54 protein-coding genes and 2 pseudogenes (1 of these 56 running past the window's edge) are annotated in these 57671 nt (G+C 58.3%); 22 read left to right on the forward strand and 34 right to left on the reverse strand.

Annotated elements, in window-relative coordinates; translation table 11 throughout:
* Positions 1-114: 114 nt before the first annotated feature.
* From KJB29_RS14485 to KJB29_RS14520, 8 genes are all read right to left on the reverse strand, one after another.
* Positions 115-1953 (reverse strand): aldehyde ferredoxin oxidoreductase C-terminal domain-containing protein, encoded by a 1839-nt coding sequence (locus tag KJB29_RS14485; protein WP_215735136.1) that lies wholly within the window; start codon positions 1951-1953, stop codon positions 115-117.
* A gap of 52 nt (positions 1954-2005) precedes the next feature.
* A complete protein-coding gene (locus KJB29_RS14490; protein ID WP_215735137.1) occupies positions 2006-2230 on the reverse strand; it encodes a MoaD/ThiS family protein in 225 nt (74 codons plus the stop codon).
* Between the two features lie 307 nt (positions 2231-2537).
* Entirely contained in the window at positions 2538-3392 is an 855-nt protein-coding gene (locus tag KJB29_RS14495) for an electron transfer flavoprotein subunit alpha/FixB family protein (RefSeq protein ID WP_215735138.1), read from the reverse strand.
* Positions 3389-4171: an electron transfer flavoprotein subunit beta/FixA family protein gene (locus tag KJB29_RS14500; RefSeq protein WP_215735139.1), complete on the reverse strand. Its 783-nt coding sequence runs from the start codon at positions 4169-4171 to the stop codon at positions 3389-3391. The genes KJB29_RS14495 and KJB29_RS14500 overlap by 4 nt, the downstream gene beginning before the upstream one ends.
* A gap of 98 nt (positions 4172-4269) precedes the next feature.
* Positions 4270-4458, reverse strand: a complete 189-nt coding sequence (locus KJB29_RS14505; RefSeq protein ID WP_215735140.1) for a hypothetical protein — start codon at positions 4456-4458, stop codon at positions 4270-4272.
* 18 nt (positions 4459-4476) lie between these two features.
* Positions 4477-5688, reverse strand: a complete 1212-nt coding sequence (locus KJB29_RS14510) for a (Fe-S)-binding protein (protein WP_215735141.1) — start codon at positions 5686-5688, stop codon at positions 4477-4479.
* 12 nt (positions 5689-5700) lie between these two features.
* The gene (locus KJB29_RS14515) at positions 5701-6570 is read right to left on the reverse strand and encodes an FAD-binding oxidoreductase (protein WP_215735142.1); all 870 of its coding nucleotides are present in this window, start codon (positions 6568-6570) and stop codon (positions 5701-5703) included.
* 60 nt (positions 6571-6630) lie between these two features.
* Complete coding sequence (locus KJB29_RS14520) at positions 6631-7227, reverse strand: FAD-binding oxidoreductase (RefSeq protein ID WP_215735143.1); 597 nt, start codon at positions 7225-7227, stop codon at positions 6631-6633.
* Positions 7228-7991: 764 nt separating this feature from the next.
* Between KJB29_RS14520 and KJB29_RS14525 the strand changes: the two genes are divergently transcribed.
* The 11 genes and pseudogenes from KJB29_RS14525 (at position 7992) to KJB29_RS19885 (ending at position 18689) form a co-directional block, all read left to right on the forward strand.
* Positions 7992-9500, forward strand: coding sequence for an aldehyde dehydrogenase family protein (locus KJB29_RS14525; protein ID WP_215735144.1), 1509 nt, complete (start codon positions 7992-7994; stop codon positions 9498-9500).
* A gap of 292 nt (positions 9501-9792) precedes the next feature.
* The gene (locus KJB29_RS14530; protein WP_215735145.1) at positions 9793-11067 is read left to right on the forward strand and encodes an MFS transporter; all 1275 of its coding nucleotides are present in this window, start codon (positions 9793-9795) and stop codon (positions 11065-11067) included.
* A gap of 124 nt (positions 11068-11191) precedes the next feature.
* Positions 11192-11986, forward strand: a complete 795-nt coding sequence (locus KJB29_RS14535; protein WP_215735146.1) for a universal stress protein — start codon at positions 11192-11194, stop codon at positions 11984-11986.
* Positions 11987-12656: 670 nt separating this feature from the next.
* Entirely contained in the window at positions 12657-13436 is a 780-nt protein-coding gene (locus KJB29_RS14540) for an IclR family transcriptional regulator (protein WP_215735147.1), read from the forward strand.
* 67 nt (positions 13437-13503) lie between these two features.
* Positions 13504-14925 (forward strand): aldehyde dehydrogenase family protein, encoded by a 1422-nt coding sequence (locus KJB29_RS14545; protein ID WP_215735148.1) that lies wholly within the window; start codon positions 13504-13506, stop codon positions 14923-14925.
* A gap of 251 nt (positions 14926-15176) precedes the next feature.
* The gene (locus KJB29_RS14550) at positions 15177-15395 is read left to right on the forward strand and encodes a hypothetical protein (RefSeq protein WP_215735149.1); all 219 of its coding nucleotides are present in this window, start codon (positions 15177-15179) and stop codon (positions 15393-15395) included.
* A gap of 77 nt (positions 15396-15472) precedes the next feature.
* Entirely contained in the window at positions 15473-16252 is a 780-nt protein-coding gene (locus tag KJB29_RS14555) for an IclR family transcriptional regulator (RefSeq protein WP_215735150.1), read from the forward strand.
* A gap of 64 nt (positions 16253-16316) precedes the next feature.
* Positions 16317-16904: a hypothetical protein gene (locus KJB29_RS14560; RefSeq protein ID WP_215735151.1), complete on the forward strand. Its 588-nt coding sequence runs from the start codon at positions 16317-16319 to the stop codon at positions 16902-16904.
* 791 nt (positions 16905-17695) lie between these two features.
* Positions 17696-17944: pseudogene (locus KJB29_RS19585) on the forward strand (metal-sensitive transcriptional regulator); the annotation flags it as partial.
* Positions 17945-18017: 73 nt separating this feature from the next.
* A pseudogene (locus KJB29_RS14570) lies at positions 18018-18371 on the forward strand (YkvA family protein); the annotation flags it as partial.
* 78 nt (positions 18372-18449) lie between these two features.
* Positions 18450-18689 (forward strand): YnfA family protein, encoded by a 240-nt coding sequence (locus KJB29_RS19885; RefSeq protein WP_215735153.1) that lies wholly within the window; start codon positions 18450-18452, stop codon positions 18687-18689.
* A 69-nt stretch (positions 18690-18758) separates the two neighbouring features.
* On the opposite strand, the gene KJB29_RS14580 is transcribed toward KJB29_RS19885, so the two are convergent.
* Complete coding sequence (locus tag KJB29_RS14580) at positions 18759-20066, reverse strand: SAM-dependent methyltransferase (protein WP_215735154.1); 1308 nt, start codon at positions 20064-20066, stop codon at positions 18759-18761.
* Between the two features lie 273 nt (positions 20067-20339).
* On the opposite strand from KJB29_RS14580, the gene KJB29_RS14585 reads away from it, so the two are divergent.
* From KJB29_RS14585 to KJB29_RS14625, 9 genes are all read left to right on the forward strand, one after another.
* Positions 20340-21116, forward strand: a complete 777-nt coding sequence (locus KJB29_RS14585; protein ID WP_215735155.1) for an electron transfer flavoprotein subunit beta/FixA family protein — start codon at positions 20340-20342, stop codon at positions 21114-21116.
* Positions 21117-21125: 9 nt separating this feature from the next.
* Positions 21126-22040, forward strand: a complete 915-nt coding sequence (locus KJB29_RS14590; protein WP_215735156.1) for an electron transfer flavoprotein subunit alpha/FixB family protein — start codon at positions 21126-21128, stop codon at positions 22038-22040.
* A gap of 175 nt (positions 22041-22215) precedes the next feature.
* Complete coding sequence (gene had, locus KJB29_RS14595; protein ID WP_215735157.1) at positions 22216-23289, forward strand: 6-hydroxycyclohex-1-ene-1-carbonyl-CoA dehydrogenase; 1074 nt, start codon at positions 22216-22218, stop codon at positions 23287-23289.
* An 81-nt stretch (positions 23290-23370) separates the two neighbouring features.
* A complete protein-coding gene (locus KJB29_RS14600; RefSeq protein WP_215735158.1) occupies positions 23371-24141 on the forward strand; it encodes a cyclohexa-1,5-dienecarbonyl-CoA hydratase in 771 nt (256 codons plus the stop codon).
* Positions 24142-24359: 218 nt separating this feature from the next.
* Positions 24360-25262 carry a hypothetical protein gene (locus KJB29_RS14605; protein ID WP_215735159.1) on the forward strand — a complete coding sequence of 301 codons (903 nt, stop codon included), beginning with the start codon at positions 24360-24362 and terminating at the stop codon, positions 25260-25262.
* A gap of 97 nt (positions 25263-25359) precedes the next feature.
* Positions 25360-26724: a hypothetical protein gene (locus KJB29_RS14610; protein ID WP_215735160.1), complete on the forward strand. Its 1365-nt coding sequence runs from the start codon at positions 25360-25362 to the stop codon at positions 26722-26724.
* A 129-nt stretch (positions 26725-26853) separates the two neighbouring features.
* The gene (locus KJB29_RS14615; protein WP_215735161.1) at positions 26854-27714 is read left to right on the forward strand and encodes an amidohydrolase family protein; all 861 of its coding nucleotides are present in this window, start codon (positions 26854-26856) and stop codon (positions 27712-27714) included.
* 16 nt (positions 27715-27730) lie between these two features.
* The gene (locus KJB29_RS14620; RefSeq protein ID WP_215735162.1) at positions 27731-29542 is read left to right on the forward strand and encodes a sensor histidine kinase; all 1812 of its coding nucleotides are present in this window, start codon (positions 27731-27733) and stop codon (positions 29540-29542) included.
* The gene (locus KJB29_RS14625; protein ID WP_215735163.1) at positions 29539-30879 is read left to right on the forward strand and encodes a sigma-54-dependent transcriptional regulator; all 1341 of its coding nucleotides are present in this window, start codon (positions 29539-29541) and stop codon (positions 30877-30879) included. The genes KJB29_RS14620 and KJB29_RS14625 overlap by 4 nt, the downstream gene beginning before the upstream one ends.
* Before the next feature lie 77 nt (positions 30880-30956).
* Here the strand turns inward: KJB29_RS14625 and KJB29_RS14630 are convergent, their stop codons facing one another.
* A complete protein-coding gene (locus KJB29_RS14630; RefSeq protein ID WP_215735164.1) occupies positions 30957-32243 on the reverse strand; it encodes a hypothetical protein in 1287 nt (428 codons plus the stop codon).
* 58 nt (positions 32244-32301) lie between these two features.
* Complete coding sequence (locus tag KJB29_RS14635) at positions 32302-33873, reverse strand: benzoate-CoA ligase family protein (protein WP_215735165.1); 1572 nt, start codon at positions 33871-33873, stop codon at positions 32302-32304.
* A gap of 328 nt (positions 33874-34201) precedes the next feature.
* Between KJB29_RS14635 and KJB29_RS14640 the strand changes: the two genes are divergently transcribed.
* Positions 34202-36055, forward strand: a complete 1854-nt coding sequence (locus KJB29_RS14640; RefSeq protein ID WP_215735166.1) for a bifunctional acetyl-CoA hydrolase/transferase family protein/GNAT family N-acetyltransferase — start codon at positions 34202-34204, stop codon at positions 36053-36055.
* 8 nt (positions 36056-36063) lie between these two features.
* A complete protein-coding gene (locus tag KJB29_RS14645; RefSeq protein ID WP_246561559.1) occupies positions 36064-37116 on the forward strand; it encodes an MBL fold metallo-hydrolase in 1053 nt (350 codons plus the stop codon).
* 55 nt (positions 37117-37171) lie between these two features.
* Here the strand turns inward: KJB29_RS14645 and mocA are convergent, their stop codons facing one another.
* The 23 genes from mocA to KJB29_RS14760 form a co-directional block, all read right to left on the reverse strand.
* The gene (mocA, locus tag KJB29_RS14650; RefSeq protein ID WP_215735168.1) at positions 37172-37780 is read right to left on the reverse strand and encodes a molybdenum cofactor cytidylyltransferase; all 609 of its coding nucleotides are present in this window, start codon (positions 37778-37780) and stop codon (positions 37172-37174) included.
* Positions 37780-38562 (reverse strand): selenium cofactor biosynthesis protein YqeC, encoded by a 783-nt coding sequence (gene yqeC / locus KJB29_RS14655; RefSeq protein WP_215735169.1) that lies wholly within the window; start codon positions 38560-38562, stop codon positions 37780-37782. Before yqeC ends, mocA begins: the two co-directional genes overlap by 1 nt.
* A 10-nt stretch (positions 38563-38572) precedes the next feature.
* Entirely contained in the window at positions 38573-39379 is an 807-nt protein-coding gene (gene yqeB, locus KJB29_RS14660; RefSeq protein ID WP_215735170.1) for a selenium-dependent molybdenum cofactor biosynthesis protein YqeB, read from the reverse strand.
* Between the two features lie 6 nt (positions 39380-39385).
* Complete coding sequence (locus KJB29_RS14665; protein WP_215735171.1) at positions 39386-40147, reverse strand: XdhC family protein; 762 nt, start codon at positions 40145-40147, stop codon at positions 39386-39388.
* A 21-nt stretch (positions 40148-40168) separates the two neighbouring features.
* Positions 40169-42475 (reverse strand): 4-hydroxybenzoyl-CoA reductase subunit alpha, encoded by a 2307-nt coding sequence (hcrA, locus tag KJB29_RS14670; protein ID WP_215735172.1) that lies wholly within the window; start codon positions 42473-42475, stop codon positions 40169-40171.
* 12 nt (positions 42476-42487) lie between these two features.
* On the reverse strand, positions 42488-43003 hold the full coding sequence (locus tag KJB29_RS14675; protein ID WP_246561561.1) for a (2Fe-2S)-binding protein: 516 nt from the start codon (positions 43001-43003) through the stop codon (positions 42488-42490).
* 12 nt (positions 43004-43015) lie between these two features.
* A complete protein-coding gene (locus tag KJB29_RS14680) occupies positions 43016-43885 on the reverse strand; it encodes an FAD binding domain-containing protein (RefSeq protein ID WP_215735173.1) in 870 nt (289 codons plus the stop codon).
* 83 nt (positions 43886-43968) lie between these two features.
* Entirely contained in the window at positions 43969-44382 is a 414-nt protein-coding gene (locus KJB29_RS14685; RefSeq protein WP_215735174.1) for a MarR family winged helix-turn-helix transcriptional regulator, read from the reverse strand.
* Between the two features lie 80 nt (positions 44383-44462).
* Positions 44463-44663: a twin-arginine translocase TatA/TatE family subunit gene (locus KJB29_RS14690; RefSeq protein ID WP_214186671.1), complete on the reverse strand. Its 201-nt coding sequence runs from the start codon at positions 44661-44663 to the stop codon at positions 44463-44465.
* 83 nt (positions 44664-44746) lie between these two features.
* Positions 44747-46189, reverse strand: a complete 1443-nt coding sequence (locus KJB29_RS14695) for an aldehyde dehydrogenase family protein (RefSeq protein WP_215735175.1) — start codon at positions 46187-46189, stop codon at positions 44747-44749.
* A gap of 27 nt (positions 46190-46216) precedes the next feature.
* Positions 46217-46615, reverse strand: a complete 399-nt coding sequence (locus tag KJB29_RS14700; protein WP_215735176.1) for a pyridoxamine 5'-phosphate oxidase family protein — start codon at positions 46613-46615, stop codon at positions 46217-46219.
* 14 nt (positions 46616-46629) lie between these two features.
* On the reverse strand, positions 46630-47397 hold the full coding sequence (locus KJB29_RS14705; RefSeq protein ID WP_215735177.1) for an SDR family NAD(P)-dependent oxidoreductase: 768 nt from the start codon (positions 47395-47397) through the stop codon (positions 46630-46632).
* A 124-nt stretch (positions 47398-47521) separates the two neighbouring features.
* Complete coding sequence (buk, locus tag KJB29_RS14710; protein WP_215735178.1) at positions 47522-48610, reverse strand: butyrate kinase; 1089 nt, start codon at positions 48608-48610, stop codon at positions 47522-47524.
* A 40-nt stretch (positions 48611-48650) separates the two neighbouring features.
* A complete protein-coding gene (locus KJB29_RS14715) occupies positions 48651-49574 on the reverse strand; it encodes a SphA family protein (protein WP_215735179.1) in 924 nt (307 codons plus the stop codon).
* A gap of 30 nt (positions 49575-49604) precedes the next feature.
* Positions 49605-51167: an FAD-binding oxidoreductase gene (locus tag KJB29_RS14720; RefSeq protein WP_215735180.1), complete on the reverse strand. Its 1563-nt coding sequence runs from the start codon at positions 51165-51167 to the stop codon at positions 49605-49607.
* Positions 51168-51193: 26 nt separating this feature from the next.
* Positions 51194-52789, reverse strand: coding sequence for an FAD-binding oxidoreductase (locus KJB29_RS14725; RefSeq protein ID WP_215735181.1), 1596 nt, complete (start codon positions 52787-52789; stop codon positions 51194-51196).
* A 16-nt stretch (positions 52790-52805) separates the two neighbouring features.
* On the reverse strand, positions 52806-53225 hold the full coding sequence (locus KJB29_RS14730) for a twin-arginine translocation pathway signal protein (protein WP_215735182.1): 420 nt from the start codon (positions 53223-53225) through the stop codon (positions 52806-52808).
* Positions 53222-53605: a c-type cytochrome gene (locus tag KJB29_RS14735; RefSeq protein WP_246561563.1), complete on the reverse strand. Its 384-nt coding sequence runs from the start codon at positions 53603-53605 to the stop codon at positions 53222-53224. The genes KJB29_RS14730 and KJB29_RS14735 overlap by 4 nt, the downstream gene beginning before the upstream one ends.
* A gap of 50 nt (positions 53606-53655) precedes the next feature.
* Positions 53656-54594 (reverse strand): c-type cytochrome, encoded by a 939-nt coding sequence (locus KJB29_RS14740; protein WP_246561570.1) that lies wholly within the window; start codon positions 54592-54594, stop codon positions 53656-53658.
* Positions 54595-54609: 15 nt separating this feature from the next.
* Positions 54610-55128, reverse strand: coding sequence for a QcrA and Rieske domain-containing protein (locus KJB29_RS14745; protein ID WP_215735184.1), 519 nt, complete (start codon positions 55126-55128; stop codon positions 54610-54612).
* A gap of 36 nt (positions 55129-55164) precedes the next feature.
* Entirely contained in the window at positions 55165-55686 is a 522-nt protein-coding gene (locus KJB29_RS14750; RefSeq protein ID WP_215735185.1) for a cytochrome b family protein, read from the reverse strand.
* A 41-nt stretch (positions 55687-55727) separates the two neighbouring features.
* Positions 55728-56471, reverse strand: a complete 744-nt coding sequence (locus KJB29_RS14755; protein ID WP_215735186.1) for a cytochrome b N-terminal domain-containing protein — start codon at positions 56469-56471, stop codon at positions 55728-55730.
* 33 nt (positions 56472-56504) lie between these two features.
* On the reverse strand, positions 56505-57671 hold the 3' portion of the coding sequence (locus KJB29_RS14760; RefSeq protein ID WP_215735187.1) for an FAD-dependent oxidoreductase. Its footprint extends 681 nt past the window's final position; only the last 1167 of its 1848 coding nucleotides appear in the window; the start codon falls outside the window, past its right edge — the gene reads right to left on this strand; its stop codon occupies positions 56505-56507.

The raw sequence follows: 57671 nt of genomic DNA on the forward strand, positions 1-57671 counted from the left end.
TTCCTTTGCGTCCGCTCGAATGGTATTCCAGGGCATCCTGTTTTTTGCTCATGTGGATACTTGCTCCTTTCTTGGTGAATGGGAATCTTAGCGGCGAGCACGCTGATCAGGATGTTATTCTAAAAACTCTGCCAGCTCCGGCTCAAAGACTTCCCAGACCCTCTTCTCCAGCTCCTTAATGAATTCCGGGGTGATAATGTTCGGCAGCGTGATCTTCTGGTTCGGTCGTTCCCAAACCTCGGCAGGAAGGGCATACTCGCTTTTTTCATATCCCTGACGGAGCTCCAGGGCCAGGCCGCGCAGGAAGGCCCGGCGCACGGCGGCGGCCAGACTTTCCGTGGTTACATCTAGGTTGAATTCACTCTTGAGGCAGTCCACCACCATCTGGGTGCTGATCCCTTTTGTGATGTCGAAGAACTTGCAGAGACCGATCATGTCGAAGCCGACAATCTGAAGTTTGTTAACCGTAATCCCCTGAACCCAGGAATCCAGATCCGACTTTCCCTCACGGGTAAGAAGCCCGTACGTCGCCATGGACATATGCCCGCCGGCGATTGCCCACGCATACCCTGGGTTGGTCTCGGGCTGATACGCCGGCAGTTCTAACCCCTTGACATGGTAGGCGTAGGAGGTCTCTCCGGTCGCCTCGGAGAGGCGCATGGAGCCGCGCCCGATCTCCGGCAGCTGCCCTAGGCCGGTCAGCGTGACAAGCTCCTCAATCTTTTCATACTCGCCGAAGAGAGCGCTGTTCAGGAGCGGGCGCTCAGGGTGCCTCTCGTTATAGGTGAGGACGTAGGAGATGGTCACCCCCAGGGAAATGGAGTCCATGCCATAGTTGTCGCACAAATGGATCAGCCGGGCCGCCTTCTCTGCATCATGAATCCCCAGGTTGGTGCCGAGCAGGTTGAGCGGTTCATAGTCGAATTTGGCCAGGAACTTGCCGGCGCTGCCGTCTTCCCGCCTTTCGTGGATGTTATTGTGGCAGGTGATACCGCACCGGTAGCAGGCTTCTGATTTGATGACAAACTCTTTTTCCACCTGCTCCCGAAACAACTTCTCCGGCAGGTCGTTCCCCTGGGGGCGAAAATTGTTTACCGGTACGGCGTGAAACGCCTGCAGGACGTCGTACGCAGCCCAGGTGCCACCGCCACCGCCGCGGCTGATTGGTTGAAGTCGCGTCGAACCGCCCCCCTTGACGACATTGATGTTGACGTTTTTGACCGCGGACGACACCGTCTTCATCTTGTCGCTGCTCTGGGCCACTAGGGCAAGGAGGTTCTTGTACCCCATGAGACTCCCCATGCCGCCGCGTCCGGCAAAACGCATCTTGTCTTCGCCGGACTTGAGCTGATTATCGGTGGAGAGTGCCACCGAACCCATATATACATTCTCCCAACGCTCCCCGGCTTGGCCGATTGAGGCGAAGTGGGCATTGTCGTACTCCTTCTGCAAAACCAACATCTTCTCGTGAGAGGTGAGCCCGAGCAGATGATCCGCCGATTTCAGCTCCACCACCGGCCCCTCGGCGGTTTCTCTGATCAGCGCATAGACCGGATGGGGTGAGCGGTTTTCGAATATCAGCTCATCTAGGCCGGTCCACTTGAATTTAGCGCCGAAGTTGCCGCTACCGGTCGACCACATGGCTGCCGGCAGCCCCCTTTTCGATCCCTTGATCGGGCTGTAGCCGGAAAAGTAGGTGCGCAAGCCGGTCATGACGGTACTGCCGGTCAACAGGCCGGTGTTGACGATCAGCGGATTCTCTTCGCAATAGGCATGGGTGATCCGGCGCTCGGCCAGAATCTGGAAGGAGCGGCCAAATCCACCCAGAACGTCCTCTAGGTTGCGACAAGGGACATCTTCATAACGCATTGAGCCGCTCTTCAGGTCGACCGTACAACGGGAGTACAGTATGGAGGATGGCTCGACGGCGGGGTCTGAGGTGAAGATTTTCATACGGATTGCTCCTTGGATGAAGTAGATCGACTATGCAGCTCTGCGGGAGATTCTACCCCCCATCGATGAAAGGGAGGAGGCAGACGCTGTCACCATCGGAGAGTGGATTGTCGACGGCGGCATGACTGTCATTAATCAGTACGATTCCGAGCAGAGGAGGGGGAATCTGGAGATCGTCAATCACTTCCCGTACACTTGTTCCTAGAGGATATTTACGGACTTCTTCCTTGAATCGGCCTATATTAAATACCCCCACCAGCTTTATGGTTACATTCATGCCTGTTGACCTTTAATTAACATTGCGACATCTTGGGGATGTCTGATGTCAACTGATGGAATAAATCCTTCACGATGGTTCTGATCCATAGCGCAAAGGCAAATTCCATTGTTGTAAGCACTTATGGATTCAGGTTCCAGAAATGAGGCCAAACAATTTTGAACCTTTGGGACACTACTGCGTATTGTTCTACAAACAACCCCGCTACTTGCTGCGGGGTTGTTTGTTGTGGTTCACCTCAATGATTGTATCGGTGAAATCGGTTTGGTGAAAAAGCTCGAATATTCGCATCTTTTCCAAGCTTTATCTACGACAGGCTATTCACTAAGGCCGGCACAATTTCATAAAGATCCCCGATCAGCCCGTAATCGCAGGATTCAAATATCGGAGCAGAGCGGTTATTGTTGATGGCCACGATTATCTTGGAATCCCTCATTCCAGCTATATGTTGAACCTGTCCTGAGATGCCGACCGCTAGATAGAGGTTCGGCTTCACTGTCTCTCCGGTGAGCCCCACCTGGCGTTCCAGCGGAAGCCATTTGTAATCCTCCGACAACGGCCTGCTGCATCCCAGCTCGGCCCCCAGGATCGCAGTCAGTTGGTTAAACAAGGCCAAATCCTCCTTCTTTCCCACACCCCGGCCTACAGCCACGATCTTCCTGGCAGATGCGAGATCGACGGCCTTGGCTATTTCCTTTTTGGACAGGATGGCCGTGTTGGAGCTGCCAGGGGGCACAGTCAGGATCTCCACCGTAGCATCGGCTGGACTCTCGTCCGAAATGGACGCGCCGGAGATGGTGATGACCAGAGGAAAGTGCTTGGCGATCAGGTTTATGTGGGCGATGCCGCCGTAAACCTCTCTTTGGAGGTTCAACACACCTCCCTGATTCGCCACCTCGCAGCAGCATGTCGCGCACGATGCCCCGAGCTTACGGGAGAGGATTCCAGCTATCTCATGGTCGAGCTCCCGGTCGGAAAGTATGATCAGTTCATATTTCGACAGGTCGCAGGTCGAGGCCAGGGCTCCATAAACGTCCGAAGCAACGACGTCGTTAAGATCCAGGCAGATACCACGAGCCTCTTCTACTATGTTCTTGCGTGAAACAAACTGGTGGAGTTTCTTGACCCTGCATTCGTCGGTCGACACGATTAAAGCCTTCACAGCACTCCCTCCTCTCTCAGAAACCCTACCAACTTACCTACGCCGGCCTGAACTTCATCTTCGATGATGATCCGTTTCCGATCGCTGGGGATCGGTGTAAAGGACGCGACCTCGAACCCCGCGATCGTGCTCAATTCCTCGCTCATGCCGATATCGCCAAGAGAGACTGTCGACAGCGCTTTCATGGGCACCTTCATGATTTGTATCTTCGTAGCAAGCCTTGGTTCGTTCAGTTTCCTCATTACCGAAAGCGCGATCGGAAGCCGGGATTTCGTCTCCACCTCCCACCCATCGATCTCGGATGTGGCGGAGACATATCCCCCTTCCTCGACCGCCAGCTTGGAAACGTTGGAAAGATAGGGAAGGTTGAGATAAGATGCCACTGCCGATCCCACAATTTTGTTGGTGACATCCTCCGTCATGGAGCCTGAAAGGACCAAGTCGAAGCCTCCGAGATGGCCGGTCGCCTTGGCCAGCACCTGGGCGACCAGGATTGGGTCGTACAGTTCGCCGGCCTGCGCATGATGCACCAAAACGCCCTCATCTGCCCCAAGCGCGACTGCTTCTTTAAGGGATTTCAAGGCATCCTTGGTCCCGAAACTGATAGCGGTAACCTTCCCGCCATGCTTTGCCTTGATCTGCACGGCTGCCTCTATGGCGTGTTTGTCGTAATCGCTTATTTTCTCCGGCAAGCCCCGCAAACGTAACTCGCCCGACTTTTTGTCGAATCGTACCTCGGTCGAATCGACGACGTGTTTGATCAATACGGCTATGTTCATAGACGCCTCCGTGAGGTCTAATAACTGGTACAGTAATTGTCTCATACAGCGACCGCCCCGCCGCAGCAGGGGGGCGGTCGCTGCCAAGCCCCATCGCCTTACTTGTACCGTTCCGGTGCCAGAAGGGTCTTGTAGGCGAAATGCTGGTTCATCCAATCAAGGAATTCTTCCCTGTTCTTAACGATTCTCTCAATCTCATGCTCATTGATATCCTGAGTCAGGATTTTCTCCATGCGGCGCGGTTCGACGTGATAGTGCCCGTATTTGATGCTTACTGTTTCGGCCATAACCTTCTCCTTTATGTGTTAGATACCCATCGCCTGAATGATCAGTTCGAGAATATGGACGGGTTCTATGGTGGAACCCGACTTTGTCTTCACTTCCGTGAACTGATCGAGACAGTGCGGACATGCTACAACGAGCTTTTCTGCACCGACCTCTTCAGCCAAGCTGAGCCGTTTAATCCCCACCTTGTAGGAAACCTCGGGAAGCAGCCGTTTGAAGCTGTTCAGCCCATTGCCACAGCAGTAATCCCATTGCGTTACGTGATCGTCGGCCTGGAAGTCAATCCCTTCGAGGGCTTGAAGGAGTTTGCGAGGCGCTTCCCAGGAAAGGGTGTGCTTGTTCAATGTACAGGGATCGTGATAGGTGGCCTTGATGGGCACGGGGTTTTTGAATACGATCTTTCCATCCTCGTACAACTTTCCGAGATAGTCGGTTAAGTAAACGACTTCGAAGGGGACTGTGAAGTACTTGGGGTACTCTGATACGAAGAAGACGAAGTCATGCGGGTTGACTATGACAACCGTTTTGGCTCCGGCACTTTTGAGGGCCTCGATGGTTTTTTTGCCGAATTCCAACCAAGCCTCCTTGTCGTTCTCATAGAGTTCTCCAAGGGTGGGGAAGGCCTTATTGAGGATGCCAAACTTGATGCCGGCTGCCTTGAGGATTTTCGCCGCATTTCTGGGGACATCGGTAGTCTGAAACGCGTTGAAATAATCAACAAAGAGCATCGTCTCGCCGCTATTTGGCAGGCCGAGGCCTTCCGCCCACTTCACATAAGCGTCGCCACCGCTAGCCTCACGGTCCAGATCCTCCCGGACGTACCGGACCACATCTTCCCAGTTGGTAGGCGGGGTATTCTGGGCCACGAGGTCTCTTCTCAGCTTGCGCACCAGATCCACGGTCGTGGTTGTCTGCCCGTAGAAGTCCCCGGTATACAGTGTGTTCGGGCAGCGGAGCTGGCAGGCCCCACATTGAAGGCACAGTCTGGATGCGTCCGCCATCTCGGAAAGGACCCCATGCCCTTCCGCCATGCCGAGGATGGCGGCGTGGAAACCGTAGGAACTCCCGTTCTCGTCACGCTCTTCGATGAATACCGGGCAGACGTCCCTGCAGAACTTGTGTCTGCAGGCGAAAACGGCGTAGCAGTCCCGGCGAAGTTCCGAAGTGACAGGCTTGCCATCCCCTAGCGGGGTATCGTAAATGCTTTTCTTGCTGATAAACTCTTTGGACATGCCGTCCTCCCTTTATTTGTTATATGCTTCATCAAGAAGGTATTTGCCGGGGTTCATGATGTTGTTGGGATCCAGCATCCGCTTGATGTCCTTCATCAGATCGAACGACCCTTCGGCAAGTTCCTGGCGGCAGGCGACTTCCACATCTCCGGCCCGCGTCCCCCCATGGCAGGCGGATATGCTTCCACCAGCCTCTAAAGCGACCTGGGCGATTTCGGCTTTCATCTTGACGAACGCCTGCCACATTTCAGGAGTCATATTCAACTCGGCCACACCAATATCAATTTCGGTGAGATAATCGCCATAGGGGCGGAATGGGTTGTTGGTATACATGAACATACCCCAGTCGTCGAAAATCCCGTCGTATTGAGCCTTGTACCTTGAAACAATTTCATGCCATTTCTTTCGTACCATCGGCAACTCGCTGTGATTGATGGCTGCATCTTCGCAGTGCCAACTCATCATTGACACATCTCCTGCAGCATTTCGTCCGTGATAAGTGATATGGTAACGGTCGTGCCTGGAAGCCCAATCCCCCTTGGAAATCGCGTCTCCGAGATAGACCCCATTATGACGGTCCACTGCAGTCTCGAAAACCTTCTCCCGTGCCGCGGCAACCTCAGCTTCCGTTCCATACAGAAGTGCCAGGACTACTGATTTTACCTTCTGGGGTTGTGGGATGTAGGCCTCATCATCTCGCCTAAGGAATTCGATCTTATGTGGATCGAAAATCAGCACGGCCGCCATCGTTTTCAGTCCGAGCATTTCCAAGTCGTATGCTAGCTGGTGCGATGCCTCGAAGGATTCAGTTCCGAAAAAGGCAGGACATTCCGCTTCAGGTTTTTTGCAGATATCGAGAGTGACCTCGGTTGTTACCCCCAACGTCCCCTGATGACCGATGAATAGGTCCTTCAGTCGGTACCCTACGGAAGATTTGCGAATTTACTTCCCTCCGCCTCCCCCGACTCGGATCACTTTTCCGGTGGGAAGCACCACCTCCATACTGATCACCAGGTCGGGTACATGACCAAACCCACCGCCGATCAGACTAAAACCGCCACTGCCAATCCTTCCGCCTATGATGGCGCACGGATATGATGCAGGATCATCCGGATAGAACAGACCAACTCTTCCCAGAACCTTGTTCAGTTCCATCATGCCGACACCAGGCTGAACGGTTGCTGTCATGTTAGCTTCATCGATCTCCAGGATTTGATTCATCCGCTTGATATCCAACAGGATGCCGCCACGCAGAGGGACAGCTCCGTCTGCTAGGCCAGTAGCGCCCGCCCGGGGAACCACCGGAATGCGGAACTCATTAGCGATCTTCATGATCTCGACCACTTCTTCCGTGCTCTGGGGCATCACCACCACGTCGGGGATGTGTTTTTCCCACTCGTGTAGAGGAAAAGGTGCCGGGACCGCCGAGCGTACCGCTCTGTGCGGCATGTCAAGAAAGACGAATTCTTTTCCAATAGCGGACTCCAATTTTGCTATTGCTTTGTCTGACAAATTACAGGCAGATGTTTCATTTCCCATACTCAGTTCTCCTTTATTCATGTCTAACTAGTAGTGCTTCTGGCTTCTGGAAGAGATCCTACGTAAATTTTCACTGCTTCATTCATTCTCCTTTCTAGTTTGTATTGAAAAACACTTCGCCCGCTCGTCAAAGTGTCACTGTCACTAAAAGTAACAGGAGAAATTGCCAAGAAAGACTTTAATGTTTCGATATAAAATCTTACAAATGCTGCCTGTGAGCAAAGGTTGTGCCCAAATGAATTTGCAAAACGTAATAGGCTGGTTTTATGCGGTTTTTGTCCTCGAGTTCAGCGGCGAAATAATATCAGATACCCCGCTGCTTGCGGCGGAGTGGTCCATTCTGGTTTTGCGTGATGCAGATATGAAGAGGTGATGCTGTATGGCATCACAAGTTACCTGGTGCATGTATCAGATAAATGTGTTCACTACATCAAAGAGTCTGTCGGACTCGCATAAATTTCAAAATACGGTATTCAAATTTTGCCCCTGAGCGCCCTTGGCAAATTTCTAATAACAGTCCGGCTCAAAATCGATGAAATTTAGCAAAATCGGCTTAGTCCGACAGACTCCTGGACACACGTCATGACGGATCGCCGCATAAAGCTAACCTGCCGCTTTTACAACAAAGTTCTGACATATTAGATAAGCCATCAAAGCAAGACGGATAGACTTTAGTCCCTTCCAGCTGTAGTTCTTCTGGCATCCACCTTGCTATTTAAAACAATGTATTGCACATACTCATCTTCGGAAAGGAAGGCCGCAACATGGATGCAAATGTCAAGAGGATGCTCGAGAAATACGGAATCACAGCAGAAACATGGCAGTTTCTGAACAAAGAGAAGGAGATGTACATTGATGGCGCATGGTCACATGCAGAATCAGGGGAGACGATTGATGTCATTGAACCCTCCACAGGAGGATTCCTCACACGGATACCGAGTGCCACCTGCGGCGATGTAGACCGGGCTGTTCTTGCCGCCCGTTCCGCCTTTGAGGACAGTGAATGGTCCCGGCTTAAACCGAACGAGAGACAGAAACTAATCCATCGTCTGGCAGACGCCCTAGAGGAGCATGCACAGATCATCGCTGAAATCGAGACGATCGATAACGGAAAGGCGCTTCAGGGTTGCCTTGATTACGATGTATTGGGGGCGGCAGACCTGCTGCGTTACATGGCCGGCTGGGCTACCAAAATACAAGGAACGACCCGTTCAACATCGCTCCCAGGTGAGAATTTTGCTTGCACCCTGAAAGAGCCGATCGGCGTCGTTGCAGCCATCGTTCCCTGGAACTGGCCGTTGAACATGGCTATCTGGAAGCTCGCAGCTCCCTTGGCCGTCGGATGCACGATTGTACTCAAGCCAGCCCAGTTGACCTCCCTGAGCATGATCTTTTTTGCCTCACTGTGCGAAAAGGTCGGGATACCGAAGGGAGTGGTGAATATCGTGACCGGCTCCGGTAGCGCAATTGGCGGCTATCTGGCGAGCCACCCCGAGGTTAACAAGGTTTCCTTTACCGGATCCACCGATGTAGGACGCGAGGTCGGCCGGTTCGCGCTGCAGAACATGGCCCGCATGACCCTGGAACTCGGTGGTAAATCGCCGATCCTCGTCTTCGCGGATGCAGATGTGACGACAGTTGCCGAAGCCACGCGCTGGAGTATTTTCTACAACTCCGGCCAAATATGCAGTGCCGGTTCACGGATGTACGTGCACAAGAGTATCTATGAGAAGACCCTGGAGGCACTTGCTTCAGTGGCGCAGAGTATCAGGCTGCGTCCTGGCCTCGATTGCGATTGCGAAATGGGTCCGGTCATTTCCAGGAGTGCTCAGGAGTCGATCATGGGGTACATCAGGAAAGGGAGCGAGGAGGGAGCACGCCTGATTTGCGGTGGGCATGCATTAGATGGTCCCGGTTTCTTTGTAGCACCGACCGTCTTTGCGGATTGCCGGAACGATATGACCATCATGCGTGAGGAAATATTTGGTCCAGTGTTGTGCGTCGCCCCGTTTGAGGATGAGAACGAGGTGATCCGTTTGGCTAACGACAGCATCTACGGATTGGCGGCGAGTGTCTGGACGAAGGATGTATCGAGGGCCATCAGGGTGATAACGAGGCTCAAGGCGGGCTCCGTTGGCGTCAATTGTCATGATCCGGACGACAATTCAATGCCGTTTGGAGGGTATAAGCAGTCTGGTTTTGGCAAGGACCGCGGGACGGAACAACTGGAACACTTTTTAGAAACCAAAACTCTTATATTCAAGGTTGACTGACCTTTCAGGAGGAAGGTCTAAGTCGATCCCTGAGTCACTTTAAGCCCCTCGACTCCGCTCAGCATCAGCGTTGTGCTGAGCGGAGTCGAGGGGCTCTGTTCCAAAATGAACTGTCCCCTCAACAAGTTTGTTGAGGGGACAGACCTGTTGACCCGGAAGAGGCACACTACCCCTTAACTGTTCATTGAGAAACCGCAGAAGGAGCTTCATGATGTTGAAGCCGCGGCAGTGCTGCTCTGACAAGAGAATAAAATTAAGCAAAAATTGCGTGTTAATCTGAAGGAGAAAAAGTATGGACTTGAACAATTCTGAGCGGCTTGATGTGTCTGCTCCTCAGTCGAGCAAAGTGAAACAGTTCTTATCAGAGCTAAGACCGGACAACTGGGGCTTGCTTTTCGCTGCCTTTTCATCGGCCTACGCGATCGGACTTCTCGCCATGATAGTACTGCCGTTCATGATCAATGCGACCATGAATGGATTGAAACTTGATGAGTCAAAGGCAGGGATGTTGGGAACAGCTGAGTTCCTGGGCGTTATGGTTGGTACTCTGGCCATGGCGCCGTTCATGGGGAAAATACCACGTCGAAGAGTTGCTCTGGTGGGAGCCTGTCTAGCGATCATAGGAAACGTTGTTTCAATGTTTCTAGGGTCGTTTGACAGTCTACTGGTTCTTAGACCAATTGTTGGTCTGGGCTGTGGTCTGGCCTTGGCAGTGGGAAATGCCACAGTTGCGTCGGCGGAAAATCCCGAAAAGTTGTCTGGGCAGATGTCCACGCTGTTTGTTGCCTTGATGGTCGCAGCAATGTGGTCATTTGCTTACGTCAGCGAACATTGGGGATATGCGGGAGTCTATGGTGCGTTGGCCGTCTGTATGCTAGCCGTTGTCGGATTCCTTTTCAAGCTCCCCCAGCACACAAAGGCGGAACCGCATTCTTCTGCGGATCACCCGCATGCTCACCAAGGTCTGTTCTCCAAAGCATCTATCTTCATGCTTATAGCCATTTTCTCATTTGCTCTACGCGATACGATGAGTTGGGCGTTTACAGAACGTATAGGTTTATCCGCAGGATATAAGGACTCTGAGATCGGAACTCTCTTATCAATTCAATCCGCAATCGGGCTTGTTGGTCCTATTGTGGCGTCGGTTGTTGGTTCACGTTATGGTCTGAAGATCCCTGTACTCATAGGGATCGTCTCGACCGGCATGTCGACCTTTACAATCCTGCAGTCTTCCAACGCAAAGATTCCCTATACGTGTGGTGTTATGGGGATTTCCATTGCCTATTTTTATGCATTGGCTTATCTGACAGCTCTGGCCGCCGAGTTGGATGCTCAGGGTCGAGTTGTGGCTGCTTCAGGTGGGTTCCTCGTCGCAGGCGTCGCAGTTGGCCCAGTAGTGTCGGGGTATCTGATCACTCATGGGGGATACGCCCTGTGCGGTTGGGTGAGCGTTGCTTTCGTGCTGCTCACGCTCACCATGGTTTCTGTTCCCTTGGCATCATTGAAACAGAAGGCGAAGGTGCCGAAGGTGTGCAGTCAGGTCGACGTTGCTTCGCCAACCTTCTGATATTTGATGTCGAAAGTAGATGGCTCCGGAAGGGCGAAGTGAGCATCTTCTTCCCCAAGCTGTGCTTTCATCGCTTTATCAAGTGGCAAAACCCCATATAAATGGAGGGCAGGGAGAGATGACCTTGAAAAACATACTTGTTCATGTGGACTCGAATGCTGGATCAATGGCAAGAATCGATTTAGCTACATCATTGGCTCGACGTAGTGATGCTCGATTGGTTGGCGTGTTCGGACAGCGGACCCATGCAGATCATGTGGGAATCATCGTCAATTGGCCCCCCGAGGAGTACACTGCGTCTGTTGAACTTGCAAGGGAAATGTTCGTGCGGGCTACTGCAGGGCTGCTGAATTCAGACTGGCATGACATCAATAGAGGTAGTGAACGCGAGGTTTTGAAGCAGATAACGGACTATTCGCGTTATGGCGATCTTATGGTTTTTGGTCAGCAGACTAACTATATGGATGATATTGTTCCACAGCAGTTAGCTGAGGAAGTGGCAATCTCTTCTGGGCGCCCAGTGCTGGTCGTTCCGCGCAGCGGTGACTTTCCGAATATCGGCCGTCGTCCGCTAATCGTCTGGAACGGGTCGCGGGAGTCGGCTCGTGCTCTCAATGACTCTCTGGCTTTAATAGAGAAGGGGGCCGATGCAATTCTGTTATCTCTGGCCAACACTGACGATGAGGCGCGACAAGCCAGCATTGAGGTGGAGCGCCATCTTGCTTGCCATGGGATCTCAGCCCAAAAAGAGGTCTATTCTAAATATAGTGAAGGAACTTGGGAATTAATTCTTAATCTCGTAGCGAATTCCGGCGCCGATTTGCTAGTCATGGGGGCGCATGAGCATATTGGATTCCCATTTGTCAGCTGTGATGTGGTTCACAAGGAAGCACCTATCCCAGTATTAACATCCAGTTAAAGATGGAAAGTTGGCTAATATCATGTCAGGCGAAAACAACCAATGGACATGGCCTGGAATCGAAGCTTTTGGGGTTCGCCTCGGGTGGAAGGGGATATGGGGAATCACATCCCAACATCCTGGATCAAAGGCTACATCGAAACGAGAAAGAAATGACGTAATGGTAATGATGTCGTTGACTGTCCGCAAGGCTTGAAAAACTCATTCTTGCGTAGGGGAAGTCTTTGCCGTTGACAGCAGCCTTTACAGGGGGGGCGATGCTTGACTTTATATTCACATCACGTTTTTCCGTTCCTTTTTTTATAGCTCTCTATGGGGTGTGTCTGCTTGGGATGAGGCTGTTACTACTCGAACACGCCGACATGTTTATGAATTTTTTGCTTGTGTTGTTCTTTAGTGGTACCGCCATATTGACTTGGGTGATTGATATTACTTAAGTGCAAATTAATTTAATACAAAGGCACCATGGCACAAAAAGGTCAAAACCATTACAAGGTGCTGAGAATATCCCTCTTATCCCTTGGAGTGAGTAAGAACAAATGTTTGCATTCTCTCTGTCTCTGTGCCTCCTTGGGAGAACTCAAGATGATTAAACTTGAGCGAAGCTCTGCCGGAGAAGTTTCCTTGGTTTGACGGTTCCGAATTATGACAGGGAGATGGAACACGAACTATGAAGAAGAAAGATAAACCCATTTCTTTGATTAAGTCGGTCGACCACGCTTTCGAGCTCTTGGAACAGTTCCGGGGTGATGTCAGCGAGCTGAGCCTGAGTGAGCTGGGGAGGCGTCTGCAACTCCACAAGAACAACGTGTTCAGGTTGCTGGCTACCCTCGAATCCCGCAGGTTCATCGAGTATAACGCCAGTACCGGCAGTTACCGGCTCGGCCTCAAGGCCTTTCACCTCAGCCGGATGGTTGCCAGGCAGATGAGACTCGTCAGTCGAGCGAGACCCACCATGGAGGCCATGGTCAGGAAATGCAACGAGACGGTCTGCCTGACGGTTTTGAGAGAATTTTCCGTTATCTGTCTAGATGGGGTGGTGTGCACCCAGCCGGTACGGGTTGTGCCGCCAATCGCTATAAGGCTTCCCGCCTATTGCACGGCAGCCGGGAAGGCGCAGCTGGCCCACTTTCCGGGAGACAAGTTGGTGAGGTATATTTCAGAGCATCAGCTTAAGCGGAACACGCCCTATACGATTACCGATCCTGCGAGCTTTCTCGAGTACCTTCAGCAGGTGAAGCAACAGGGATATGCCGTCAGTCGGGAGGAGATGGAAGTGGGTGTTACCTGTGTTGCTGCACCTGTCCGCGATTACAGTTCCAATGTAGTCGGGGCCGTTGTCCTTCCCGGGCTAATCACGCGGTTTAGCGCCAAAAGGATCCACAAGGAACTCATTCCGCTTACGAAAAAAGGCGCTGAGGAAATATCCGGCCATCTCGGTTATTTTTGAAGCGTCTCATGATTGATGGAATGAATAGATAAGCTGTGCTATGCCTGAGGGGGCAGGGGAGGGAGCTATGTACGATCGTCAGGAGATTTACCTCAATGGAGCCTGGACCACGTGTTCGACCGGGGTGTTTATTGAGGTTGTCAATCCTGCGACAGAGGAGGTCATGGGGCAGATCCCCTCCTGCGGAGAGACGGATGTGAAGTGGGCGGTGGCGGCTGCCCGGGACGCCTTCGAGGGGTGGGGGAGGATGCCAGTTGAGCTTCGCCTCTCCTTCCTGCGGAAGATCCACGAGGGGATGGTTGCCCGCAGCGAGGAGATTGCGCAGACCATAACGGCGGAGTTGGGTATACCGATCAAGCTCTCCCGGCGGATCCAGGCGGGGCTTCCCATCGCCGTCATGGAGAGCTACGTGAAGCTTCTTGGCGAATACCCATTTGAGGAGCGGATAGGAAACTCGCTCGTTCTCAAGGAGCCGGCGGGTGTGGCGGCCTGCATTACCCCATGGAACTATCCCCTCCACCAGGTGATCGCCAAGGTGGCGCCGGCCCTGGCTGCCGGCTGCACTATCGTCCTCAAGCCGAGCGAAGTGGTGCCGCTCTCCGCCTTTATCCTTGCGGAGATCATCCACGAAGCAGGGCTTCCGGCAGGGGTCTTCAACCTAGTGAGCGGTTACGGCGAACCAGTGGGGGAGGCCATGGCGAGCCATCCCGGCGTGGACCTGATCTCGTTTACCGGATCGGTACGGGCAGGCCTTTCGGTCTCCAATCTAGCGGCGGCAACCCTCAAGCGGGTCGCCTTGGAGCTTGGTGGCAAATCCGCCGCCATCATTCTCGACGATGCCGATCTCGCTGCGGCGGTCAAGGGTACGGCGGCCAGCTCTTTTGTGAACTCCGGTCAGACCTGCAGTGCCCACACCCGCATGCTCGTTCCCGAGTCTCTCTACGATCAGGCCGCTGCCCTGGCAGTGGAGGTCGCCGCCACCTATGTTCCGGGGGACCCCCTCTCGGAGCAGACGCGGCTCGGCCCTCTGGTATCTGCACGACAGCGGGAACGGGTCCTGGACTACATCAGAAAAGGAGTGAATGAAGGGGCAGAGCTTCTCTGCGGCGGAACCGAGCCACCAGAGGGACTTGAGCAGGGATACTACGCGAGGCCAACCGTTTTCGGCCGGGTCACCCCCGACATGACCATCGCCCGGGAGGAGATCTTCGGGCCGGTCCTCTCCATTATGACCTACCGGGATGAGGACGACGCCGTGCGGCTCGCCAACGACACCATCTATGGACTTGCCGGCGGGGTGTGGTCTGGCGAGGTGAAACGGGCCGAAGGGGTGGCCAGACGGCTTCGTACCGGCCAGGTGGAAATCAACGGTGGCGCCTTCAACATCCTTGCCCCCTTTGGCGGCTACAAGCAGTCGGGCCACGGCCGGGAGCTGGGGAAATACGGACTCGAGGAGTTCCTGGAGATCAAGTCGATCCAGTTCAAGTGAGGGGAAAGGGGGGGCCTTCGCCTTCCGGTAGAGGGTCGAACGGGAAACCTCCAATTTCCTGGCTGCGTATTCCGGTCGAAAGTGACCACGATTCCGTTGTGATCGCGAGCGCGATTCCGGAGCGATGGCGACTGGCATTCCGCTGGCAATGCGACTGCGATTCCGGAGAAAGGCGACCGGCAAAAGTGATGTAGTCGCGAGGTAACTCACCGGGTATCCTCCATCCTTCATTTCACACTGAGGGGGACGAGATGCCGAAAGAAAGTGTTGCCATGCGAAAGATTCGAGAGATGCTGCGCCTTGCCTGGGCCTGTGGCCAGAGCAGGCAGGCAATAGCAAGCAGCTGCGGAGTCTCAAAGACCACCGTCGCCAAAACCATCGGCCGGGCTTGTGTCGCCGGCCTCTCCTGGCCCCTGCCTCCACTTGACGACGAAGTCCTGGAAAGACTTGGAAGAACTCAAGATGATTAAACTTGAGCGAAGCTCTGCCGGAGAAGTTTCCTTGGTTTGACGGTTCCGAATTATGACAGGGAGATGGAACACGAACTATGAAGAAGAAAGATAAACCCATTTCTTTGATTAAGTCGGTCGACCACGCTTTCGAGCTCTTGGAACAGTTCCGGGGTGATGTCAGCGAGCTGAACATGAGTGAGTTGGGGAGGCGTCTGCAACTCCACAAGAACAACGTGTTCAGGTTGCTGGCTACCCTCGAATCCCGCAGGTTCATCGAGTATAACGCCAGTACCGGCAGTTACCGGCTCGGCCTCAAGGCCTTTCACCTCAGCCGGATGGTTGCCAGGCAGATGAGACTCGTCAGTCGAGCGAGACCCACCATGGAGGCCATGGTCAGGAAATGCAACGAGACGGTCTGCCTGACGGTTTTGAGAGAATTTTCCGTTATCTGTCTAGATGGGGTGGTGTGCACCCAGCCGGTACGGGTTGTGCCGCCAATCGCTATAAGGCTTCCCGCCTATTGCACGGCAGCCGGGAAGGCGCAGCTGGCCCACTTTCCGGGAGACAAGCTGGCGAGGTTTCTTTCAGAGCAAAAGTTTGAGCGGAACACGCCCTATACGATTACCGATCCCGCGAGTTTTCTGGAAAACCTTCAGCAGGTAAGGCAGCAGGGGTATGCCGTCAGTCGGGAAGAGCTGGAGGTGGGTGTCACCTGTGTAGCGGCTCCTGTTCGCGATTACAGTTCCAATGTTATTGGGGCGGTGGTTCTTCCCGGGCCGATCACACGCTTTAGCAACGACCGGCTAATCGAGGAGCTCATTCCACACGCGGTTAAAGGGGCTGCGGAAATATCCGGTCATCTCGGGTATTGCTGAAACCGGTTCCCTCGTCACGTCGAAACAGCGATTTCCGGACGGACACTATGGCAGGAGAGGGAAAATGAGGAGAGCACTTATCGGATTGTCGGTGTTCCTGGCTGTGATGAGCGGGTGTACCCGAAACGAGGAATTGCTGAAAAGAAGCAGCATAACGACCAGCTCTGATGTCTTTCGTGAAGTCCCATTGGAGGAGAAGGTCTCGTCGGGCTATTCGAAGCTGACCATTTATTCTTCCGTGAAGACGCCAAGGCCGGGCGACAGATTGTTCGGCAATTCGAAGCTCGGCACGTCTGTTTATGTTTTGCTTATTAATATTGATGGTCAAACTGAACGGATAAATGGAATAGTAACGGAAGATCGCTCCAGCAAATTCAATGACCCAGAAGCGGGAGTGGGAATACGATATATTTTCGAGAAAAAGGTACTGATACGCAGTGGAAGGCATAATGTAATCATTGCGGGTCCTGAAGATGGCATTGCCGTTGAGAAGGTAATAAATTTGGTAGATGGCACTGACAACTTCTTCCTACTCAAACCGAAGTATGGCGGAGTAGCAATCAGGAAGAAACCAAGTGTTTATGGAAGTGGGCCCCGTTTTACCAATGGAATAAGAGGATTCGATACCTTCTTCAACGGCAGATACATGTAAGAACTATTTTAGTCGTCTATTAAAAGTATAACTATTTGATGTTATGGATATAAATTCCAATTACTGGGTGATAAAATCGCCAGAAATCGAATCAACACTCTCAATATCTGGTGATTTCATGAAAACCCAAAACAAGCACTTCCTGCTGAAGCACTTGGGACACTGGAAACCTTCTGGCCAGCGGGCATCCTCACACCTCATTTCACCCCTCAGGCTGTCTCACGAGCCCCGGCCACCTCAAACTGGAACTATGAATTCTTTCGCAATACTTTCGCAGGTTGGGCTGAACTTTAAAGAAATCCACTGTATTTATCTGGACGAATACCACAGGGGAGTTGGATTCAGTTGATTGATTTTGTTGACCTTTATTTGTTTCAAAGTGAAACGGCATAATTGGGCTGGCTGATTCGAATCCCGTTTCCCGCTCCATCGATTTCAGTATGTTAGCTCCGGCTTTCGCAGGCACTTTCGCAGGCGACCGGAGCTAACGTTTTTTCAAGGCGGGGTATCGGGCCGATTGTGGCCGGATACCCCGCCTTTTGTTATTGCTGTTTTTCCTGTTCTGCTTCGACCGGGTTACGAGCGGTTCTTCGCGGCAAGAAAATCTTCCCCGAAGTAGCGAAGGATCTCCTCCCGATCTGGCCCATGCGTCTCTCCGTCAACGTTTGGTCACTATAAAAGAAATTGAAAATCGTTGTCAACTGGAAATGTGTTAGAAAATCTGTTTCAGGCAGGTCTGGCCATGCAGCAACAAGCAGTGGTGAGATTTTTAGAGACGTGGGTTGGTGGGTATGGCACTCTGTGGAGATGATCACAAGGTATTACTTTCGAGAATAAACCGGATTGAAGGTCAGATCAGAGGCATTCGCAAGATGGTGGAGGACGACCGGGACTGCCTCGACACTTTGAAGCAGATTGAAGCCACGAGTGGTGCTATCCGTTCCCTTGGAATGGTGATTCTGGAAGATCACCTGAAAGGATGTGTCTCGAATGCCGTCAGAGACAAGAGTGACAATGATGAGCTCATTCATCAAGTGATCGAAATTTTCAACAAGTCAGCAAGTAACGTACTGAGAAGACCCCACTATGACAACAACAAGGCTGATCTCCAACGCAAGACAATGGGCGCGTGCAATCAAACAGGATGTGCATGCAGTCTGGCTTGCCGCCCGGGACCCGCGCACACCTTGGTTCGCCAAGGCTCTTGCTCTGGTCGTAGCTGCCTATGCTGTGTCACCCATCGACTTGATTCCGGATTTTATCCCAGTGCTCGGCTACCTGGATGATCTGGTGATCGTGCCGCTCGGCATCCTGCTGGTTGTCCGGCTGATACCGCGCGAAGTAATGGAGGAACACAGAGACGCAGCATCCAAGGCCACCGAACGGCCAGTCAGCCGCTTGGCGGCCGCCACGGTCATTACCGTTTGGATCGCTTGCGCTCTGTTTTTTGCCAGAATGTTCATGTGAGGCCGCAGGTATGTCTCCACTTGCCTCACCATTTATCTTATTGAGATTTTTCCCCGAAAAATCAACGCAAGAGTACTCATGTTCATAAAGACCCTGGGGCTGTTCGTTCTGACGGCTCTCGCCGAGATTCTCGGCTGTTATCTGCTGTACCTCTGGTTGAGGGAAAACGTTCATTGGCCGGCATGGCCATCATCATGTTTGCGCCGCGCCAGGTATGAGGCCGCCGCAGAAGGGAAGCCGCAAATGATCTATGTGGATGGTATTTGCCCTGCTGCCGATCGGAGCCTTTCTGCTGCTACGGTTTATTTGACGGTGTAACGTCTTGATTCAACCCCATGGCCGAAGAGGGGGGCGGTCTGATCATGCGCTGGCTGCCTGCATGAGAATTCAGGCGTACCAGTCGGCACGGGTCAAGGGCTGTCCGCTTTTCCCCTTGTCCGGTTTCAGCAGCAGGGCCTGGTAGATGTTGATTCGATTGCAGTCGAAAGCATGGGCGGAGCCTGCCATGTAGAGGCGCCAGACGCGGAAAGTTGTCGCGCCGGCAGCGATGATGGCTTCCGTTGCCGCGGCGTCCAGACGTTTTATCCAGTGGCGCAGGGTAAGGGCATAGTGTTCCCGCAGGCTTTCCAGGTCGCGCGCTTCAAAGCCGGCCGCGGCGGCGGCGTGGAGCGTGACGTCGACCGGCAGCAGTTCGCCGTCCGGAAAGACGTAGCGGTCAATGAACGAGTTGTCGTCGTCGGGACAGTAGCCCTGACCGGCGGCAATCCCATGGTTGAGAAACGCCCCGCCGGTTCCGAGAAGCCGGAAGGCACGGGCGAAGTATTCCTCAAGGCGCGCTTTTCCCACGTGCTCGAACATTCCGACACTCACGATCTTGTCGTAGATTCCCAGCCCCTCCAGTTCCCGGTAATCCTTTACCTCCACTCGACAGCTATCTTCCAGTCCGGCGGCCCGGATGCGCTCGCCGGCCAGTTCCGCCTGGGGACGGCTGAGGGTTATGCCGTGGGCCTTAACGCCGTAATTGCGTGCGGCATGGAGCACCAGCCCACCCCAGCCACAGCCGATGTCCAGCAGCCGTTCTCCCGGTTTCAGTCTCAGTTTGCGGCAGATGTAGTCGAGTTTTCGCTCCTGGGCAGCGTCGAGTTCATCGCTGGTGGACGTGAAATAGGCGCAGGAATAGACCATCCGTTCGTCCAGCCAGAGGCGGTAGAAGTCGTTTGAGACGTTGTAATGAAAGGCAATGGCCTGGCTGTCCCTTTTTTTACAGTGCACGGACCCGGACAGATGCGCGGAGGCGTGGTCGGAACGTGACGGCTTTGCCGCTGCCGGGAGGGTGAAGAGGTCCCTGCCCATGCGGAACCGGTCGAGAATCCCCCAATGGAGACCCATGAGATAGTCACCGAGGGCAAAGGCCGCGACCACGTCCCCTTCGATGTCGAAGTCCGTGCGGACGAACGCCTCGCCGAGGGTTATCTGGCTGGGATTCAGGAACATTCCGCGGAGGACGCCGGGGTGGTTGAGTACCATGGTGAAGCGGGGCTTCTCTTCGGCCTTGAGAAGCGTGCCGTCCCAGAGGCGAACTTCGAAATCACGCGGATGATACCCTGCCAGCACTTTTTCCAGAAAAGAGAGGGCTGCAACGGCGTCCTCGCCCGCGCGGTGGGGACTTTCGAGTACCATATGGTTTCCGGGCATATTTTCCTCCTTGAAAATATGTCTCTGAAATTAAATTGTAATGGGGTTTTCGGAGTACGCAACTAGGGGGGCGGCAAGCACTCCCCGACTGCTGTGGTAGCGGATCCTCCGCTAAACAATCATAGAGATATTTTTGCTTGACAGATAAAAAGTAAAATAGTACTTTTATACCAAATTATGGATTTGACCGGTTGGTGGGACGCTGCCGGCCGGCGGGGCGAATGGTTGCGGGGCTGAAGTTATCGAACAAGGGTAAAGATCGTGGAGGTTTCTATGAAAGTACTCGTATGTATCAAGCAGGTTCCGGACATGGAGTCGAGGTTCAAGGCCAACAGCTCAGGGAACTGGTATGACGAAGCAGATCTGGCCTTCAGGATGAATGAGTACGACGAATATGCCGTCGAGCAGGCCGTGCAGCTCAGGGAGCAATTGGGCGACGCCGCCGATGTGACCGTGCTCTCGATCGGCCCCGACAGGGTGGTTGAGGCGCTCAAGAAGGCTCTCGCCATGGGGTGCGACCGGGGCGTGCATATCCAGGATCCGGCCGTCTCTCTCAAGGATCCCTGGCAGATCGCCTCGATCATCGCCACCTATGCAAAAGACAAGGGCTTTGATCTGATTTTCACCGGCATGCAGTCCCAGGACCGGGGCTCGGCCCAGGTGGGTGTGGCGGTTGCCGAGCAACTCGGTTATTCCTGCGCCACGACCCTGGTCGGCTTCTCCTTTGCCGACGGGGTTGTCACCGCCAAGCGGGAGCTCGAAGGGGGCCTTAAGGGGGTGGTGAAGCTTAAGACGCCGGCGCTGGTCACCTGCCAACTGGGTCTTAACGTTCCCCGTTATCCGACCCTTCCCAATATCATGAAGGCGAAGAAGAAGGAGATCGCGGCCATTCCGGTGGTGGACGTCCTGAAGGAAGAGGCCCTGGCTGCCACGGCCAGCGTTTATCCCCCGGCCAGGAAAGGGGGCGGCATCGTTCTGGAAGGGGACCTGAACGAAATGGCAGACAAGCTCCTCGGCATCCTCAAAGAAAAAACGGCAGTAGTGAGATAGGGGGTAAGCATGAAAGCGCTACTTGTATGCGAATACCGTGAAGGAAAGCTCCTCGAAACAAGCTATGAACTGGTTACCTTTGCCGAGAAGCTGGGGGCCGAGAAAGCGATGGTCCTGATCGGGAGCGAGTCCGAGGCTCCCAAGGTCAACGGCACGGTCTACCTGGCCGATGCCGGCAAATATGGCGAGTACAACCCGGATGTCCACAAGAAGATCGTCCTGGCGGCGATTGAGCGGGAAAACCCCGACTACGTCGTCTTCGTCCATTCGTCCTTCGGCTGGGACCTTGCTCCCCGCGTTGCCGCTAGCCTGAAGGCGGGTCAGGTTTCCGAGATCGTTGACATCGTTGACGGCAAGTTCGAGGTTGGGGTCTGCAATGCCAAGCTTCGGCGCACCGTGGCCCCCAAGTCGGGAAAGGCCGTTCTGACCATCCAGGCCGGGGCCTTCAGTGCTGCCGCCGCTTCCGGGGCTCCGCAGCTGGAGCGTATCGAGCCCGCCGATGGCGCTTCCGCCCTGGAGTTTGTGGGCTATGAGCCGGCGGAGAAGAAGGACGTGGATCTTACCCGGGCCGAGATCATCGTCAGCGCCGGCCGTGGTGTAGGAAAAAAAGAGAATGTGCCGGTCATCGCAGCCCTTGCCAAGGCCATGGGTGGCGAGCTGGGGGCAAGCCGTCCGGTGGTGGATGCCGGATGGGTCGAGCATAGCCACCAGGTGGGGACCACGGGACAGACGGTCAGTCCGAAGCTCTACGTGGCGTGCGGCATCAGCGGCGCGATCCAGCACCTTGCCGGCATGAAGAAGTCCGATTTCATTGTTGCCATCAACAAGGATAAGGATGCCCCCATCGGCGAAGTGGCGGACGTGCTGGTCGTTGCCGATGTGCTCCAGTTCGCGCCGGCCTTGACGGCAATGCTTCAGAAGTAGATCGGAAACAGCAGATTGAATAATACGGAGCAACGGAGAATAAGCTGCAGATATGCTTGCCATTGGTAAACGTGTCTCTAAATAAGTAAAAAAGTACCAGGTTACATGTTTAATTGTTGGAACTAGCCGAATATAAAGCATTCTTTACGAAATAACGGAATGAGGAGGAAGGATAATGAGCACTGCACCGCATCGCTGGACAATGACTGCCGTGGGCGAGCCCATGGTGAAGGCGGATTTCGACGCGGCTCCGCCGTCTGACAATGAAGTGGTGGTTGAGGTTGCCGGATGCGGGGTATGCCATACCGACTTGGGCTTCTATTATGATGGCGTGCGGGTCAACCATGGCCTGCCGTTGACCCTCGGCCACGAAATCAGCGGCCGGGTGGTTGCGACGGGCAAGGGGGCGGAGGCCTGGCAAGGGAAGGCGGTGCTGATTCCGGCTGTCATTCCCTGCGGAGTCTGTGACCTCTGCCTTTCGGGGCACGGCACCATCTGCCGCACTCAGCAGATGCCGGGCAACGACATTCAGGGAGGGTTCGCCACCCACATCAAGGTGCCCGCCCGGGGGCTCTGCCCTGTTGATGAAAAGAAACTTGCCGCGGCCGGCTTTGAACTGGCGGACATCTCTGTGGTTGCCGACGCCGTGACTACTCCGTACCAGGCCGTTGTCCAGGCAGAGGTGCAGAAGGGGGATCTGGCCATCGTCATCGGTATCGGCGGGGTAGGGAGCTATGCCGTGCAGATCGCCAACGCCATGGGCGCCACGGTCGTTGCCATCGATGTGGACCAGGCCAAGCTGGACAACATGGCCAAGTATGGTGCGAGCCTTACCATCAATTCGCGGCAGGTGCAGGGGAAAGATCTGAAGAAAGCGATCCAGACCTTCGTGAAGGAAAAAGGGCTGCCGCAAACCTGCTGGAAGATTTTTGAATGCTCCGGGACCGTCCCCGGCCAGGACACCGCCTTCGGCCTGCTGACCTTCGGCGCCACCCTGTCGGTGGTGGGCTTCACCATGGACAAGATCGAACTGCGCCTCTCCAACCTGATGGCCTTCCATGCCCGGGCTCTCGGCAACTGGGGCTGCCTGACCGAGCTGTATCCGGCAGCGCTGGACCTGGTTCTGGAGAAGAAGATTGCGTTGGCCCCCTTCATCGAGAAGCACCCCCTGGAGAAGATCAACGAGGTCTTTGAGGCAGCCCATGCCCATAAGCTGACCCGGCGGGCAATCCTGGTTCCCGGCAAGTAAAATCGTTGCCGCAAATGACCGGCGGGGCAGCAATGCCCCGCTGAACAATAATTAGCCTGATTGTTAGGAGGAAAGAGAATCATGAGCGAGAGCCCTCTCAAGGTATGGCTTGAAAAGGACGGCGCGCTGCTCCGTCTGCGTCTGGCCCGTCCCAAGGCGAACATCGTGGATGCCGCCATGATCGCGGCGCTGCAGGCGGCACTCACGGAACATCTTGCCAGTGCAAAGCTTCGGGCCGTGCTTCTGGATGCGGAAGGCCCCCACTTCAGCTTTGGCGCCAGCGTCGAAGAGCACATGCCCGAATCCTGCGCCGCCATGCTGAAATCCCTTCACGCGCTTGTAATCCAGATGCTGGAATGCCCGGTCCCTCTCCTGGTCGCGGTGCGCGGCCAGTGCCTTGGCGGTGGCCTTGAAGTGGTCGCCGCAGGCAACCTGATTTTCGCGGCCCCGGGAGCGATGCTGGGGCAACCGGAGATCAAGATCGGCGTTTTTGCCCCGGCAGCCTCCTGCCTTCTGCCGGAAAGGATCGGCAAGACCGCTTCCGAGGACCTCCTCTTCTCTGGCCGGAGCATCAGTGCGGAAGAAGGCTTCCGGCTCGGTCTGGTGACCGCGGTGGCCGAAGATCCCGAGCAGGCTGCGGTTGCCTACTTCGATGAGCACCTTGCAGGGCTCAGCGCCAGTTCGCTCCGGTTTGCCGTGCGCGCGGCGCGCATCGGCGTCCTCGAGCGGACAAAGACGAAGATAGCCGCAGTAGAAAAGCTGTACCTGGAAGAGCTGATGGCAACCCATGACGCCGTGGAAGGGCTGAACGCTTTCCTCGGCAAACGGCCCGCCGCCTGGCAAGACCGCTGAGTTCTTGTATAGAGTAGCAACAGGACGTACCACGTAGTAACTCCTTTTACTGGTGATTCAAGGGGCAGGACGCCATGCCTGCCCCGGTTTTTTCATATCCCCATCCACTGAGCACAGTGAATGGGTTTATTAGTATCTTTTAAAAATAATAGAACAGGGTTTTAAATTGGCAGATAACACAGTGCTGCAAACAGCTGTCATCGAGAAAGGAGCATCGAATGGGAACTCTCAGGTATGTAGCCTTGTTGGCCCTGCTTGCCGTCACGGCCTGCGCCGGTCCCCGGACCGCCGCCGGACCCGCGGAAGAGTACGTTGAGGTGGACAACCCGGCCTACACCATGTCCCCCAACGCCTCGCCCACCATGTGGGTGCCCCGCCGGTACGTTGAGAGCGGCATTCCCCGCGGCAGCCAACTGGTGAAAAAGGGGTACGAGGAGGTGGTCGGGAAGGGGGCTCCTGCCCCGGCTTCCCAGGTTGCAGCAGCGGTCTCGCCCCGGTTGCGCATCGCCGTTGTGCAGGCGGGGGGAAATGAGCTGGCGGCGGGGCTCGGCGAGAAGCTGAGGGGTGCCGGCTTTGCCCTCGTTGGCGAGCCGCGGCCGGAGGGAGCCCTTTCTGTGCCCGCATCCGTGGAGGAGCGCGGTGCCTATGTCCAGAGCCTCAACCGGAACCGGGAGTTCAATGCGGTCGTGTTCATCGGCCCCCAGAAGGGAGAAGGGGGCGGAAACCTCCTGGTGGCGGAGATGTATGACGGCATGGGTGGAATCCTCCTGCGCCGGATCGAGGTTCCCGCGGCGGCATCCGGCGCTCCCCTTGCCGCGTCCCTCGATGCCGTTGCCGATAAGGTCCGCGGAGTTGCGCGGCATATCCCGTGGCTCTGCGGGATTGCTGCGGTGGAAGGGGAGAAGGTCTACATCAACGCCGGGAGGGAAATCGGCATCGTAATGGGCCAACGGTTGCGGATCTACCGTGGCGGGAAGGGGATCAAAGGGCTGGGGTTTGACCCCGGAAGCAAGGTCGGGACCCTTGAGGTCACCGGTTTTGTGGGCCCCAACGGCGCCTACGGGATCGTCCGCGAAGGGGAGGGGGCCAGGACGCCCGATCTGGTGGGAAGCGAATACTGAAAGGGGGAGCAGGGAGCAAGCGCAGAAGTCGAATGTGTCATGGGAGTGCAACGGGAAAGTGAAGGTTTGCAGATCATCTCTTTTGTGTGGAGGAAACATGAAGAACAAGGGACTTACGGTTGGAATCTCCGCTTTGTTGCTGGCCGCTCCGGCCATGGCCGAGGAGTTGCCCCAGACCGTCGCGCCGGTCTACAACTGTGATTTTCAGCCAAACTGTGAAGTGGCCCCCGGCATCTACGGCAAGATGGCCTCGCCGGTCACCAGCAAATTCAACCTGAGCATCGGTGGCTACGTCAAGCTCGATTACGCGTACAACTCGGTCAACCTGGGGTCGAACGGCGCCCTGGGTACGCTTCAGAGGGGCATTCCCAAGAGCAGCTCCGTTGCCGGCCAGGAGGATCAGTCCATCTTCACCGCCCGGCAGTCCCGGATCTGGCTGAAGGTTGGCGGTCCCACCTTCCTCGGCGCCAAGACCAATGCCATCATCGAAACGGACTTCTACGGCGGAGGCGGCGCTTCCAACGAGACCGCCACCATGCGGCTCCGCCTCGCCAATGCCTCGCTGGACTGGGCCAATACCCAGCTGGTGCTGGGGCAGGCCTACGACATTTTCGGTCCGGCCACCGCCTCCACCGTCGATTTCGGCCAGGCGGCCATGACCGGCGCCCCGAACAATCCCAGGGTGCCCCAGATCAGGGTAACCCACCGGCTGAACCTCAATGACAAGAACGCCCTGCGGCTGGTCCTGGGGATACAGAATCCGGTTCAGGATACCAATACCCAAGACCTTCAGCAGCCAACACCAGGTAAAACATCCGACAGTTGGGGGGCAAAGGTCAACGTGGCCGGCCAGGCAATGCTCATCAGCAAAGCCCTCGGGGTCGCCCCGGGGTACTACGGCATGTCCATGAACTCGCTGACTGCCGGCTTCTTCGGCCTCTATGGCAATCAGGACGTGGCCGGAAACAGCAAGTCGGTGGATAGCTGGGGCTACGGCTTCTATACCTTCGTGCCGCTCCTGCCGTCAAAGGATGGTAAAAACCGCGCCATGACCGCCTCCTTCGAGGGGCAGGTTTACATGGCTGCCAATATGTATACCATCGGCGCCACGGCGGGAAGCGTGGTCGGTCCGACCGGCAACAAGACGGCTGCCAAGGGGTACGGCATCTACAGCCAGCTCATATTCTACCCGACCCAGGATCTGGGGATCACGGCCGGCTACGGGCGGAGGAATGCCTATAACTATGCGAGTTACAGGGGGATCGATAATTTCGAGAAATCCAACTCGGCCATCTATGCCAACGTCACCTATGACCTGAATGCCGCCGTCCGGTTTGCCGTCGAATACCAGAACATCAACACCCAGTACGGCAACGTTACCAACGGCACCGGCATCCTGGCGGGCACGGCGACATCAGGCACCGCAAACATCGGACGATTTGCCGCCTATTACTTCTTCTGATAAACAGTAAAACAGTGTTACAATGCTTGCATCTTTGCAAAAAATGTAATTTGTCCCCTCCCTCCTTGCGGGGGAGGGGCACGTTGCCTGTCTGGTGAAGGGGAGACCGGAAGAAGAGAGGAATACACCATGGCCCATGAAATGCGAGACAGCAGTTCGCGGGGGCTGCGCATCGATTTTCACGTCCACCTGGGGGAGTACGCCAGCCACAAACCCTGGGTGACGGAGTGGATACGGCAGTCCCAACCCGATCCCGCGGGATACGATGCGTACATAAAACGCTACAGCGACCCCGGCGCCTTCGAGGAGCTGCTGGCTGCCGAAGGGGTCGATTACGCCTGCGTCCTGGCGGAGTTGTGCCCGATAACCACCGGCATCTGCTCCAACGAGCAGGTGGAGGCCTTCTGCAAGGGGAGAACGAGGCTGATTCCCTTCTGCAGCATCAATCCCCATCTCACCACCGACCTGGGGAGCGAGCTCCGCCGCCTGGTGGAAACGGCAGGGTTTAGAGGCCTCAAGCTCTATCCCTCCTACCAGCATTACTACCTCAATGACCCGAGGGTCTATCCCCTCTACCAGGCTGCCCAGGAGCTGGGGATTCCGGTGCTGATCCACACCGGCTCTTCGGTCTTTAAGGGTTCCCGGATCAAATACGGCGATCCGCTCCATCTGGATGACGTGGCCAACGATTTTCCGGCACTGAACTTGGTCATGGCCCATTCGGGGCGTGGGTTCTGGTACGACCGGGCCTTTTTCCTGTCGAAGCTCCACGCCAACCTCTACATGGAAGTTTCCGGGCTCCCCCCCTCGAAGCTCATGACCTATTTCCCGGAACTGGCCCGCAATACGGACAAGGTCATCTTCGGCAGTGACTGGCCGGGGGCATCCCAGATACGGCGCAACATGGAGGCCATCGGCTCTCTCCCGCTGCCGGCAGAGGGGGTGGAAAAGATTCTGGGAGGAAATGCCGCCAGACTGCTGAATCTTTAATGACAGCGACAATGCCATGATTCATCCGCGCAAACTCAAGCTGCTGCTCGTTCTGATCCTGGTGGTCGCCACGGCCGTCGGCGCCCTCCTCTGGATCAGGCACACCACCAACGCCGTTCGTGCGGAAGCGCGGGAGCGCTTCTTCGAGCAGTACAACCGGCAGCAGTCCCTCATGGCCGAACTGGCCTCCCACACCCTGGAGGAGATGTTCTCCACGTTCCATCGCAACCTCGATCTGGTGGTGACGCTCTTCGAAGGGAAGGAGGTCACCCGCCGGAGGGCCGAAGAAGTCGGCGAACGCCTGAAAAAGATCTACGGCTCCCTCGCCTCGACCCCGGTCGTCGACCTCGTGATCTTTGACAGCCGTGGAACCGCCGTCGCCATAGAGCCGGCCGATCCGTACACCGTTGGCCGCAACTATGCCTGGCGGGACTACATCAAGTGGGCCAAGGAAAAGGGGAAGCCAGGGGAGATGTACCTGTCCCCCTTCACCCGCATGGAGGGGGGAAAGCGCCGGGGGTACAAGGCCCTGATCGTCGCCGAGGGGATCTACGGACCGCGGGGTGAGTTTCTGGGGGTGGCCAGTTGTGTCCTCGATTTCGAGAAGCTGGCGCGCAAGCACATCCTTCCCATCCGTGTCGGCACCCACGGCCGCGCCTGGCTTGCCGACATCAGTAGCAGGACCATGCTCGTCGCCCCGAGCGGCAGGCTTGTGGGGCGCAGTTTCGACGCGGCGTTTCTTCCCCGGTGGCCGCGCCTCTATAATCTTCTCGTCTCCGTGGAAGAAGGGAAACCGGGGAGCGGCTGGTACGACTACCTGGATGCCGAGATCCCCGATCAGCAGGTGCGGAAGCTGGGGAGCTACTATCCGTTCCGCATCGAGAACCGCCTCTGGGCAATGGGGATTTCCACCCCCGAACGGGAGGTGGACGAGCTCCTGTCCACGTTCATGCACCGACAGGAGGCCTTCGCTACCACCCTGCTGGTGACGGTTCTGGCGGGGGCAACCCTCTTGATGGGGATTCTCATGAACTGGAACCGGATCCTCTCCACCCAGGTCAACCATCACACCAAAGCCCTCAGTGAGGCCCATTCGCGGCTCGAATCCACTTTCGACGAGCTGCTGGTGGCGAAGAAGGTGGCCGCGGTGGGGCACCTGGCCCTGGGGCTGGCCCATGAGATCCGCAACCCCCTCTCGGCCATCCAGATGAACATGCAGATGATCCGGAAGAAAATCGCCCCGGCCGGCACGCTCAGGGAGAATTTTTCCATCGTGGAGGAGGAGATCCAGCGCCTCAACCGTCTGCTGAACGATGTTCTGGATTTCGCCCGCTCCCGGCCCCTGCGCCTTGAGACGGCGGAAATGGGCGGGATTGTCGACCGCCTGATGCAACTCATGGCGCAGCGCCTGGAGGAAGAACAGGTTCGGTCCGACGTCCGTATCGACTCGCCCCTGAACCTCGTCTGCGACCCCGAGCAGATTCATCAGGTGCTGCTGAACCTGGTCCTCAATGCCCTCGATGCCATGAACCGGACGCCGCCCGATGCTCGGTTGCTCACCATAACCGCCCAGAGCATGAGCGGGATGGCGCTGCTCAGGGTCAGCGACACCGGCGGGGGGATTCCGTCCGACAAGCTGGAGCAGCTCTTCGAGCCGTTTTTCACCACCAAGGCGTCCGGAGGCGGCTTGGGGCTCTCTATCCTGCAAACGATTGTCCTTCGCCATGGCGGATCGGTCTCCGTCGAGAGCGAACCCGGCCGGGGCGCCACGTTCACCGTGGCTCTTCCCCTCAGGGGACCCGCCGAGAAAGGGGATGGCCTGCAATGAGAACAATCCTGGTCGCCGATGACGACAGAGCCATCCGTCGAACCCTGGAGCTGCACCTTGCCGAGGTGGGGTATACGGTTCTCACCGCCGCCACCGGCAACGAGGCGGTCGACCTGGCCCTGACGAGGGATGTTGGCCTGGTGCTCCTCGATCTGCGGCTCTCCGGCATGGACGGTTTCGAGGTCCTGACCCTGATCAAGGAAAGAAAGCCGGCCCTGCCGGTCATCATGATCACGGCCTACGACGACATGCAGACCGCCATCGAGGCAATCCGTCTCGGGGCCATCGACCACCTGGGCAAGCCCCTCGATCTCGATCATCTCGACCAGATTATCGACAAAATATTCGAGATGAGCGCCCTTTCCCGGACCGGCGTCGCCTTCTGCGACTCCATTGACGCCCCCTTTGAGCAGAACATCATGGTGGGCCGCTCCCGGGCCATGAAGGAGGTTTACAAAACCATCGGCGCCATTGCCGACTTCCGGGCCACGGTCCTGATCCAGGGGGAGAGCGGCACCGGCAAGGAAATGGTTGCCCGTGCCATCCATTTCAACAGCAAGTTTCGCAACCGTCCGTTCATTGCCGTGGCCTGCTCAGCCCTCTCGCCAACGGTCCTCGAAAGCGAGCTGTTCGGCCATGAGAAGGGGGCGTTCACCGGGGCGTATCGAACCAAACCGGGGAAGTTCGAGCTGGCCCAGGGGGGGACCCTGTTCCTCGACGAGATATCGGAGATCAGTCCCGAGTTGCAGGTGAAACTGCTCCGCTTTATCCAGGAGCGGGAGTTCGAGCGGGTAGGGGGGATCGAGACCATCAAGGCCGATGTGCGCATTGTGGCCGCCACCAACAAGAATCTCCTCACGCTGGTCAACAGCGGCATTTTCCGCCACGACCTGTACTACCGCCTGAAAGTGGTCTCCATCGATCTCCCTCCCCTCAGGGAGCGCAGGGACGACATTCCCATCCTGGTGAAATTCCTGCTGGAAAAACTGCACTATGAGACCGGGAAGCGGGTGGACATCGTTCCCCTGGAGACCATGAACGCCATCCTGGCCCACCCGTGGCCGGGCAACGTCCGGGAGTTGGAGAACACGTTGCGGCGTGCCGTGCTCCTTTCGCACGGCTCGGTGCTGTCGCCCGAATCCCTGCACCTGGAAGAGGGAAGCGAGAGCGACAGCTTTCCCCTGGTGCTCAGGCCACTCCATGAGGTCGAGCGGGAGCATATCCAGAATGTCCTCGCCTTTACCCACAACGAGAAGAAGAGGGCGGCGGAAATCCTCGGCATTTCCCGGCCGACCCTCGACCGCCGCATCAAGGAGTATGGTCTGGAAGATTCGTAGCCCGTTCCGGTTTCACAAAAAAAAGCCCCCTATCCCGGGAAGGATACGAGGGCTCCATGACACAGCAATGCATTCTTCTACTTGGCCATGGCTTCAAACCCTGCCTGCTCGTCAGCGGGAAGGGGAATGCCCTCGGGTACGCTCAGGGGCACTTTACGCACCAGGGGCCATTTATCGAAAAAGGTGTTCAGGAAGAGGAGGGTCATCAGCAGGGCGAACTGCCCCGCCAGGATCCCCAGCGGCGGAACGCCCATGCCGAGGTCGTTGGCGCCGTAGGGGATCAGCTTGAAGGTTTTCAGCCAGATTACCCCATAGACCGTGCCGCCGATGAACCATATCGCTATCCTGCAGCATACCCTGGCGGCGGTATTGGGAACCAGCGCGGCGCTGGGGTAATCCTCGAACAGATGGTGCCAGGCCAGCATGAAGACGATCACCGACAGCTCCAGGGATGCCGCCACCGCATCCAGGGGCGGGCCGCTTACCAGGTTGAGGGGGGCGATGATCCCCTTTATGATCGACGGCATGACAAAGCCCGCGGCAAGCGCGATGGCAAAGCCGATGATCCCCATCAGCGGCTGCTTCCGGGTGAACAGCTTCATGGGGTAAAGCTCTCCCCCTTCAACGGGCATGATGGCAAAGATGACGTACGCCTGGCAGAATGCCGCGAATGCCGGCCAGTTGCCGAAGGGTGGGGCGACGATCTGCTGTCCGCCCAGGGAAAGCTTCATCCAGCTCGGAACGATCATCGCCATCCAGACGATGAAGGTCACCGCGATCCCCATGGCAATCACGCCGAAGCTCTCGACGGGCTTTTCGGCCTTTTCGGCAAAGGGCCATTTCTGCAGCAGGGAAACCAGCGGGATCTGGGCGATAATCACCGCCAGGGCATAGAAATTGGAGGCTTCCCAGGCTTCAAAGGCCATGGATACATCGGCGGCGGTCCGGGGGGTGAACATGATCGCCAGGCTGAACGGTTTCCACCAGATCCCCATGAAGCTGATAAGCGCCAGAAAGGCTCCTGCCCCCACCAGCCACCCCACGATGGTATAGTGGATGCCGGCCCAGGGCTGTTTTTCGGTCAAGGAGGTCTTGCCGTAATTCCCCATGACGAGGGTCAGCCAGATCCAGCTGTTGATGGCCGTCCAGAAGAAGGTTCCCCTGGCCACGGCGCCGATCAGCTGGCCGGCTTCCTTCGGTTCCGCGGCACTGAGGCCGGGGCCTGCGAGGATTCCGTACAGCGCCTTTACCGTGAGGGACCAGGCAGGCCACAGAAAAGCCGCGACGATGAAACTCAGCGCCAGGGCGGCGAAACCTGTTGCCAGTTGACCCTTGAACATTCTTCTGACTGCGTATTTCTCCATTCCGTACCTCCTTGGCAGGTAGTGCATCGAGTGTGTTCGTAACGATCAGACCCCTGGTTCAGGCCACGTGCTGCAACTCTTCCTTCTGGATCATGGTGCGCAGTTCGAAGCGTTTGATCTTGCCGGTGGCGGTCTTGGGGAGTTCATCGATGAACCGTATCCAGCGCGGGTACTTGTACATCGCCAGGGTGGTCTTCACATACTCCTTCAACTCGTTCTCCATCTCCGGCGATGGCTGATGCTGGGAATTGAGGACCACGAAGGCCATGGGCTTGATCAGGTTGTCCTCGTCAGGGGCGCCGATGACGGCACACTCCAGGATGGCGGGGTGTCCGATCAGGCAAGACTCCACCTCGTTGGGCGACACCCAGATCCCCCCCACCTTGAGCATGTCGTCGGAGCGGCCGGCGCAGTGGAAATAGCCGTTTTCATCGCAGACATATTTGTCGCCGGTATTTATCCAGTGCCCCATGATGGTCTGCCTGGTTTTCTCATGCTTGTTCCAGTAGAGGGCCGTGGCGCTGTCACCCTTGACCAGGAGCGTGCCGATCTCGCCGGCCGGGAGATCGTGCATGTTTTCATCCACGATGCGGGCCTCGTAGCCGGGGACGACCCTCCCGGAGCTGCCGGCGACGATTTCGCCGGGCCTGTTGGAGATGAAGATGTGGGCCATCTCGGTGGAGCCGATCCCGTCGAGAATGTCCAGCTGGAAGCGTGCTTTCCAGCGGTGGATGTAGGCTGCCGGCAGGGCCTCGCCCGCGGAGACGCACAGCCTGACGCCGTTCATGCTCCCTTCTTCCTCAAGCATCTGGCCGTAGAGGGTGGGAACGCCGAAAAACAGGGTCGGACGGTGGCGGCGCACCGTTTCATAAACATTGGCCGGGGTCGGCCGCAGCGGCAGGTACACGGCGGTTGCCCCGACACAGAAAGGGAAGTAGATGCCGTTCCCCAGGCCGTAGGCAAAGAACAGTTTCGCGGCCGAGAAAAATACGTCGTTTTCCTTGATGTCGAGCACTTTTGCCCCGTAGGTCTTGGCCGAATAGACCATGTCGTGCTGGAGATGGACCGTCCCCTTGGGTGAGCCGGTGGAGCCGGAGCTGTAGAGCCAGAAGCAGGCGTCGTCGCGGCAGGTGGGGGCGGCTTCAAGCTCCGTGGGCTGGGGGGCGCACAGTTCCGCCAGGCTCAGATCGCCTGCCGGGGCGGAGCCGTTGGCCACGATGACATGCTTCAGGAACTGCAGGTTGCGGCGAATGGGCTCGATCTGGTCAAGGAGCAGCGCATCGACAACCAGGACCCGCGCCCGGCTGTCGTTGAGGTAGAACTGGAAATCCTGGGGACGGTTCATGGTGTTGAGGCAGATGGGAACCGCCCCGATCTTGATGGCTCCGAAAAATGCCTGGGGGTAGACCTCCGTATCCAGCAGAAGGAGGGCGACGCGCTCTTCCATGCGCACATCCAGGGATTTCAGGGCGTTTCCGAAGCGGTTGACCCCTTCCTGCAGCTGCCGGTAGGTGAGGGAGCGCTCCTCGCAGAGAACGGCGAGCTTGTCGCCTCTCCCCTCGCGGATGTTGCGGTCAATGAAGTAATCGGCGGCGTTGAAGGTTTCGGGCAGGTTGAGATTGTAGGGCATTGTGGACCTCCGGCAGCTTGTGGTTAAGGTGTCAATTTGATAAACAGTGTTTTGCAGCTACTGGACCAAGTGAAGTGATATAAACCGTTAAATTTACAACATGCTGAAATAAAGGATAAAATATGCAAAAAATAGGTTTTGTATCTAAAAACGGCGTTATGTAATTTGTGATATTGGCTCATTGGGTGTAATGTTCTGATGAGTGATGTAAAAAATTGATGAAATGTGAGAACGTGTACGGGCATCCGATTGGTTCCGGCAGCACGTCCCGAGGCGGGGTGGTCTGGTTGCGGTACTACTGAAAGGGACGTTTTCAAACGGGGAGAGGATGAACAACCAACTTGCCGAGCTGTACAGACAGAAGCTGACAACGGCGGATAAGGCGGTGGCGCGGATTCAATCCGGCTGGCGCGTGTTTGTCGGGTCGGGCTGCGCCGCGCCGTTGCAACTGGTGGCCGCCTTGAACCGAAACGCCGGCAGGCTCCATGACATCGAGCTGATCCAGCTACTCGCCTTCGGTTCTGCCGATTACATTACCGAGCGGAATACCGGTCATCTTCGCCACAACTCGTTCTTCATCAGCGAGGATATCCGCCAGGCGGTCTGCGACGGGCGGGCGGACTACACGCCGATCTTCCTGAGCGAGATCCCGGCCCTGATCCGTCGCGGCCGGAGGGGGAACCACGCGGCGCTGTTGCAGGTGTCCCCCCCTGACAGCCACGGTTACTGCAGCCTCGGGGTCAATGTGGATATCCAGCGGGCGGCGCTGGACCGGGCCCGGCTGGTGATTGCCGAGGTGAACCCCCGCATGCCGCGCACCTGCGGCGACACCCACATTCACCTGAGCCGCTTCGATTGCCTGGTGGAAACCGATTACCCGATCCTCGAATCCGCCGCCAAGGAACCGGACGAGGTGGAACTGCAGATCGGCTACCACATCTCGCGGCTGGTGGAAAACGGCAGCTGCCTCCAGATGGGGATCGGCACCATTCCCAGCACGGTCCTCCGGTTCATCGCCGACAAGCGGGATCTCGGCATCCACACCGAGATGTTCAGCGACGCCCTGATCCCCCTTATCGAGGAGGGAAACATCACTAACCGCCTGAAGAGCGTTCATCCCGGCAAGACGGTCACCAGCTTTGTCATCGGCACCCGCGCGCTTTACGATTTTGTCGACGGCAACGTAGGGGTTGAATTCCATCCCTCGGATTTCGTCAACGATCCCCGGGTGATCTGCGCCAACGACCGGGTGGTGGCCATCAATTCGGCCCTGCAGGTGGACCTGACCGGGCAGATCTGCGCCGACAGCATCGGCTATACCTTCTACAGCGGCATCGGCGGCCAGGTGGATTTCGCCCGCGGTGCGGCCATGAGCCGGGGAGGGAAACCGATCATCGCCATCCGCAGCACCGCCAAAGACGGGGGGATCAGTCGCATCGTCCACCGGATCGACGACGGCGCCGGCGTTGTCACCAGCCGCGGCGACGCCCACTACGTGGTCTCCGAATACGGTATCGCCTATCTCCACGGGAAAACCATCCGCGAGCGGGCCCTGGCCCTGATCTCCATTGCCCACCCCGATTACCGGCGGGAGTTGCTGGAGTTCGTCAAGCAGAAGCATTACGTCTATGAAGATGAGCAGGTATGGCAGCAGGCCCTCAATCGCTACCCGAAGGATTTTGAAGAGAGAAGGGCGTTCGGCGGGACCATGATGCTGGTCCGACCCCTCAAGGCCACCGATGAGCGTCTGCTCCAGGAGTTCTTCTACAGCCACAATCCCGAGACCATTTACAATCGCTATTTCGGGCCGAAACTCCAACTGGCCCATCGCGAGGCGGCGAAACAGGTCTGCGTGGACTACAGCAGCCGCATGGCGTTGGCGGTGTTCCGGCAGGAGGATGATGCCGAGTCCATCGTGGCGGTGGCGCGCTATGCCGTCGACCCCCTCACCAACATGGCTGAAACGGCGGTGGTGGTCCACGAGGATTATCGCCGACTGGGCCTGGCTCATCACCTCCTCCGCCAGTTGGAGCGCCACGCCGCCGGCCAGGGAATCGACGGCTTCTACGCGGAGATCCTGCCGACCAACGAGGCGATGCTTGCCTATCACCGGCGGTTGGGGCATTCGCTGATCTATTCCGACGAGACCGATACCTACCGAATGGAGTACCGATTCAAATGATGCTATCCATGACCTTTCCGTATTCTCCTCCCCACTCGGATGGCGAGCTGGTGGAGATTGGCCCTGATGTCAGATGGCTGCGCATGCCGATGCCCTACGCCCTTGACCACGTGAATATCTACCTGGTGCGGGTTGCGGGAGGGTGGCTCATTGTGGACACGGGGCTCGATTCGCCCGAGGCGCGGGGAATCTGGGAGGAGGTTTTTTCCGGGCCCCTTGCCGGTGAAAAGGTGGTGGGGGTGTACTGCACCCATTACCACGTGGATCACCTGGGGCTGGCCGGCTACCTGACGGAGCGCTGGAGGGTTCCCCTCTTCATGACCTACGAGGAGTATTACACCTTGAGGGGGTGGCCGGACCTTCCCCAAGAGGTGCCGTGGCAGCATGCCGAATTTTTCCAACGGGCAGGCTTCCCGCAGGAACTGTTGCCCCAGACGCTGGTGATGTTCGACTTTGCCCGCGAGATATCCCCCATGCCTCTCTCCTTCGTGCGTTTGCAGGATCGCAGCCACCTGCCGCTGGACGAGGAGTGGCAGGTCATTGTCGGCCGCGGACATTCCCCCGAGCATGCACTGCTGCTTTCGAAGGCGCGTAAAATTCTCATCTCCGGGGACCAACTCCTGCCGAGCATCTCCACCAACGTCTCGGTCAGCGTCATGAACCCGGAGGACGACCCCCTCAGCCATTGGCTTGCGTCCCTCGACCGTCTCGCGACAATTCCTGACGACGTCCTTGTGCTCCCGGGGCACGGGCTCCCCTTTCGCGGGGCGAGGAAAAGGGTCGCGGAGTTACGGGGGCATCACCGGCGCCGGTTCCAGGTGATAGTGGATGCCTGTGCCGGCAGTGAACTGTCCGCCTATGAGCTGGTGAAGGTGCTCTACCCCTTCGCCTTGGGGGACTTTGATCTGCAGCTGGCGCTGGGGGAATGCCTTTCCCACGTGCGCTATCTGGCGTGCCGCGGCAGGCTGGAGGCGAGGCTCGATGGAGAAGGGATCAACCGCTACCGCAGTGTCAGGGGGGTGCGAGCTGCCAATGGCGGTGCTGGTTTTTGTCGTGACTGACAAATGTGGCCGGGGTGCTTAAGAGGGTTCGGCGGCAATGAGCGGGGAGTTGGGCTTACATCGCGGGGAATTCCCGCAACAGGCGGAGGTAATCCTCCTCCGTATCCAGATCGAAGAGGATGGCCGGGGTTCGCACGTCGATGCTGCGGATATCATCGCCATACTCCCGGAAGAGCCCCCTGGCGCCGCGATCTCCGCTCAACGCCTCGATGCGGGGGAAGGTCTCCCGGCTGAAGAGGACCGGATTCCCCCTGTGGCCTTCAAAGGTGGGGATGACGATGGGGGAGGGGAAGTCGGCGAAGGCGGCGATGAGAAGGTTGATGGTGTCGGCGGTGACGAGGGGTTGGTCGCCCAGGAGAAAGAGGGCGGCATCGGTCTCTTCGGTCAGCGCCCCCAGGCCCGCCTTCAGTGACGTGCTCTGACCCTCACCGTACAAGGGGTTTACGACGGTTGTGACGCGCCGGTGCCCAAGAAGCGGCATGACGGCCTCCGCCTCGTGACCGAGCACCACGACAACGCGGTGGAGGCGTGAGGCAAGGGCATTGTCGACGATACATTCCAGAACGGTCCGGCCCCGGAAGGGGAGGAGCTGCTTTGGCCGCCCCATGCGGGTGCTCTTGCCGGCGGCGAGGACAATCCCGGCAACCCTGGGACGGGCCTCCATTACTCTCCCCTCGGATAGACCCGGTGCAGGGTGATCTCCTGCCGCAGTTGCCCCACGATGACCGCTTCGGCAACGGAAGGCGCGATCTCCTTGAGCTGGAGCGCGACTTCCCCTCCCCTTTCCTGCAGTTCGGGCGTATCCGCCTTGTTGAGGAAGATGAAGCGGCGCGCTTGGGGCGGAGCCCCTTTGAAGCCCCCTGACGGGTGCGCCAGAAGGCGCGCCAGTGCCGGCACGGTTATGGTTTCGCCCTGGGGGATCTGCATCAGTTCCCCCGCCAGTTCCGACCGGAAAACCATCTCCTCCCCCAGGGGCCTGCCGAGCACCTCCAGTCCGGCCAGGGCGACGACAATGCTGCTGTTGCCGGGAATGACCGGCTCATGGGCTGCCGGAGCCTTCAGAGGCTTGCGGGCCGCGCCGTCGGCCTCCACGACCACCCAGTCGAACTCCCCCGAATCCTCGAAGGTGCGGATCGCCTCGGGGGGAAACCCCTGCAGCTTGTCGGTACGGGGAATGTGGGCTGATACCGCCGAAACATGCATGCCGGCGCCGGGATGGGCTTTGGCATGGCGGAGGATGACCTCCGGGTCCTGGGAAACAAGAAGCGTCTTCGACTCTTCAGCCGAGGGAACGAGGATCTTGGTGGTGGTCGTTGTCAGAACTCTTTTGCCGGAGTAGGCCAGTTGCCTGGCAAGGTGGAACATGAGGCTGGTCTTGCCGCCTCCGCCGGTGATGCTTATCACTCCTGTAGGTCCGATACCCACTATTTCGGCGAAATTTTCCATGGTCCATGGCTCACTGGTTGTAGACGGTAAGTATCGCTTCCAGCACCGACCCGCCAAGGGCGCGGGCCTTCTCCGAAATGGTATGGCAATAGGCCGTATCCCCACGGGGATCGATATCGCCGATCTTGAGGCCGGCCGTGACAGGGGTGCCCGGCCTGATGAGGCCCCGCAGAACGCCGTCGATGGACGCCGTGACCGTGTGGGTGCCGACCAGGCCGACGACATCACCCTTGCTGACCTGGTCGCCGATCATCTTTTCGGTCGTGAAGTGGCCGTCGGCCGGCGCCCGGAGAACTCTCTCCCTGGTATAGCCGCCGATGTTGCCGGGAATGCCGGTGTTGGGCTCCGCCTCGCCACAGGCAATAAGCCGCCCCAGATTGTGCCCCCGGTTGGTCTCGATCACCAGATGGCAGTCCCTGCCGGCAAAGAAGCCGGGGCCCAGGGCGATCACGAGCGGCGCGTCGGTGATGGCAATGCCGAGATTCCGCTTGGCTATCGTCGCATCGATGAGGATATCCGGTTCCATGCTGCGGACGGCATCTCCCTGCGGGTCGGCCAGGAGGGGAATCTTCCCCTTTTCCCAGGCATCGGCCAGGGCGGATCCGTTTTCGATCCTGACCGCTTCGATCCCCTCCACCGATTTCCTTCCGTTATGGATGGCTTCGCAGAAGGAAACCTCCCGTCTGACTGCGAGGGGGGAAGGGGTTTCCAGCATGAGGATGCGCCGGAAACCCGATCGATGGAGCCGGCAGGCCACGCCGGTAGCCATTTCACCCGCTCCCTTCATGATGATGACGCGTTCCGTCAACCGTTTCATGGTGGTTCACTCCCGCCCGTAGTAGGTGGAAAGAAGCTGGCTGGCGATGCTGATGGCGATTTCCCGCGGCGAGTTGCCGCCGTTGTCGTGGCCGATGGGGCAGCGGACCGCGGAGAGGTCCAGCCCCTTTCCCTCCAGGTTGCTCCGTACCTTTGCCCACTTGGATTTGCTGCCGATCATCCCCACGTAGCGGGCCGGGTGCGGCAGCACCTCTTCCAGCACCTGCTGGTCCAGGGTGCCGCTGAAGGTCTGGATGGCGACGAAGGTCCGCTTGTCGCACCAGGTGGCTTTTTCGATGAAGTCGCTGTAATGGCACTGGTGGCGGATGACGCTCCCCGGGAGGTTGGAGGCGTTGATCCATTCCTCCCGCTCGTCGATGAGATGGATGCGGAAGGGTGTGCCGTCGAGGATCTGGCAGAGGGACTGGCCGATGTGCCCGGCACCGAACAGGTAGAGGACCGGGTTGTCGTTGATCACTTCCATATAGAACTCCATGGTGCCGCCGCAGGCGGGGAACTCTCCCCGCTGCTTGAGGGGGACGCTGCTCGTGGTGCTCTGCATGGTTTCGAAGCAGGCGCGGGCATCTTCCAGGGCGTAATACTCGGGAGTCCCGCCCCCCACGGTGCCGTAGAAGGTCCCGTCGGGAAGGACGATCATCTTTGCCCCGTGCTTGCGCGGTGTGGAACCGCTGCTCTTTGTCACCGTCACCAGCACCGCCAGCTGGTTGCTCCGTCGCAGTTCATCGAGTTTTCCGATCCAGTCCCACATGGCTGACTCCTGCTGCCGTTTTTATGCCGCTTTGGTCTCTTCCCGCTCCCGCTTTTCCTTCAGCGCCCGCCAGACCTTCTCGTAGGTGAGCGGCAGGCTGTTCACCCGGACCCCCATGGCGTCGAAGATGGCATTGCTGAACATCCCCAGGGTAGGGTTGGTGGCCCCTTCGCCCACCTCCTTGACGCCCCACGGCCCGGTCGGTTCGTAGCTGTTCACCACCTCCGACTGGATGGGGGGCATGTCCATGGCGGTGAGGAGCCGGTAGTTGGCCAGTTCAGCGTTCTTGATCCGTCCCTTGTCGTCGAACTGCACCTCTTCCCAGACCGATTCCCCCATCCCCATGTAAAGGGCGCCGTGGACCTGGCCGTGGAGGAGGCGCGGGTTGATGACCTTGCCGCAGTCGTGGACGTCCCAGATGCCCACCACGGTGATTTCTCCCGTCTCTTCGTCGATGGAAACCTCTCCCACCTGGGCGCCGAAGCTGTAGGCGGGCGACGTGCCGACCGCCGCCCCCTTGAAGCTTCCGCCAAGTTTCGGCGGCGTGTAGGCGCCGCGCCCCAGGAGCGGGCCCTTGAGGACGAAGTGCTTCCGCGCCACGTCCTCGAACGTCAGGGTCTTCCCTTCCCGCGACTTGGAGAAAATAACCCCTTCCGCGCACTCAAGGTCGTCGGCAGGGAGGGAAAGCAGGGTCGACGCCAGGTCGAGGAGCTGCTTCTTGACCTCTTCTCCCGCCTGTTTGACGGCCGCCCCTGACATGTAGGTCTGGCGGCTGGCGTAGGCGCCGAAATCGAGCGGTGTGATCTCCGTGTCGGCGGCCACGATCTTCATCTGCTCGTAGCGATACCCCATGGCCTCGGCCGCCATCTGACAGAGAATGGTATCAGATCCCTGGCCGATGTCGACAGAGCCGGTGTAGAGGGTGGCTGCGGTGCCGTCCTCATGCACCTTGATGAAGGCGGCGGCGTGGGGGAGGTCGGTGCGGTAGATGGGGTACCCCGCGCCGGTGACGAAGCTGCCGGTGGCGACGCCGATGCCGCGTCCGTGGGGGAGGTTTTTCTTTTTCTCGTCCCAGTCCGAGATCTGCCGGACCTGCTCCAGGCACTCCCGCATCATGCAGGAGTTGACCCGGAAGTCATTGGGGGTGACGGTGTCGGGGCGGCGGGCATTGCGGATCCGGATGTCCATGGGGTCGATCCCCAGGTCGGCGGCCACGTTGTCCAGATGGCTCTCGAAGGCGTACTTGGGCTGGGGAGCGCCGTGACCCCGCTGGGCGCCGCAGGCGGGGAGGTTGGTGTAGACCCGGAACATGTCGAACTGGTAGTTGTCGAATTCGTAGGTCATGGGGAGGAGCGCGCCGGCGTAGTAGGCGCTGGCGATCCCGAGGCTCGTGTAGGCGCCGCCGTCCATGATGAAGTTGGCCTTGGCGGCCAGGATCTTGCCGTCCTTGTCCACCCCGGTGGTGATCTCCATGTACTGGGCGTGGCGCCCCCGGTTGTGGGCGAACATTTCGGCCCGGTCGTAGAAGGTCCGCACCGGCCGGCCGGTCCGCTTCGCCAGCACCGCCCCGGCAAACTCCAGACCCGTGGGCTCCAGCTTGCCGCCGAAACCTCCCCCCAGGTATGGCTTGATGATCCGCACGTCCCCCATGGGCATGCCGAACTCCCGGGCGATGTAGTACTGGAAGTAGTGGGGGGACTGGGTGCTGGAATAGATGGTGAGTTTTTCCCCCTCCCACATGGAGATGGCGGAGTGGGGCTCGATGGGGGCCTGATAGGTCCGCTGGCCCACGAATACGTCGGTACGGACATGGTGAGCCTCTGCCAGGGCCTTTGCCACGTCGCCGAACTCCTGGTGAATCTCGGTGTTGATGTTCCGCTCGTACTCCTCGTGGACCAGAGGCTGCCCCTCGTCCATGGCGTGACGGAAATCGAGCACCGCGGGGAGCTCTTCGTATTCCACCTTGATGAGCTTCATGGCCCGGTAGCAGGTATCCTCGTCCACGCAGGCGACCGCCGCCACCTTGTCGCCGACGAAGCGCACCTTGTCGATGCAGAAGATGTTTTCGTCCCACCGGGCCGGGCTCAGGCCATACTTCAGCTCCGGCACATCCTTGTGGGTGATGACCGCCTTCACCCCCGGCAGCTTCTCCGCCTCGGAGGTGTCGATGGAGATGATCCTGGCGTGGGCATGGGGGCTGGTGAGTATCTTGCCGTAGAGCATGTTGGGGAACTTGAGATCCCCGGTATACTTTGCCGCGCCGGTTACCTTCTCGGGCCCGTCGATGCGGGGAACGCTGCGGCCGATGACTTTATGATTGTCGCTCATCTGTTGTTCTCCTTAATGCTCGGCCGGCGCAGTTCGCCCTTGGGATGCGGCCAGAACGGCCTCGACGATATGAACGTAGCCGGTGCAGCGGCAGAGATTGCCGGCAATGGCCTCCCGAACCTCCGGTTCCGTAGGATGCGGGTTGCGGGTCAGAAGTGCTTTGGCGGAGAGGACCATGCCCGGGGTGCAGTAGCCGCACTGCACGGCGGCGTGGTTGATCATGGACTCCTGAATGGCGTCCAGTGCCCCGTTGGCGGCGACTCCCTCGATGGTGGTGATCTCCCGGCCATCGGCCTCGACGGCCAGCATCAGGCACGAATCCACCGGCTTGCCGTCCAGCAGAACGGTGCAGGAACCGCAGTCCCCCAATTCGCACCCCTTCTTGGTGCCGGTCAGGTCCAGGTGGTCGCGCAGCACATTGGTCAGGATGGCGTTTCCCTTTACCAGCAAGGTCTTCGCATCGCCATTCACCTTCAGGGTGATCAGGTAGCGCTTCACTCCGTCTTTGTCGGTTATTGACTGCAACATATATTTACCTCCTTACGAGTGGCCTTCGTCGATTGCTTTGCGCAGCGCCCGTTTGGTGAGCACTCCGACCAAGTTTCGGCGATATTCGGCGGAACCCCGGATGCTGTCCCGGGGACGGCTTTCCGCCGCTGCCTCCTCCCCGGCTTCGGCCAGCAATTCGTCGCTGATCTTTTTCCCCCTCAGCCGTTCCTCTGCCTTCCGCGCGCGCATTACCGTTGGCGCCGCCGAAGCGAGAACGATCCGGACGTCTTCCAGGATGTCACCTTTCACCGTAACCGACACCGCTACCCCCACAACCGCCAGAGCGCCGGAGCGGCGCAGACCGAATTTCATGTAGGTACTCCCGGTGGTCGGCTGGTCCGGGATGGTGATGTCGGCCAGCAACTCGCCCGGCGCGATCACCGTCTCGGCCGAGCCATGGAAGAAGTCTTCCAGGGGCATGGTCCGCTCCCCTTTGCTGGAAACCAGCCGTATCGAGGCGTTAAGGGCAATGAGGATCGGGGGGAGGTCGGCGGAAGGGACGCCGTTCACGATGTTCCCCCCCACGGTTCCCATGTTGCAGATCTGGTTGGAGGCCATGGTGTGGGCCGCCATGGGGAGGGACAGGTATCGTTCCTGGAGCAGCCGCGAGGTGTAGATGGCATTGTGGCTGGTCAGGGCACCCATGACGATGCCGCGCCCCGGCTCGTGGCTGATGGTGCGAAGGTCGTCCAGGTTTTTGAGCGATACCAGGTGCCCCGGCGCCAGTTTACCCACCTTCATCTTGTGGAGGACATCGGTTCCTCCGGCCAGGACCGTGGCCTTTTCTCCCAGCTCGTCCAGGAGCGCGCAGGCCTCGGTCAGAGTCTCCGGGGTATGGTACTCAAAATCGGGCATGTACATGGTGTATCTCCTCACATTGATGATGGCCCTTGCCCCATGCAGATATCTTGTATGCAAGGTGTTAGGTTAAAAGAAAATCACTCTTATTCCCGGAAATCCCGAAGGAACCGTTTCATCAGAAGTTTTTCCTCAAGGGAAAAGTTTCGCATGAGCTCATCGTTTGTTCGTTCAATGCTTGCTGACAACTCCGGAATGGCCGCCGTAGCCTTCCCCGTCAGATAGACCCGCGCCACCCGGGCGTCCTGGGAGTCGGTCTCGCGCCTGACCCAGCCGGCCGTGACCATGCGATCGAGAATTCCCGCAAGGGTGGCGGTATCCAGGGCTATGCGCCGGCCGATCTCTCCCACCGAAAGCCCATCCTCCTCCATGAGGGCCTCCAGAAAGAGGCACTGCATGGGGGTGAGGCCAAAGGGGAGAAGGTGTCCCTTAAGGGCTCCCTGGGCCCGTTGATGGGCCTTGGCGATTAAAAATACTATGTGGTCCCGATATGAAATCATCTCAATAAATCCTCTTGCATACAAGATAACCGCAAGGGGAGGTCATGTCAACGTGAAATAGTGAAAAATAAAGCATTATGTTAGATTTTTTCGTGTCTGTCGGCGGTTTCATGATTTTCTTTGTTCTGGTGATTTACAACCGTCGGCTCTTCCGTCCCTTTTCGGAAGTTTCTGATGGCTCCCCCCAATGCCGAGCCCAGTTGGGGAAGCTTTGCCGGCCCAAAGACCACGAGCGCGATGACCAGCAGAATGATGATTTCAGGCATGCCGAATCCGAACATGATGAGCCTCCCTCAAGAGGAGCTTCCGGAGAGGCGCGTTGCCGCGCTCTCTCCTGGCTCCGTCGTTGTGTTTCGTCAGTCTTCTAGAAGGGGAATTGCCGTTTGCCCATCTGCACGGTAATCCACTTCACCTCGGTCATCTCCTCCATGGAATAGTGGCCGCCTTCGCGTCCGACGCCGCTGTCTTTCACGCCGCCGAAGGGGACATGGGGCTCGTCGAAGATGCTGCTGTCATTGATGTGGACCATGCCGGACTCAAGCCGCAGCGACAGATCGAAGGCCTTCTGCAGGTCGTTGGTGATCAGGCCGGCGGAGAGGCCGAAGGAGGAGTCGTTGGCCAGGGCCAGGGCCTCTTCGCTGTCGGCGGCCTTGATGACGCAGACGACCGGGCCGAAACTCTCCTCGTCGAAGATGCGCATCTTCCTGGTCACATCGGCCACGATGGTGGGCTGATAGAACGCCCCCTCCGACTTCCCTCCCGAAAGGATCCGCGCTCCGTCGGCCAGCGCATCCTTTACCTGTGAATCGATAAAGGCGCACTGCTTGGCCTCGATGAGGGGGCCGATGACCGTGTCGGGTTTGTGGGGGTCGCCCACTTTGAGCCCTTTGACCTTTGCCGCCAGCTTCTCGCAGAACCGGTCGTAGATCTCGGCTTCGACGATGAGACGCGAGTTGGCCATGCAGACCTGTCCCTGGTGGAGGAAAATGCCGAATACGGCAGCGTCAACCGCATAATCGAGATCGGCATCCTTGAGCACGATGAGGGGGCTTTTGCCACCCATTTCCAGGGTGATCTTCTTCTGGTGGCGCCCCGCGACCTCGGCAAGCTGTTTCCCCACATCCGTGGAGCCGGTGAAGGTTACCATCCGGATCCTCGGGTCCTCGACCAGGGTATTCCCCAGGGTGCTCCCCTTGACGGGAATGACGTTGAGAACCCCCTTGGGGAGACCGGCCGCTTCGAAGAGTTCGGCTATTTTTAGGCCGATGACCGGCGTCGGCGAGGCGGGCTTGAGGACAAAGGTGTTGCCGGCGGCTAGGGCCAGGGCGACCTTTTTCATGGCCAGCAGGAACGGGAAATTGAAGGGGGATATTCCCGCGATGACCCCAAGAGGCTTGCGGACGCTCATGGAAAAGAGGCCGGGGGCGTCGGAGGGGATCGTCTCGCCGAAGATGCGGCGGCACTCGCCGGCCGCACTGCGGAGGAGGGTGACGACAAAGGAGCTTTCGAACATCGCCTTGCCGAAGGTGGCGCCACCCTCGTCGATGAGCACCTCGGCGAACTCGGGAATCCGCTCCTCGAGAATGGCGGCGGCCTTGATCAGGATCGCCTCCCGCTGGGCCGGCACCGTCTTCCCCCAAGCGTCCTTGGCGCGATAGGCCGAGGCAATGGCTTGTTCGATATCATCGCGGCTCGCCTGGTGCACCTTGGCATACACTTCGCCGGTGGCCGGATTGAAGTCGTCGGCCGTGGTGCCCGTGGAGGAAGGCACCCATTCTCCATTGATGAAAAGTCTGTATTCTTTCATGGTTATCCCTTTCTGGGGCGTAGTGGTTCAGAACTCGAATGTTTTGGGCGGCCCAGCCAGGCTGTTGACGGATGCCGCGCCGTGCTCCAGGTAAAAGACCTTGAAGAGCGGGTTGTCCGGTGTCTGGTAGATGTCTTTGAGCATGGGATAGTTGGCGAAGCATTTCTCCTTGCTCTTGAGATCCTCGTCGAACGTGATCCCGCCGCTGATCCGCAGCCACCGCATATCATCGGTGGTCCTGGTGAATTCGATGCACGGGGTTTCGGTCAGCTGCCGGTAAACATCTTTGTTGCTGGCAGTGCAGAAATAGAATCGGCCGTTCTCCGCATACATGAAGGCAAAGGGTCTGACCCGGGGCTTGCCGCCGTCCACCGTCGCCAGGCTGCCGTAACAGGGGGTGGGAAGCATGTCGAGCACTTCTTTCATGGTACCCTCCCTCTTTAGTGAAACGACAATCCGCCGTCATGCACGATCATCTGCCCCGTGATGAAGGCGCTGTCATCGGAAGAGAGGAACAGGGCCAGGCCGATGAGGTCTTCGGGCACCGCTTCCCTTTTCAGGCAGCGGGCATTGAGCTGCAGCTCTTCAAGGGGGGGGAGGTCGAGCTTCTTGTTCTTGTCGAAGTTGTTACCGCCGTCGGAATGGGTGAAGCCGGGGGCGATGGTGTTGACGTTGATCTTGTAGTCCCCCAGTTCCCGGGCCATGGAGCGGGTGAGGGCCATGATCGCCCCCTTGGAGGCCACGTAGTGGGGCATGCCGGGGACCCCTTCATTGATGGAGGAGGAGCCGATGTTGATGATCTTCCCCCCCTTGGCCTTCATGTGGGGGAATACCGCCTTCATGCAGTTGAACTGGCCGAGGACGTTGATTTCCATCACCTTCATGAACTCCTGGGGGGTGCATTCGGTGAACGGCTTCAGGACGATGCTGCCGAAGATGGCGGCGTTGTTGAGGAGGATATCCACGGAGCCGAACTTCTCGGCCGCGGCCTGGGCCATGGCGTCGCACTGCTCCTGGCTGCTCACGTCCGTTTTGACGTAGATGGCGTCGCTTCCCGCTGCTTTCACCGCCTCAACCGCCTTGGCGCCGTCAAGCACGTCGGCGATGACGATCTTCGCTCCCTCTTTTGCCAGGCCTACCGCGTAGGCCGCGCCGATTCCCTGTGCCCCGCCGGTGATGATCGCAACTTTTCCCGTTAGTTTTCCCATGATTTTGCTCTCCTTTATTGGTTTATTTGGTTGGCTGAGCCTACTTTGTCACATTTCTCCCCTCACCCGGCCTTTGGCCACCCTCTCCATTGGGGAGAGGGGAGGGGTGAGGGGGTACATCTGGTCATGCCGCCTTGTCCTGGCTATAGATGGACAACGCCTCTTCGTTCCTGAAATATCTCATGGCCGCGTCGGCCAGGGCCTCCATCTCGTTTTCGCCCGGATTGAGGAGCACGGGGGCGATGAAGGAAACCTTCCGGCTCAGGCTTTCCACGAGCTTCTTCGAGTAGGCCAGGCTGCCGGTGAGGGCGATGGCGTCCACGTCCCCCTCAAGGACCGCCGCGCAGGCGCCGATCTCCTTGGCCACCTGGTAGATCATCGCTTCGTAGACCTCCGCCGCCTTCTGCCCCCCATGGGCGATTCTCTTCTCGATCTCGACGGCATCGGTCGTTCCCATGTAGGCGAACAGGCCTCCCTTGCCGGTCAGGAGCTTGAGAACCTCATTTTTGGTGTACTCGCCGCTGAAGCAGAGCTTCACCAGGTCCCCCGCCGGCAAGGAGCCGGCCCGCTCCGGGGAGAAGGGGCCGTCGCCGTCCAGGGCGTTGTTGACGTCGATGATCTTCCCCCGGCGGTGGGCGCCCACCGAGATGCCCCCGCCCAGGTGGGCGACGATCAGGTTGATGTCATCGTATTTCTTCCCCAGTTCGGCGGCGATTTTCCTGGCGGTGGCCTTCTGGTTGAGGGCGTGGAAACTGCTCTGCCTGCTGATCTGGGGAATGCCGCTGTACCGGGCCGAGGTGCAGAGTTCGTCGGTCATGGGGGGGTCGGCGGTGAGTACGGGGATGTTGAACTGGTTCCCCAGGTCAAAGGCCACCAGCCCCCCCACGTTGATGGGATGGCCGCCGTAGATGCCACTTTTCATGTCTTCGATCATCTTCGGGCAGACCCGGTAGATGCCGCCGGGGAGGGGCCTGACGTTGCCGCCGCGGCAGGCGATGGCGTCCATTTCCCCCATGGAGAGGCTGTTGTCCGTCAGAACCTTGAAGATCGCATCCCGGCGGAAATCATACTGGTCCCAGATGGTGGGGAATTTTCTCAGTTCCTCGTCGTCATGCTTCACCGATTGATTGACGATCATCTCCCCTGCGGTAAAGACACCGATTTTCGTCGAGGTGGAGCCTGGATTGATTATCAGTATTTTCTTGTCGTCCATCGTTTTGCCCTCCGGAAGAGTGTCAATCCCTGTGAAATTCCTAGAATGAATAGACCAGATCGATCCAGAGCTGGTTGGCTTCGATACGGTTTTCTGCGGCCACCGGCAGCACATACTTGCCGATGACGGCAAACTTGCCGTTCTGGTAGCGGGCCGCCGGACCCATGGAGAATTCGAAGTCCTTGGTGTCGGCACGTTTCTGCCCGCCGATCCGGTCGTTTTCGAGCCCCTGCCAGATCCAGCCGGTAACACCGAGCTTCAGATCCTTGGTCACGGCGTAGTTCACGTTGTAGTCCATGTGGATCGCCTGACCCGCCTGATACCCCTTGATGCCCGTCCCTGCTTCCACATAGTCGCTGTTCTTGGTGTGGTAGGAGTACATGAGCTTGGCGTTCACCTCCATGCCGTTCTGGAACATGCCGGTAACTGCCACGACCGGTTCGATGATGAAGGCGTTGTTGCCGGCATTGATGGGTTTGTTCGGGTCGAAGCTGCCGGTGGGGGTGATGACGTCCAGTACCGTCAGCCAGTGCCAGACCGGGGTGTGCCACGCCATGCCGACCCCGAAGTAGACATCGCCGAGACCGCCGTCATGCCCTTGTACGGTGATCTGTCCACCGGGCGTATTGGCCTTCACGTCGGCCTCCACCGTCAGCAGGGGAATGATGGAGTGCATCAGGAAGTTGCCGCCGAAGAGTCCCTTTTCCGATACATAGATGGGACGGAAGGCTATGGCGGTAAGGGTCCCTTTCCCGTCGACCAATCCCTGCCCCTTGTTCTCGATCTTCTTGATGTCCAGGAAGACGTTGTAGTCGATGAGATGAAGTCCCGGCGGGGGAGCCGCCCCCGCGTAGAAGTCGGCCGTGCCGTTGAAGGAGCTGGAGTTGAAGGCCCAGGCCGCCGAGTGAATGAAGACGAGGGCCGTCAGGCAGATGCTCACAATCAGGGATTTTGATAGATTCATGGATTGTTTCCTCCAGATGGTCATTGAACGTTAACCCGCCGTGATCCCTGATTTGCCCGGCGACAGTATGTTATTGGGGTCCAGGGCCTTCTTGATGGTGCGGTTGAGCCTCTGCTTTGCCGGGCCGTAGGAGTCGGCCACCTTGTCCATGAAGGCAGTGTTGGTGCGGCCCACCGCCCAGCCATGTTTGCTGAAGGCGCTGATCAGCTCGTTGAAGCAGGCATGGGCCCGCTTCATCTCCTCGGGCTTGGTACGGTCAAAACGGAGATCGACGGTGTGGCGCGCGTCGTACCAGAAGAAACTGAACTCGCTGAGGTAGTCGAAACCGTGCCGGTTGATGATCTCTGCCGCCACCTTCGCCTGCTGGGCGCATTCGCCCGGCCGTGCCGCCGCCGTGGGCTCAAACTTCATGGAGCCGTAGCCGGGGCGCCAGCTGTCCAGGGGGTTGCGGCTGGTGACCCCGCCCATCATGAGCTGCTTGCGGTACTCGAAGGCCGGGTCCCCCTTGGCCTCGTTCTCGGTGATGATGCTGATCTTGTTGCCGAAGGCCTGCTTGAAGGTGCCGGAGACGTACATCCAGTTCAGGGCCACCTGCTCGGGAGAGCCGTAGACGGCCCCGTAGAGATTCCAGGCGCCCACGTTGCGGTTGACCAGTTTGCCGGCGGGAATGACCCGGTTTGCCGTGTTGATGAAACGGCCATTGTTTCTCCGGTCATTGGCGAAACGGGTGGCCGTTTCCCACCCGGCGTTGACCAAGGCGCAGGCGTTGGGAACGATCTGGGCCTGGCGCAGGAACATGAGCGGCTTGATGATGTTGGGGAGCATCTCGTTCTTGGGGAATCTGATGCAGAAGGGCTTGTACCCCCCCGGCGGCGGAGCCCCCATGAGCCATGCGCCGATCTTGGTGACGATCCCGTTGTTCCCCTGTGAAAAGAGCCCGTCCACGTAAGGACCGAACCCCCACTTGAAGACCTGCCAGCTGGTGGAATTGGGGATGCCACCCATGCCGGTCTTGAGCACGGTCCCGTCGGCCAGCACGACTTCCATGCCGCAGGAAAAGAGGAAATCCTCGCTGTAGGGGGTGTAGCCGCTGCCCCGTTCCAGGATATTGCCGAGGATGCTGACGTTGGCCGAAGGTGCCGGGGCATCGAGCCAGAGGTTGATCTTGTTGCTGGTGAGGTACTGCTGGAGGTCGGCATAGGTCACGCCGGGCTCCACCAGGCAGTAGCCCAACTCCCGATCGACCTCGATGATCTTCTTCATGTTCCGCAGATCGAGCACTATCTGCCCGGCGGTTGCAGGCGCGGAGGAGCCGTACCCTTCGTTCTCGCCGTTGCAGACGGTCCAGAGCGGGGTCTTGTACTTGTTGGCAATGCCGACAATGGCCTGGATTTCCCTGGTGGTCGTCGGGTAGATGGCCGCCGAGGGCGTGTGCAGTGCATCGCTTTCGGCAATGGAGTTGACGATGTACGGACTGAGGGATGCCAGATCGGTGCGGACGCGCCCCTCTCCCAGAAGGGCGCGATACTCAGTGATCGCTTTGGTAAAGGCTGCTTCGGTAACGCCCTTTGGCAGCGCAAGGAAACGACTCATTTTCATACCTCCTCAACGGTTGTCGGCTACAGAGGAATATCCAGGTTGATGCCCGACTTGCCGGGCGACAGGATATTGTTGGGATCCAGCGCCTTCTTCAGGGTCCGATGGATCTTCCGCATCTCGGGCCCGTAGGTGTTGGCCGCCTTTTCCATGAAGGCCGTGTTGGTGCGGTAGGTCCCGTAACCGTTCTTGGAAAACACCCTCAACAACTCATCGAAGCACTGGTAGGCCCGGTGCATCTCGTCCGGCTGGGTACGGTCGTAGAGCAGGTCGATGATGTGGTGCATTTCACGCCACCCCACGATGAACTCGGAGACGTAGTCGAAGCCGTGCTTGTTGAGGATGTCGGTGGCAACCCTCATCTGCTTGTCGCACTCGGACGGCCTGGCCGCCGCCACCGGAGCGAACCACATGGAACCGCCACCGCCGCGCCAGTTGTAGAGGCCGAACTCCTGCAGGGTGCTCCCCCCCATCATCAGCTGCCGGCGGTACTCGAAGATGGGGTCGTCCTTGGCTTCCTTCTCGGTGATGATCTGGACCTGGTTGCCGAACTTGGCCTTGAAGGCGCCCGAGACGTATTTCCAGTTGAGGGCCACCTGCTCGGGGGAGCCGTAGAGGGCGGCGTAGAAGTTCCAGGCGCCGATCTTGAACTTGTCCATGATCTCCTGGAACACCTTGGGGGGGAGGCTTCCCTTTCCCTTGTAGAAGGTGCTCCGGTTGGTCCCCTTGCCGTTCTTGTCGTAGGTGAAGTAGCCTGCCGCTTCCCAGCCGGCGTTGACCACGACGCAGGCGTTGGGGATGATCTGGGCCAGGCGCAGGGGCATGAAGGTCTTGACGATGTCGCCCAGCATCTCCACCTTGGGGAATTTCATGAGAAACGGCATGTAACCGCCGGGGGGCGGGCCTTTCAGGAGCCAGACCCCGAGCTTGGTGATGATGCCGTAGTTGGACTGGGTGAAAATGCCGTCCACATACGGTCCGTATCCCCATTTGCTGGCCTGCCAGCTGGTGGAGTTCTGAACTCCACCCGTGCCGGTGCGGATCACGTCGCCGTTGGCCAGGACCACCTCCATGCCGCAGGAGACGAGAAAGTGATCGCCATAGGGGGTGTAGCCGACCCCCCGGTCAGCCGTGTTGCCAACGGGGCTGGCCATGGCCGAAGGGGCGGGGACGTCGACCCACAGGTTCATCTTGTGCTTGCGGAAGTACTGCTGCAGATCGTAGTAGGTTACCCCCGGCTCCACGAGGCAGTACCCCAGCTCTTCATCCACATGGATGATCTTTTTCATGGTCTTCAGATCGAGGACGATCTGCCCCCGGGTGGCTGGGGCGGCGGAGCCGTATCCCATGTTCTTGCCGGTGCTCACCGTCCAGAGGGGGGTCTTGTACTTGTTGGCTATGGCGACGATGGCCTGGATCTCTTTGACCGTTCTGGGGTACATGGCGGCCGAAGGTTTGTGCAGCTCCTCGGTCTCCGGGATCATGATCTTCATGTAGGACTGAAGGGATGCCGGATCGGTCCGGACCCGGTCCTCACCCAGGAGCGCCCGATATTCCTGGATGGCCTTTGCGAAGGCTGCTTCTGTCACTCCTTTGGGAAGTGCAATGAAACGACTCATTTTCAAACCTCCTCGGTTACAACTGTGCGGAAAACGTGACCCGGTTCCGGTCTTCGTAGGTGGTGTAGTGGAAACTGCCGCCGCAATCGACGATCGCTTCGTGAACGATGGCGAAGGTCGCCGGGTCCACGACGCCCACAAAGGTGTTGGCGCTCCCACGAGCCTCCTCGTAGAGGTTCCTGGTGGTGAAGTAATGCTCGCTCAGGGACCCGGTGAGGGGGTGAACCGTCCAGGATCCGGGGGCGTTGTTGTTCATCATCTCGACAAAGTCACTCGCCTTGCCCAGGCTCGGGACGTAGAGGCAAATCCCTTTGATCTGTCCCGCCACGGAGGCCTCGGCCCTGCGGGGGACGGCTGCTGTGGCCCCCGTTGCGGCTACCGCCGCCACGGCCGTGAAAATCTGCTTGAAAAACCCTCTTCTTCCCGTTTCCATCATTTTCTCGCCCCTCCTTCCTTAGCCGGTACCGGCTTGTAACCGGGATGGGTCTTGCGGTATGCCGCCACGTCCTTCAGGTAGGCCACTATGGCGTTCAGCTCCTTCGGACTCACTTCCGACATCCTGAAGGCAGGCATCGCGTTGTAGCCAAAGCGGGTATTGTTACGGATCAACTGCTCGTGGAGCGGGTTGCCGCTCTTCGACATCATGTCGTAGATGCCTATGGGGCCGATCTGCACCCTTTCCTTGTGGCACATCACGCAGTACATGGCGAAGACGTAGGGCATTTTCGGCGGTTCCTGCGCCAGTGCCCCGGAGCCCGGCAAGAGCATCCCGAAGGCCAGTGCTGCCGCCACTATTAACGAGGTTTTCCGGTTCATTCTCTCTCTCCTCATTGGAAAGTCTTTCCAGCGTCAATGATTATCCGGCACTAGTTGCTTCCGGTGTCATCCGCTGCGTCGGACAATTCGGGTTCGGGGACGGTGTCATCCACTTTGGGCGGAACAAAGTCAGCCTTCACCTTGGTGCTGTACGGGCGCGAGAAACCTCGCTGGGTAAGGCTCAGGACATAGCTCGCGAGACATTCGATCTGGTCGTCGTTCATGACGTAGGTGCGCATTGGGGTGCCGGGGCTGACCCGCTTGGGATCCCTGAAGTGCTCGATGACCCATGTCTGCTTGGAGTGGGGGCCCTCAATGCTCTCGTAGGAGAAGTTGCTGGGGTCCTTGTCGGCGAAGTTGCTCAGGTCCGGCCCCACGTTTCCCCCCTGACCGTCGATCTGGTGGCAGCCGGCGCAATGCATTTCCTTGTAGAGTTCGCGCCCCTGGATCAGGCGGTCGGCCTTGATGGCCTCGAAATCCTTGTGGCAGTAGCCGCACCGGGACTGCATGAGCCCCTTGGCCACCAGGGTGATGGGCCAGTTGTCGATGGGCTGATGGGAGGAGCCATTGTAGGTTGTGGCCAGCCCCTGCCCGCCATGGCACATGGTGCAGCCGAACTTATCCACCGGATGGTGCTTCAGCAGCTCCGGATTGGGGTGGGTTGTGAAAGGCTGCTTGGCGTTGACAAAGAGGGGGTCTTCGATCCCCTGGTGACAGGTCGTGCAGCGGTCGACCGTCTTCCATTCTTCAACAACGACCTGCCGGATCTCCGGCTTCATCTCCTCGACCCGCTGATAGAACGTCGGGTTGTCCTCTTTCTTGATCATCTTCAGAAGCATCTCCCGGTATTGGGTCTGGTAATGCTTCCATTCCCGCTCCCCGTCGCGGATCACCGTCGCTCCCATAAGGACCAGTACGGCCACCCCGCAGATGACGCAGAATAATGTAAGCTTGCGCGAAACCGCCTTTTCCATCTGCTTATCCTCCATGGGTTTGCTCCTGTCTCAGACTACGAGTTTGGTCCGTTTGTGGTTCACCTTGGACGTGTCCACCACGAGAGCCCCGGTATTGTCCATGTACATCTCGTACCAGGGGAGGTCCTTCGGGGCCGGTCCCCCCAGAACTTCACCCTTAAGGGCAAAGGTGGAGCCGTGGCAGGGGCACATGTAGCCGATATCCGGGTCGTTCTCCACGGGCTTTATGAGGCATCCAAGATGAGTGCAGACAAGGGAGATGGCGTGCATGCCGTCCCGTTCCCTGACGATCTCTATCCCCCGCCCTTCGATGACGATGCGGCTCCCGATCGGGAACTTGCTCAGCTCACCCACCTTGAAAACCTTCGAGGGCTCGTACAGGACATTGGGCTTGAAGAAACGGGCGCTCTGGATGGCGGCTCCCCCGACCCCCACGGTCAGGGCCGTCAGCGCCATCTTTTTCACGAAGCCTCTGCGCTCCTCGTCAACCGCCTCGTCGGTGGTTCTGAAGGGGAGAATCGTTGCGCCGGTGCTGTTTTCGGAACTCATATCACTTCTCCTTTCAAGGGGTTTGGTATCAACCGGTCATTTCCACGGCAGGTACAGATGCCAGTTGGGTCCCCGCAGGAACTGGCCGATCAGGATGAGAATGACCATGGCAACGACAAAGATGGTGAACAGGATGGTGGCGACCCGCCGGTCCCGGGAAAACCAGACGCCGGTCCCCTTCGGGTTCCGGTCCAGATAGGGGAGGAGCAGGAGGGAGACCACGATCAGGGCAGGGGTCACGATCCCCCCCAGAAGTGCCGAATAGCTCACCAGTTCCTGGATTCCGACGAAATACCAGGGGGCCTTGGCCGGGTTGGTCGAGTGCAGCGGATTGGCCGCCTCTTCGAGGGGGGCGTTGAAGAGCAGGGAAACGCCCAGGATCACGGCCAGGACCAGGAGGAAGAGCACCAGTTCTCGCACCATGAGGTGCGGCCAGCTCTGCACGGTGTCTTCGGGACCCTTTTCCACCTGGAAGGAGTCGCCGTCGACGATTGCCATCAGGGAATAGGTCTTGTTGGGGTCCTTCGGGAAAATCTCCTCTTTTTTAGCTGCTTGCATGTCTGAACCTCCTCAGGTGTCTCTCGCGTATCCAACCGGACTCAGTCGTTCTTGGGCCGTGACAGGCCGCCGTCCTTGCGAATCCTCCAGAAATGAACTCCCAGCAGGGTGGCCGCAAGAAGAGGGAGCGCCACGACATGGAGCACATAGAACCGCAGGAGCGCCATCTGGCCGACCTCGTTCCCCCCCAGCATCAGGAAGCGGACGTAATCCCCGAGTACGGGCATATAGGAGGCGATGTTGGAGCCGACGGTGACGGCCCAGAAGGCCAACTGGTCCCAGGGGAGGAGGTAGCCGGTGAAGCTCAGGAAGAGCGTCACGAGCAGCAGGAAGACCCCGATGACCCAGTTGAATTCCCGGGGGGCCTTGTAGGAGCCGGTATAGAAGACCCGGCACATGTGGAGGAAGACAAAGGCGACCATGGCATGGGCCGACCAGCGGTGGACGTTGCGCAGGATCACGCCGAAGGTGACCACATATTCGAGGTCTTTCATGTTCCGGTAGGCCAACTCGGTGGAGGGGGTGTAATAGAACATCAGCAGGAGCCCCGAGGCGACCAGGATGAGAAACAGGTAGAAGGAGATCAGTCCCAGCCCGAAGGTGTATCCCGCGCGCAGGGAGTTCACATGGACCCTCACCGGATGGACATGGAGGAACATGTTGCCGAATACCGCGGCGGCCCGTTCCTGTTCCGCCGTTCCTTCTCCACGGCGGGAAATGGAAGCCTTGATGTTCCTTGGAAGCTGCATGATGGACTCTTTGATGCTGTAGGCTGATTCACTCATGATTGGTCTCCACGTACACACTCAGGTTGTTGGCTATTCCCATTCCTCTTGACAGTAAAACTCGGCCATGGTTATCGCTCCGCCGGGGCAGCGGCGGGCGCACATGCCGCAGCTGGCGCAGCGGCTCTCGTCCTTGATGATCGCGGTCATAGCCTTGCCGCGGGGCGGCGCGCTCTTCCTCAGGGCCTCGGTCAGCTTTTCCACATTTTCGTCCCCCTGGATGTCCGCCAACCGGACTATCTTCAGGGCGCCGTTCACGCAGGTGTCGACGCAGGTGCCGCACCGCAGGCACCGGGACCGCTCGAACACCGTCTGGATGTTGCACCGCCGGCACCGGGCGGCCTGCTCCCTCGCCTCCGCCTCCCCGAATCCGATGGTGATCTCCTCTTTGGTCCGGACCCGCTCGCCGGCATCACGCTTGGGGATCGGTACCGGGGGGATGGTGTCGCAGCGGGTATTCTCGAAGTCCGGCGACACCGGCCGCATGAACCCCTTCCGAATCACCTGCGGCGAATGCCCGCTGAGGTAGCCATGGATGGATCGGGCCGCCTTCTGTCCGTCGGCAATGGCGTCCGTGGCATTGCGGGTGAAGCGCCAGCGCACGTCGCCGCCGGCAAAAACGCCGGGGAGATTGGTGGACATGTCCTCCGCCGCCCGGATCAGGCCGTTGGGGGTGAGGTCCAGCCCGGCCAGTCCGGCCAGGGAGGGGGCGGTCGAGGCTTGGCCCACGGCGAGGATGACCGAATCGACTCCCATGGTGGTGGTGCTGTCCGGGACAAAGGTGGGGCTGAACCTTCCGTCACTGTCGAAGACGGAGCTCACCTGCAGGAACTCGGCCCTGACCACGTGCCCGTTGTGGCCGATGAAACGGCGCGGTCCGAGGGCGGGGTGAAACACGACCCCCTCCTCCTGGGCATCTTCCCGTTCCGTCAGGCTCGCGGGCATCGTTTCCCAGGACTCAAGGCAGGCGATCATCACCTGTTCCGCCCCCTGCCGCACGGCGTGCTGGGCACAGTCAATGGCCACCCCCCCGCCTCCGATGACCAGACAGCGTTTCCCCAGCCGGATCTTTTCGTGATCCCGCACATACTCGACGCCGCTATGGATCCCCTCCAGGTCGGTTCCTTCGATGTTCAGGATCCGCAGGGGGTCTTGCAGGCCGATGGTGATAAACACCGACTCGTACCCCTGTGTCTTGAG

Source organism: Geobacter grbiciae (genome assembly GCF_018531165.1).
In the GTDB taxonomy this organism is placed as follows: Bacteria; Desulfobacterota; Desulfuromonadia; order Geobacterales; family Geobacteraceae; genus Geobacter; species Geobacter metallireducens.

Bases quoted from the DNA above. Each gene is read 5' to 3' on its own strand.
- KJB29_RS14490 (WP_215735137.1), bottom strand. From the start codon at position 2,230: ATGAATGTAACCATAAAGCTGGTGGGGGTATTTAATATAGGCCGATTC.
- KJB29_RS14590 (WP_215735156.1), top strand. From the start codon at position 21,126: ATGAAAGCGCTACTTGTATGCGAATACCGTGAAGGAAAGCTCCTCGAA.
- KJB29_RS14605 (WP_215735159.1), top strand. From the start codon at position 24,360: ATGGGAACTCTCAGGTATGTAGCCTTGTTGGCCCTGCTTGCCGTCACG.
- KJB29_RS14730 (WP_215735182.1), bottom strand. From the start codon at position 53,225: ATGATGGAAACGGGAAGAAGAGGGTTTTTCAAGCAGATTTTCACGGCC.
- KJB29_RS14750 (WP_215735185.1), bottom strand. From the start codon at position 55,686: ATGCAAGCAGCTAAAAAAGAGGAGATTTTCCCGAAGGACCCCAACAAG.
- KJB29_RS14645 (WP_246561559.1), top strand. From the start codon at position 36,064: ATGACCTTTCCGTATTCTCCTCCCCACTCGGATGGCGAGCTGGTGGAG.
- KJB29_RS14620 (WP_215735162.1), top strand. From the start codon at position 27,731: ATGATTCATCCGCGCAAACTCAAGCTGCTGCTCGTTCTGATCCTGGTG.
- KJB29_RS14580 (WP_215735154.1), bottom strand. From the start codon at position 20,066: ATGCCCGGAAACCATATGGTACTCGAAAGTCCCCACCGCGCGGGCGAG.
- KJB29_RS14635 (WP_215735165.1), bottom strand. From the start codon at position 33,873: ATGCCCTACAATCTCAACCTGCCCGAAACCTTCAACGCCGCCGATTAC.
- KJB29_RS14695 (WP_215735175.1), bottom strand. From the start codon at position 46,189: ATGAAAGAATACAGACTTTTCATCAATGGAGAATGGGTGCCTTCCTCC.
- KJB29_RS14685 (WP_215735174.1), bottom strand. From the start codon at position 44,382: ATGATTTCATATCGGGACCACATAGTATTTTTAATCGCCAAGGCCCAT.
- KJB29_RS14735 (WP_246561563.1), bottom strand. From the start codon at position 53,605: ATGAACCGGAAAACCTCGTTAATAGTGGCGGCAGCACTGGCCTTCGGG.
- KJB29_RS14520 (WP_215735143.1), bottom strand. From the start codon at position 7,227: ATGGGAAATGAAACATCTGCCTGTAATTTGTCAGACAAAGCAATAGCA.
- KJB29_RS14615 (WP_215735161.1), top strand. From the start codon at position 26,854: ATGGCCCATGAAATGCGAGACAGCAGTTCGCGGGGGCTGCGCATCGAT.
- KJB29_RS14745 (WP_215735184.1), bottom strand. From the start codon at position 55,128: ATGAGTTCCGAAAACAGCACCGGCGCAACGATTCTCCCCTTCAGAACC.
- KJB29_RS14625 (WP_215735163.1), top strand. From the start codon at position 29,539: ATGAGAACAATCCTGGTCGCCGATGACGACAGAGCCATCCGTCGAACC.
- KJB29_RS14640 (WP_215735166.1), top strand. From the start codon at position 34,202: ATGAACAACCAACTTGCCGAGCTGTACAGACAGAAGCTGACAACGGCG.
- KJB29_RS14705 (WP_215735177.1), bottom strand. From the start codon at position 47,397: ATGGGAAAACTAACGGGAAAAGTTGCGATCATCACCGGCGGGGCACAG.
- KJB29_RS14545 (WP_215735148.1), top strand. From the start codon at position 13,504: ATGTACGATCGTCAGGAGATTTACCTCAATGGAGCCTGGACCACGTGT.
- KJB29_RS14610 (WP_215735160.1), top strand. From the start codon at position 25,360: ATGAAGAACAAGGGACTTACGGTTGGAATCTCCGCTTTGTTGCTGGCC.
- KJB29_RS14725 (WP_215735181.1), bottom strand. From the start codon at position 52,789: ATGAGTCGTTTCATTGCACTTCCCAAAGGAGTGACAGAAGCAGCCTTC.
- KJB29_RS14585 (WP_215735155.1), top strand. From the start codon at position 20,340: ATGAAAGTACTCGTATGTATCAAGCAGGTTCCGGACATGGAGTCGAGG.
- KJB29_RS14720 (WP_215735180.1), bottom strand. From the start codon at position 51,167: ATGAGTCGTTTCCTTGCGCTGCCAAAGGGCGTTACCGAAGCAGCCTTT.
- mocA (WP_215735168.1), bottom strand. From the start codon at position 37,780: ATGGAGGCCCGTCCCAGGGTTGCCGGGATTGTCCTCGCCGCCGGCAAG.
- KJB29_RS14715 (WP_215735179.1), bottom strand. From the start codon at position 49,574: ATGAATCTATCAAAATCCCTGATTGTGAGCATCTGCCTGACGGCCCTC.
- KJB29_RS14550 (WP_215735149.1), top strand. From the start codon at position 15,177: ATGCCGAAAGAAAGTGTTGCCATGCGAAAGATTCGAGAGATGCTGCGC.
- KJB29_RS14510 (WP_215735141.1), bottom strand. From the start codon at position 5,688: ATGTCCAAAGAGTTTATCAGCAAGAAAAGCATTTACGATACCCCGCTA.
- KJB29_RS14675 (WP_246561561.1), bottom strand. From the start codon at position 43,003: ATGTTGCAGTCAATAACCGACAAAGACGGAGTGAAGCGCTACCTGATC.
- KJB29_RS14700 (WP_215735176.1), bottom strand. From the start codon at position 46,615: ATGAAAGAAGTGCTCGACATGCTTCCCACCCCCTGTTACGGCAGCCTG.
- KJB29_RS14530 (WP_215735145.1), top strand. From the start codon at position 9,793: ATGGACTTGAACAATTCTGAGCGGCTTGATGTGTCTGCTCCTCAGTCG.
- KJB29_RS14485 (WP_215735136.1), bottom strand. From the start codon at position 1,953: ATGAAAATCTTCACCTCAGACCCCGCCGTCGAGCCATCCTCCATACTG.
- KJB29_RS14525 (WP_215735144.1), top strand. From the start codon at position 7,992: ATGGATGCAAATGTCAAGAGGATGCTCGAGAAATACGGAATCACAGCA.
- KJB29_RS14600 (WP_215735158.1), top strand. From the start codon at position 23,371: ATGAGCGAGAGCCCTCTCAAGGTATGGCTTGAAAAGGACGGCGCGCTG.
- KJB29_RS14505 (WP_215735140.1), bottom strand. From the start codon at position 4,458: ATGGCCGAAACAGTAAGCATCAAATACGGGCACTATCACGTCGAACCG.
- KJB29_RS14690 (WP_214186671.1), bottom strand. From the start codon at position 44,663: ATGTTCGGATTCGGCATGCCTGAAATCATCATTCTGCTGGTCATCGCG.
- buk (WP_215735178.1), bottom strand. From the start codon at position 48,610: ATGGACGACAAGAAAATACTGATAATCAATCCAGGCTCCACCTCGACG.
- had (WP_215735157.1), top strand. From the start codon at position 22,216: ATGAGCACTGCACCGCATCGCTGGACAATGACTGCCGTGGGCGAGCCC.
- KJB29_RS14555 (WP_215735150.1), top strand. From the start codon at position 15,473: ATGAAGAAGAAAGATAAACCCATTTCTTTGATTAAGTCGGTCGACCAC.
- KJB29_RS14680 (WP_215735173.1), bottom strand. From the start codon at position 43,885: ATGTACATGCCCGATTTTGAGTACCATACCCCGGAGACTCTGACCGAG.
- KJB29_RS14665 (WP_215735171.1), bottom strand. From the start codon at position 40,147: ATGTGGGACTGGATCGGAAAACTCGATGAACTGCGACGGAGCAACCAG.
- yqeB (WP_215735170.1), bottom strand. From the start codon at position 39,379: ATGAAACGGTTGACGGAACGCGTCATCATCATGAAGGGAGCGGGTGAA.
- KJB29_RS14500 (WP_215735139.1), bottom strand. From the start codon at position 4,171: ATGAACATAGCCGTATTGATCAAACACGTCGTCGATTCGACCGAGGTA.
- hcrA (WP_215735172.1), bottom strand. From the start codon at position 42,475: ATGAGCGACAATCATAAAGTCATCGGCCGCAGCGTTCCCCGCATCGAC.
- KJB29_RS14560 (WP_215735151.1), top strand. From the start codon at position 16,317: ATGAGGAGAGCACTTATCGGATTGTCGGTGTTCCTGGCTGTGATGAGC.
- KJB29_RS19885 (WP_215735153.1), top strand. From the start codon at position 18,450: ATGTTCATAAAGACCCTGGGGCTGTTCGTTCTGACGGCTCTCGCCGAG.
- KJB29_RS14540 (WP_215735147.1), top strand. From the start codon at position 12,657: ATGAAGAAGAAAGATAAACCCATTTCTTTGATTAAGTCGGTCGACCAC.
- KJB29_RS14630 (WP_215735164.1), bottom strand. From the start codon at position 32,243: ATGGAGAAATACGCAGTCAGAAGAATGTTCAAGGGTCAACTGGCAACA.
- KJB29_RS14740 (WP_246561570.1), bottom strand. From the start codon at position 54,594: ATGGAGGATAAGCAGATGGAAAAGGCGGTTTCGCGCAAGCTTACATTA.
- KJB29_RS14755 (WP_215735186.1), bottom strand. From the start codon at position 56,471: ATGAGTGAATCAGCCTACAGCATCAAAGAGTCCATCATGCAGCTTCCA.
- yqeC (WP_215735169.1), bottom strand. From the start codon at position 38,562: ATGGAAAATTTCGCCGAAATAGTGGGTATCGGACCTACAGGAGTGATA.